Genomic DNA, 54563 nt, shown 5'->3' on the forward strand with positions numbered 1-54563 from the left:
GTTATAGCTGAAGCTAATCCTGAGTAAACAAGGTGGATCAATATTAAACCGTTGGTGGTGGCGGTAAGTGGATCACTTTTTACCCGTTGTTGACAAAACCTCCTGCGCCTGGCGTTTTGGATTAGCATTTGTCATAATGACCTCGCACTTGTTATCTGCATTTGCACCTGAAAGTCGGTTCTGTTCGCGCAGACCGGCTTTCGCCATTTTTGTAGTTCTCACATAACCCCCAGCATCGACGTGACCATCGTCATCAGCGGGCCTACCTGCTCCGGCATGAGGCGGAACAGCGACGCTATTCCCTCGCTTACCTCTTTCAGCTTCTGATGCTCTGGAGCGTCCAGCAGCACGGCCTGCTTAGCCTCTGCGAGTTCTTTCTCGGCTTCAGCAAGGCGAGACATTTTGCAATCGGCGCCGATCAGGCGAGTTCGATACTCAACCGGCAGGACCGCCATGATTGCGGGCGTCAGCTGGCGCACGTTCTCGCGGTACTGCTCAGAGTCGAAGCGGTTATCCAGGAAGCGAAAGAGTTTCTGGCGTGCCCGGCTGATGTCTTCCGGGAAGCTGATGGCGGTCCCGCCCTGCTCCCGGTACTCGTTGATGATCAGCGCCGAAACGACGTCCTGATTGTCCAGCGCCGACGACCATGCCCGGACCGCATCGCGGATCTTTTCGTGGTCTGGCGCCGCCTTAGGTTGAGCGCGATTTATCACCGCTCCCGGGTGTATTCCGGTATTGTGTTGATACGCAAGTGAATGCATTGCTTTCCCTTTCGTGGTTAGGGCCGCCAATCAGGCGGCATTATTTTTTGGTGGGAACAACGCATCGAGAGATGTATTGCTCCCCAGCTTATTCATCGCGTCAACCAGGCGGCGGCACGAATCCAGGTCTGGTGCTCGTATGCCAGCTTCATAGTTAGCAAGGCGGGACTGGTTCCAGCCGCACGAACCTGCTAACTCTGATTGAGTGATGCCAAGCTTCTTACGTTCGTTGGCGATATTGTTCATGCTGATCCTTTCAAGAATGGTCACTCAGCATCATTAAACACAATTCGTGATTATTAATCAACACAATTCGTGTAAAGCTTTTTAACACGGCGCGTGATACAAAATGAGAATGAATAGAATCGAAGATATAGCGGGCCGCATTAAGCGACTTCGCGAAGATAAAGGGCTGTCACAAAAGGCTCTCGCAGAGCTTTGCGGGTGGGCCTCGCAGTCACGCATAGGGAATTACGAATCAGGCACCAGGAGCGTTAGCGTTGATGATGCAACTGTAATAGCTAAGGCGCTGGGGGTTGCGCCTGCCGAGCTGCTTTTTGGCGATGACTACAAAGGCTCTTACAAGCCAGGTGATAAATACCCAGTTATTAGCAAAGTTCAGGCGGGCGCCTGGTGTGAAGCTGTTGAGCCGTACACCCTTAAAGATATCGACCTTTGGCTTGAATCAGATGCTCACATTCAGGGGGAGGCGTTCTGGCTGCAGGTTGATGGTGACTCAATGACAGCACCGGCGGGTCTTAGCATCCCAGAAGGAACCTTTGTCCTCTTCGATACTGGGCGCGAGGCAATCAACGGCAGTCTGGTAATAGCAAAGCTATCCGATTCGAACGAGGCAACATTTAAGAAGTTAGTGATCGACGGTGCGCAGAAGTACCTGAAGGGTTTAAATCCACAGTGGCCATTGGTAGCGGTGAATGGTAACTGTCGAATTATCGGTGTTGCTGTAGAGACGAAGATGCGGCTGATTTAATCCTTATGCTTCTATCAATCTCTTAAATGCAGTTTTAATCAATCGTTAAAGTAAAAGTTACTTTACCGATAAGTATTATCGATTAGAAGAATTCTCTGATTACTGTAGAATCGCACAACCTTGATGCTGAGAGCGTCTATAATGACTACAACTATTTATGACCGTGTGAATCGTTTAGTTGCAACGGACTCGCGTTGGTCCAGAGGCTTGGATGATCTAGGTTATCCAGGGCACGTCGCATATGTGGATGATACCGGGTTCGGTAAAATGGCAGTCCGCGACGATCATGTTCTTACCCTGGCTGGTAATGGACTTTTAATTCAGCACTGGAAAGAGTGGTGGGCCACAGACTTAAGCGAGCCAAGGCCACCTATCTTGATTGATGGCAGCGAAGCAATAACTCTTCACATCGTCAAGATCTCAACTAACACTATCATCTTTGATATTGGCGAAATGTTAGCAGCTCAATATATCGATGAAAACGGTCAGATTATTACCAATGCTGTTTTTGCCGGTACCGGGGCACCTTATGCTGGCGGAACTTGGCAAAAAACTGGTTGCGCAAGAACTTCCATCGATGCTGCAAAGGCGAATGATATTCGGACTGGCGGCGAAGTTAGATATGTTGATTTTAATAGCGGCAGTATGAACATCGAAACAAGCAAGCTCTTGATTTCAGATGTTGCTGAAGCGCTTTTACATAAGGGGATGATCATGGATACTAATAACCTGTTAAGTCAGCCAGTGCCGATCACAGAAAACGAAGTTTCACACATTCGCCAGTTGATTGCTAATGGTGACATAACACCCTGCGCTCCAACGGGTGGGAAGACTGTTAACTGGACTGCAAAATCACTGTCACGTCTCGATGCTGCAATTGATAGCATCCGGAGAGACGAGGCTGAGCAGGCTTAACCCCCTCAGAACTAAACCCGGCCACCGCGCCGGGTTTTTTATTGCCCACCCATAAAGCCGACCCCCATTCTGCCGATAACTATCCAGCCTGAAGCTGATAACAATAACTATCGCAACACTACCTGCCCGCCCGTGCGGGCTTTTTTATTGCCCCTTCCTCACCAACTCCGCAGCATCCCTGTTAGCTCCCTTCCCTATCACGTTTCCTGTTTCCTTCCGGTACTGCTTCAGCTTGTCGATGATGTTTTGCTGGGTCATGGGTAAATCAGCCAGTGACAATTCCATCACCGCCCGCCCCATCGCCTGAATTTTCATGCTTATACGCTCTTCATCCAGAACCATGCACATCCCTCCTGCTGTTTTTTTAAGCGTAGCACTGGTATTTAAAAAAATAAATTCCCTTTCAAATCAGCAACAACACGCTTTGTTGTCATCATTAATCACAATTCGTGTTGACCAATAAAACACAATATGTGATTATCCACCCATCGAAACGAAACATCGACAGCTGAGCGAAGTTAGCCAGCGGCGAAGTGGAGATTCGGTAAGTCGAACGGCGCGACAGTAAACCATGCGTCGGACCATAGGCGGGCTCAGGAGGAGCGGCAATTATGGCAAAGCGAAAAAAAGATTTATTCCAGTCCATTCGAAGCTGAGTGGGCTGTGCTGAATCACAGAATCTTTCACGCCCGACTGGGCATCACGTTCAAATGGCTAGCCGCTGCCACCCTTTTCGACGCGGCGCACCGTATCGGAGGAGTTATGTAACAGGTAACAGTGACGACTGAAAACCAACATCGAGGAATGACTTACAGCTCCAAACAGGAAGAACATGCAAAGCCTGCTCATCCTGTCCCTATTGCTAACGGTATGGCTTAGCCGTAACGCAAGAACGCAGCGAGAACCTTCAGAAAGCAAGCAGATCGCTATCTCAACCAGCTTAACGCGCTCAAGTGGCGCTGAGGCACATCATTTCAGGTGATGGGTTGTAGGGACATAAACCTAATTTAAGCCCGGTCGTCCCTGCCGATTCAGGGGCAATTTCTGGAATGTTTTGGGGTGTGGTGAAGCTCAACGGCGAGCTAGGGAATAGGCTTGCGGAAAAAATTCGCGATGAAATCCGCAAGGCGCGCGTAACCCAATCGGCAGCGCACCGATGGAAGCTGGTTCGACTCCAGCCACCACACCACCAAAGCATTTCTCCCGCATCAGCGGGTAACGACAGAGGGTAAGTAAATGATTCGTCTTAACAACGAAATTAAGAATCAGCTATGCCATAACCTGCTTCTCGCATCCCCATTATTTGAGAAAGCGAAAGCGGCGGTTAATGACAGGGCGAAAATTGTTGAAGAAATTCGACAGGCATTGCTCAAGCAGGAAAACACTAGCGATGAGCAAATAACTAAGGCTCGGGAAGATTTCAAAGATAACTCGTTCATCAAGATGCAGGTCGCCGCTAAAACTGCAATTTTGAAGGTCATTATCAATGGTGAGTATCACGAATTAGCCAGGAACGGTTTGGATCATCGCTATCGCCACCGTGGAAAACATATTGGTAAGCACGATCTTGAAAGTGACCTGTTCTTCGGAACTTCCTTCGCTCCTGTAGTTGATTCGGGTTTCGTTCCTGAAAGTTACAGCACGCTGAAGAAGGTTGGAAAATTACACGACCGACTTACTGAATCGACGGTAATCATCAACGTTCTTTACGATGAAGTTGATGCCTTCCAATTGCAGGTTAAAGGTGCTCTAACCAAAGTCTCAACTGTTAAAAAACTGGCTGAGATGTGGCCTGAGGCAGTGCCATATTTGCCTGAGGTGGAACGCCGTGAAGCGACCAGCACCGCACTTGCCATTCCCGTTGAAACGCTAAACGCCCTTTGCGGCATACCAAAGAATGAATGACCCGCTCCGGCGGGTTTTTTATCGGCCATACATAGGCAGATTTTCGAGTCTGCCCATTTATGACAACCGGCGGCCATCCACCGCCCATTGAAACACTGAATAAATGCGTTGAAGTCTTGTATTAACCGTTCCGTTCGCCGCGATAAGGCCAAGAGGATTTATGACCAATAGCAACGGCGGCCCGGCATTTCCGGTCGCAGGTAGTGAGCACAATTATCCTATCGAGGGCATGACGTTACGCGATTACTTCGCTGCAAAAGCATTGTCTGGCTGGCTGGCAAGTTATCCGGAGTCGTGCACTCACCCTATTGTTGCCGGCAATGCCGATGAAGTTGCGAAGCACTCATACATGCTTGCCGACGCAATGCTCCGCGCCAGGGAGGCATCATGACAGTCACCCACAACGGAAAGCAGTACACCGCCAAAAAGCTCAACGATAACGAGTGGCAGCTTACGTCGGTATCGAACCCGCGCGAAAAGCTCACGTTGAATCGCTGGCACATGAAGCTGGCAGGCCTCCTGAAACAGGTTGAGGTGAAGGTATGATTGGAATGCACTACGGCACCGCATCAGTGCCACGTGGCGAGGTTTTACCGGGCACAATGCTGCAACACCACGGCAAAACTTATCGCGCCTCTGCGAACGTTGAGAAAGGCCTGTACGCCTTCAACATCTTCGAAAAAACCATCATCAAAAGTGATTCCGTCGTTGTGCTGCTGAATGAGCGCGGCGAGCCAATGGTTCACTGATACCAACCACCCTGTTCGACCGATCGGCCTGGCTTTCTGCGGGCGGGATCTGCACATCCAAATTTCAGGAGTTCAGCCATGAACGCATACCTCACTTACGACCGCATCGAAGATCGGCGCTGGGTTGAGCAACAGCTCACCGACGAGAAAGAGAAGTGGATCGACGACCGGGCGCAACAAATCATCGACATGATGCCAAAAGAGCCGTCCGGCCTCTTCCACTTCTCCGTACCGATTGACGCCAGTCCATACGAAGGACTTCGCAGCGATAAAGCTGGCGAGGCCTACAACGATTTCATTTCTGCAGTTGCTTACGCCCAGGCGGAATACGACTGGGAACACCGGACCGGCTGCCCGTTCTAAGGAGGGTTTATGAGTTTCGATCTGATTCAGTTCGTTAAGGAGCAGGAGCCGCTATTTGTCGGAGCCCTTACCGACCAGTCTCTGACTTGGGCAAAGGAATGCCAGTTCGCCATCCAGTTATTCCAGCGCAATCAAAAACTGGCAGAAACGGCGATTGCCAACCCCACCAGCGCCCAGAACGCGATTATCAACGTTGCAGCTGTCGGCATTAGCCTGAACCCTGCCAGCAAACTGGCTTATCTGGTTCCGCGCGACGGTATGGTCTGCCTCGATATCAGCTATATGGGCCTTCTACACATCGCCCAGTCGGCTGGCGTCATCAAGTGGGGTCAGTGCAAGCTAGTTCATGCAAGCGACGACTACGAGACATTAGGTCTCGATAAGGCGCCAGCTCATAAATACAACCCTTTTGCCACGCCTGACGCTCGCGGTGCAGTTATCGGTGGCTACTGCACAGTTAAAACCGCTGATGGCGACTATCTCACTGAAGAGATGAGTCTCGCTGAGATAGAAGAAATCAGGAAAGTGAGCAAAGCGGGAACATCGCCAAAAGGCCCATGGGTCAACTTCTGGTCTGAGATGGCCAGGAAGACGATCGTCAAGAGAGCCTATAAATACTGGCCGCGTGCCGACCGACTGGATAATGCCGTCGATGTGCTCAACGAAAGCGAAGGCATATACACCGAGCCAGTTATGCCCTACACCCCTGAAAGCGAAATCATCCAGTCAGAAGAAAACGCAAAACAGGAACTTATCAACACCATCCAGTCACTATGTGAGGACATGAAGCAGGCGAAAAACATGCATGCTCTCAAAGCTCACTTCCAGGCAGCTTACAAAATGACGGTCGGAATGCAGCTTCAACAAGAGGTTCAGGCCGTCTATGCCAAGTGCAAAGCAAAATTCGAAGAGGTTACGCAATGACAGCTCTTTACCAGATCGCCAATGATTTCGCAAAGCTGACTGATTCAGGCATGGAGCCTGAAATGATAGCCGACACCCTTGATGGCATTGAGTGGGAGCTGGAAGCAAAGGTCGAGCAGATCCTTGCTGTCTGCAAAAACGAATCTGCTTATGCCGAGGCGCTGAGAGAAGAAAGCAAGCGTCTTGCAGAGCGCGCAAAAGCCGCAGAAAACCGTGTGTCGAGCATGAAAGATTATGTGGCCACCTCCCTCGAAACAGCAGGAAAGAAATCACTGAAGGCAGGCATTCATCAGGTAACGGTTCGCGCGCCTTCCAAGTCAGTAGAGATTACAGATGCCAGCGCACTTCCTCCTGAATTCGTCGAATACGAGACGAGCATCAAGCCAGACAAATTGGCTATCAAACACCAAATAGAAGCTGGCGTGGATGTACCTGGCGCGCAAATAAAACTCGGCAAACCTTCACTCATCATCAAGTAGGTGCAGCCATGAAACGCACACCCTTCTACCGCAGGCCCGGGCGAACCGGGCAATTCTCCGGCCTCCGTGAGCGCGTTATCTGGATGATTCAGACGCGCGGCCGCCCGGTAACAGGCAGCGAAATCGCCGAGAAGTTTGGCGTAACGCTCATCGAGTTTAACCGGGTCGCCAACGGCATTACCCGCGGCTCCGGACAGATAGCTCAGATCGTTGAGTCGGAAAAATGGCTCAACGAGGACGGCATCTGTGACCGGAAATTTAGCCTGGCCAGCAAGCCAAAGGTCGTAACACCGCAAGGTAAATCGCGCCTTTTCACCCGGCGCGCCATCGAACAATCGCAGGAAGGCAGGCGGCAGGAGTGCATTGAACGTGCCGCCCGCCGTAGCCGCCTGATTGCTCAGGGCCTCTACATCGACGAAATGGAGTCCATCCTATGACTCACGCTCACGACGACATCATGGTTGGCACACTGTGCCTTCCCTTCATTGGTAACGGCTGGCTAATGCCATGGGGTGAAGTGGTCAGCAATCCATTAAAGGCGCAGCGGCTCGCTGAGGAATATCGGGAAAGGCAGGAGGCGGCATGACAGCGAAATACTCACTTCTGTATGTCGATCCGCCCTGGTCTTACGGCAACACCATCAGCAACGGCGCTGCTGCCGACCACTATTCCACCATGAAGCTAATCGACATCAAACGCCTGCCAGTCTGGGAACTTGCCGCCGAAAACGCTGTGCTGGCGATGTGGTACACCGGCACGCATAACCAGGAAGCTATCGAACTGGCCGAGGCCTGGGGCTTCACCGTTCGCACCATGAAGGGCTTTACCTGGGTGAAGCTGAATCAGAACGCGGAATTGCGCATCAACAAGGCGCTGGCCGAGGGTGAAATCACCGACTTTTACGACTTCCTCGATCTGCTTAACGCCGAGACGCGCATGAACGGCGGCAACCACACCCGGGCCAATACCGAAGACCTGTTGATTGCCACCCGCGGCGCCGGGCTGGAACGTAAGCACGCCGGGATTAAGCAGGTGGTCTACAGCCAGCTCGGCGCACACAGTGAAAAGCCGTGGGAAGTACGCCACCGGCTGGAGCTGCTTTACGGCGATGTGCCGCGCATTGAGCTGTTTAGCCGCAGCGCGGCGCCGGGCTGGGATCACTGGGGAAATCAGTGTGCCACCTCCGCGGTGGAACTGCTGCCTGGCTGCGCCATCGATGTTGTGAAAACGGAGGCCGCATGAAGTCAGAAATAGACAACGCCATCCGCACCGCCTGTCGCCGCTGCACCGAGGAAATCCAGCAGGCCATGCGAAAGAAGCCAAAACCAAACTGGAACGAAACGGTGCCTCCCATCATCAACAAGCATCACAAGAAAATTGAAGCTCTGGGAGTTAGCCTCCTGGAGTTAGTCGTATACACAGGCAGGCTTAATCGCCGCTTTGGAGTTGAATCGTGAAGGTTAAGACTGAAGATTTAGTAGGCATCCAGCTTGATTATGCAGCAGCGCTAGCAACCGGTCAGAAGGTGGATTTTGAAGCTGATACCGGGTGTCTTTGGTTTGAAGAGCGCGATGTGTGGTTCACCTGGAGCCCCTCAACGGAATGGGCTCAATGCGGACCAATGATGGAGAGCTTATCCATCAGCTGCTATCAGTCAGCAGAACCAGCTACTGGCAAGTTGTACCACTGGGTTGGGGTTAATGAACTGGTTTCGCCAGGCCGACGCCGGGGTCTGGTTGCTGATAACCCACGCACAGCCATTTGCCGCGCTGTTGTATTTGCAAAGCTCGGCGATGAAGTGGACATACCGGACGAGTTAGCCGTAAAGGAGCCAGCATGAAGGCACTAATCACCAGGTCGCTATCGCGGCCTTTTTTATTGCTGGCGTTCACCTTCAACCGTATTAACCGACAGTTCCGGGAGCATTGACAATGGCCGATATCATCGACACAGCAGCAGAGATTGAAGAGCTTCAGCGTAACGCCGCCCTTTCCGCTCACCGGATCAACCGCAACGCTGTATCAGCTGAACGTTGTGAAGAATGCGACGAACCGATCCCCGAGCCGCGGCGCGCTGCCGTGCCCGGCTGCCAGACCTGCGTTAGTTGCGCCAGTGATAACGAACTACGGTTGAAACAGGTGGGGAAATGATATGCGCGTGAAATTTGATGTTGGGGAAAAGGTGGGCATGCTCACGCTAATTGAGCCTTTCCCCAAAGATGAAAAAGGGGTTTATAAGGGTAAATTTTCTTGTGATTGCGGTAGCACTAAAATTATTCGCCTTTCTTTCGTTAAAAGTGGTCACACAAAATCATGTGGCTGCTTAAAGATTGAAGCAAAAAGAACTCACGGAATGTCGAGTTCTTCAGAATATAGGATTTGGGAGTTGATGTTACATAGATGCGAAAACCCTAAAGATAAGAGATACAAGGATTATGGCGGGAGAGGAATAACTGTCTGTCATCAATGGCATGACTTCAGCTCGTTTTACGCTGATATGGGCGCTCGTCCTGATGGCCTTACGCTGGATCGCATCGATAATGACAAGGGGTATTCACCGGAAAATTGTCGTTGGGCCACGCCATCCGAACAGCAGTTGAACAGAAGGAAATTGAAGGGAAGCAAATCTCGATTTGTTGGTGTAACTCAACGTCCATCAGGTAGGTGGTCAGCAAGGATAACTGTCAATTACAAAGACATTTATCTTGGTGATTACGATACAGAAGAAGCTGCTTCCGAGGCCTACCAGAAAGCAAAGGAAAAGGTTCTTGAGGAGTTTGAGCTAATGCGCAAGCAGAGGGGGATCCAGTGAAAGAGCGCGGAATGATTTTTAACGGCGAGATGGTGCGCGCCATCCTCGACGGCGGCAAGACGCAGACGCGGCGGCCAGTGAAGGTCCCACACATTGATAGAGATGCAATGTGCGAATTATCTGGCAATGAATTGGCTGGTGAGTTATCGGCGGGAAATTACAGAAACAGTCCACACGGTAAACCAGGTGATCGCATCTGGGTGCGTGAGACTTGGGCGCGCTACAACATTGACCAAGATAGCCACGATATGGCTTACCGAGCTACGCCACCTGCAGACTGGCCGGAAGAAGGAAGATGGCGTCCATCAATTCACATGCCGCGCTGGGCCAGTCGCCTAATGCTGGAAATTACCGGTGTGCGAGTTGAGCGATTGCAGGCCATTACCCTTGGGGATATCTGTAAAGAAATCGGCTGTGGTCTTTATGACTTCCGCCCTGCCACTTATGGCTTTCAGGTGTGGGAAGATCTGTGGAAGTCCATCTACGGGGAAGAAAACTGGCAGGCCAACCCCTGGGTCTGGGTAATCGAATTTAAGGTGGTGCCCAATGTTCAGGATAATCCAGCCTAATACCTGGTACGCCGATCCCCACGGCGCGCCCTGCAAAATCCTTCGCGCTACCCACGAAGTCATCCACTACATCCGCAACGGCCGCACCTGCATCGCCAGCATGGGCCGCTTTAACCAGGATTTCGAGCCGCTGACCAAAGCACAGGCTGAGCGGATCGCCGAAGAAATCGAAACAGCAGAACACCTGAAGAAGCTGCGCGCCCAGCGTGCGGCATGAGGAGAACTATGAGCACCATTCATGACATCCGAAACCAGCTATCAACCCTGGTCACCGAGGCGCACAAAGTGGCGTGCTCCCTCGATATTGGTGATGAGCGAACCGAAGCTTTCGAGCTATACGAAGCGCTTCGTCGACTTCAGCGCCAGGGTGCCGCCGGAGAGATTCTCTCAGCAACTAACCCACTTCTCGCCTCGCCATATTACGACGAGGATTGGGACGAAGATGAAGACGGCTGATGCAACTGATAGCCAGTTATGAGCTGGCTATTGGGTGCGAAAGCACCCCCTCACATCCCTTGATGTTATTGCCGCCTACGGGCGGCTTCTTTTTGCCTGGAGAAAACCATGAGCGATATGATTCAGCTTGTCCCCAATAAGTGGGTATCAGAGAAGGTTCTGATGGCGATTACCGGCCTGACCAAAAACGCGATCAGATTAGCCAGAGAAACGTCATGGATGGAGGGAAAAGAGTACCGCCATTACTCATGCGACTGCCAGCCGAAGGACAACTCCCCTATCCTCTACAACCGCCACGAAGTCGACAAATGGGTTGAGCGTCAGCAACCCGCGATTCCCCGCAAGAAATCTGCTTAAATACCCCTTCGATTAACCAAAGAGGAAGATGCATGAAGTATCCAACCGGGGTTGAAAACCACGGGGGCACGCTGCGCCTGTGGTTTATCTATAACGGTGTCAGGGTAAGGGAAAGTCTTAGTGTACCTGATACGGCGAAGAACAGAAAGATTGCCGGAGAGCTGCGTACAAGCATTGTCTACGCAGTAAAGACGGGAACTTTCAACTATGCATCACAGTTTCCAAACTCCCCTAACCTTCAGCGATTTGGTGAGGTGAGTAAGGCGCTAACCATAGGAGAACTTGCAGAGAAGTATTTATCACTTAAAGAGACTGATGTCGCATCAACGTCGATTAAGACATACCGGACGATAATCAAAAACGTTCTGCTCATTCTCGGTGAGAAGACAATCGCATCGTCGATAAGTAAAGAAAGGATTCTTGAGGTAAGGAAGGAATTGTTGACCGGTTATCAGCTTCCGAAAACTCAGTATGTAGTTACTGAGCCAGGGCGTTCTGCTGTGACGGCCAATAACTACATGACTAACCTTTTCGCCATCTTTCAGTTTGGCGTTGAAAACGGGTATCTCGATGACACACCATTCAAGGGAATATCGCCATTAAGAGAGTCACGAGTCGTACCGGATCCGCTATCAAGGGAAGAGTTTGTCAGGCTCATAGAGGCGTGTCGCAGTCAGCAAGCAAAAAACATGTGGTCTCTTTCTGTATACACAGGAATCCGACCGGGCGAGCTGTGCGCTTTGGGATGGGAGGATATCGACCTTAAGGCTGGCACGATGATGATAAGGAGGAATCTGGCGCAGGATAAATTTACCGCTCCCAAGACTCAGGCGGGCACAAACAGGGTAATACACCTTATCGAACCTGCAATTGAAGCTCTGAAGAGCCAACTTGAAATCACCAGGCTTGGCAATGAGCACATGATTGATGTTCACCTTCGAGAGTACGGTAAAAAAGAGAAGCACAAATGCACGTTTGTTTTTCTCCCATCCGTAACTTCAAGAACGGGTGTATGTGGCGATCACTTCACGGTCGATTCGGTCAGGCAGACATGGGATACGGCAGTAAAGCGTGCAGGAATTCGTCACAGGAAATCTTATCAGTCACGTCACACATATGCTTGTTGGTCATTGACGGCTGGAGCCAACCCTGCATTCATTGCTTCGCAAATGGGTCATGCTGATGCGCAGATGGTTTTCCAGGTTTACGGGAAATGGATGTCAGAGAATAACGATGCGCAGGTAGCGCTGTTGAACTCAAAATTGAGTGAGTTTGCCCCATCAGTGCCCCATGCAACTTTAAGAGTCGTGTAATTCCCTTCTGTTTCAGCACGTTAATCCTAATAAAACTTGAAATCCATAAACTCCAGCGCGGTACCCAGCCAGCCGGATACGGCAGCTTTCACCAGATCTGAAGTCGTTCTTTGAGGTTGTGCTTGAGTCATAATGGCTATCTCTGCAAGGTAAGATGCGTACCACTCAGAGCCTGTCTGCGCAGGCTCTTAACCGCGTAAATTATTATTGGTCGAAGGTGAGCAAGACTTTGCAGCACTGCCGCTGGTCTTTCTCAAACAGTTCGATGGCGTCTGTCACGTGGTGGTAGTCAAAGGTGTGGGTAATCAGTTTTTCAGGATCGATCAGCCCCTTTTCCAGCCAGTCGATCACGACCGGGAATTTGTTGGCATTCAGGCGCGAGGAGAATATCGACAGCTCTTTGCCGGTGATCCCCTGCTGAACAATCTGGCTCGGATCGCTGGAAAAGCCCATCAGCACGATACGTGCCGCCGGGGAAGCCAGGGTTATCGCTTCCTGCAGAATCGACGGATGACAGGCGGCATCAATGATTAACGTCGGGTTGATGCCTTTTTCTTCCAGCGCCTTATGCAAATCAAGATTACCGTTGTTCAGGACCCAGTCCGCGCCGCTGCGTTGCGCCATCGCCAGCCGTTCATCAATGCGGTCGACGACAATCACCTGCCTGACGTTGTAGACACCTTTCAGCGCCTGCACGGTAACCAGCCCCATCGGGCCCGCGCCATACACCAGGGCGATATCCTGTTCCGTCGGTTTTGCCTGCCCGGTGACGTTGGCAGCAATGGTAAAGGGCTCGACCATCACGGCGTGTTTATCGGGAATGGCGTCCGGGATGGGCCACGCATTTTTCGCCGGTACCACGGCGTATTCCGCAAAACCGCCGTCGCGATGCACGCCGAGCACGACCAGGGAGGTACACACGTTCGGTTTACCCACCGAGCACGGATAGCAGTGCCCGCAGCTGATCACCGGATCAACGGAAACCCGCTGCCCCAGGCGTCCGGGGTCAACGCCCTCGCCCGTGGCGTCAATCACACCAAAAAATTCGTGGCCGATAACGCGCGGATATTTCGCGAAGGGGTTATGTCCGCGGTAGATATGGCTGTCGGAGCCGCAGATCCCGGCAAGTTTAATGCTGACGCGCACTTCCCCTGCCCCCGGTTGCGGGAGTGGACGCTCTTCAATCACCAGCTGGTTGGGCTGTTGGATCACTACGCTTTTCATCGTTCGCTCCTCGTTTACCAGTTCCACAGCGTGCCGTCTTCAAGACGAGCCACAGGCAGGTAGGCCGGATCGTACGGGTATTTCGCGGCCAGCTTTTCGTCGAACTCAATACCCAGACCCGGCTTGTCGCCCGGGTGCATATAGCCGTTGTCGAAGCGCCAGTTGTGCGGGAAGACTTCAAGCATCTGTTCGGAATAGCCCATATATTCCTGCACGCCGAAGTTCGGCACCCACAGGTCGAAGTGCAGCGCGGCAGCATGGCAAATCGGCGACAGATCGGACGGGCCGTGTGACCCGGTCCGCACCTGGTAGAGCGAGGCAAAGTCTGCAATACGACGCATGCCGGTGATCCCGCCTGCATGGGTAATGGTGGCGCGAATGTAGTCGATAAGCTGCTCTTCAATCAGCTGTTTGCAATCCCAGATGCTGTTAAAGACTTCACCCACGGCAATCGGCGTGACGGTGTGCTGGCGGATCAGGCGGAAGCACGCCTGGTTTTCAGCAGGCGTAGGATCTTCCATCCAGAACATGCGGAATTCTTCGATGCTTTTACCGAAACGCGCTGCTTCAATCGGCGTCAGGCGGTGGTGCATGTCATGCAGCAGATGTTCGTTGAAGCCAAATTTACTGCGCACCGCGTCGAACAGCTTCGGCGTGAAGTCGAGGTATTTCTCGGTGGACCACAGCTGCTCTTCCGGCCAGTCCCCTTTGGTGGCAGGCTCATACGCCAGCCCTTTTCCTTTGGACATGCCGTAGGTGGTTTTCATTCCCGGCACGCCGCACTGGACGCGGATCGCCTTAAAGCCCATCTCTTTATGACGGGCGTAATCTTCCAGCACGTCGTCAATGGTATGCCCGGTGGTGTGGCAGTAGACCATTACCCCTTCACGGGAAGCGCCCCCCAGTAGCTGGTAAAGCGGCATATTGGCGGCTTTGGCTTTGATATCCCACAGCGCCATATCCACGGCAGAGATTGCCGACATGGTGACCGGGCCGCGACGCCAGTACGCGCCTTTATAGAAAAACTGCCAGATATCTTCGATGCGGTGCGCATCGCGGCCAATCAGTTGCGGGCAGAGGTGGTCTTTCAGGTAAGAGGCGACGGAGAGTTCGCGTCCGTTTAGTGTGGCATCGCCAAGACCGACGATGCCTTCATCGGTCGTAATTTTAAGGGTGACAAAGTTACGCCCCGGGCAGGTGACAAATACTTCAGCCCCGACAATCTTCATAATTCCTTTCCTTACATCGCATGTTGTGATGCAGGAAATTTACGCAACTGAGCTACTACCATACAAGTATAATGATCAAAATATCCGCGAGCGATCACAAAATCAGGGCGCTCAGGCGCGCCCCCAGCCCGCCACGATTATCAGCATGCCGCACAGGGCAATCAGGGCCCCGGCCCAGTCGTAGGCGCTGAGTTTTACCCCATCGACCACGCGTAACCATAGCAGCGCGGTGCAGACATAAACCCCGCCGTAGGCGGCATAGACGCGACCACTGGCCGCCGGATGGAGCGTTAACAGCCAGACAAACAGCGCCAGCGCGATGCCCGCCGGGATCAGCAGTAACACGGTTGCCCCTTTCTTCAGCCAGAGCCAGGGAAGGAAGCAGCCGATGATTTCACAGAGCGCGGTGGCAAAAAATAACAGCGTTGTTTTGATCATATTTCATTTCAGGTGAGGATTTATTTAACCATCATACCTGATGATACGGTTTACTTTTCCATACCCGCGCCGCGGGTATGCCGTCATTGCTGTTTGGTGTAGAATCTGAACAGGGTAACGTGATTATCTGCACCGATTCAAAAAGGAAACGCTATGAGTACATTAAGCAAACGCCTTTGTCTGACCGCCGCACTGGCGCTGTCAACGCTCGCCTTCGCTGCTACGGCTACTGCCGAAACCAGCAAACTCATTATTGAGTCTGGCGATAGCGCGCAGAGCCGCCAGAATGCCGCAATGGACAAAGAACAATGGAATGACACCCGCAGCCTTCGTCAGAAGGTGAACAAGCGTGCTGAGAAAGAGTGGGACAAAGAAGATGTCGCCTTTGACGCACGTGATAAGTGTCAGCAAAGCGCGAACGTTAATGCCTACTGGGAGCCAAACACCCTGCGCTGCCTGGATCGTCGCACGGGTCGTACGGTAGCACCGTAATGCCGGGTCTTGAGGTTAAACTGCGTCCGCTGGAGCGCGAAGATTTGCGCTTCGTCCACCAGCTCGACAACAACGCCAGCGTGATGCGCTACTGGTTTGAAGAGCCGTACGAGGCGTTTGTCGAGCTGTCCGATCTGTACGATAAACACATTCACGATCAAAGCGAACGCCGCTTTGTGGTGGAGTGTGAAGGCGAAAAAGCCGGGCTGGTTGAGCTGGTGGAGATCAACCACGTGCATCGTCGTGCGGAATTCCAGATCATTATCTCCCCGGAGCATCAGGGTAAAGGCCTGGCCTCACGGGCGGCGAAGCTGGCGATGGACTACGGATTTAACGTTCTTAATCTGTACAAGCTCTATCTCATCGTCGATAAAGAGAACGAAAAAGCGATCCATATCTACCGTAAGCTGGGCTTTATGGTGGAAGGCGAGCTAATCCACGAGTTCTTTATCAACGGGGAATACCGCAACACCATTCGCATGTGCATTTTCCAGCACCAGCATCTGGCCGGACACAAACCGTCTGGTGCCAGCCTGCTGAAACCTACCGCGCAGTAACCTGCGCGGCTTTACTCTCAATAGTATTCAATGGTGTTTTTTATGCTGTACTTGCGCTCAACCGCGGGTTTCACGCTGTCGTCGGTGATGGTCAGGTCGCAGCTCACCGGGTTATTGTGCCGGTCGTAATCGCAGCTCTGCTTCACATTCCCCAGCGGTTTGTCATTCAGTAAACTCACGGCCGAGTAATCCATTCTTTTGCGCAGATCCTTCGAGGGTGTCGACTGTACGGATAAGTGCTGATCCCCGGAAATGGTGGTTTTACCCAGCGGGTAGCCGTCCGCGTCATAGCGATATTTCACTTCCATCTCTTTACCGTGCGCCGCGACCACAAATCCGTTGTCATCGGTATCCCACGTCACACCGGCAGACGGCAGCTCGGCCAGCTGGCATTTGCCCTGCAGTTTCACTTTTCGCTGCTGGGTTTCTGCATCGATGTAGTAGTTGGCATCCAGCACCAGCGCGACGCCGGTATTCGCTTCAAGATCGTGCAGCTCAAGCGTATCAAAGCACCCTTCTGTCGACATCGTCCCGGTCACCCGTTTGGAGACCTCGCCCTTGTCGTTAAACAGCGTCTGGGTAAAGTCTTTGACCGGGCCGCGCAGCGGGTCAAAATCAAACTCATTCGAAAAACTCGCCATCTCAGGCGTGAACGACAGCGGCGCGGAATTGTTGTCGCACCCCACCAGTGTCGCGGCCAGTAGCGTTATCGCTGCGTATTTCTTCACATCATTTACCGATTCAGGGAGATTATTCCCAATCATATTAGCAAATACAGTTGTTTACACGAACCCTGCTAAAATTAATCTACACACAGAGAAAAGGAGCTACAGATGAAACGGTTACCCTGGATTACCGCCCTGCTGTTAATGAGTGCCTCTACTGCCGCGCTGGCGGCACCGGATTCCTGCGAACGCGTAAAAAGCGACATTCAGCAGAAAATCATTAACAACGGCGTGCCGGAATCTGGCTTTACGCTGAACATCGTACCCAACGATCAGGCCGATCGTCCTGATGCGCAGGTTGTTGGGCATTGTGCCAATGATACCTTCAAAATTTTGTACACTCGCACAGGCAGCGGCGCTGCTGCTGGCGCGCAGGAGAGTCCGCAAGGCGAACCGCAGTGATTTTTAACCACTTTCCTTGCATCAATCCCCCTTGAATTGATGAGGATTAATATTTAATACCTCCAAATAAGTAACACTCACCCCATCATTAGCCCGGTTGTAATCACGGGCGAAAATAATAGTCAATTAAAATGATGGGGTGAGTCATGTCCGATGTCGAACATCACGGTGGAATCAGCCGCCGAACACTCGTTAAGTCCACCGCGATAGGTTCTCTGGCGCTTGCCGCCGGTGGTATTTCGTTGCCGTTTGGATTGAAAAGCGCCGCTGCTGCAGTGCAAAACGCCGTACAGCCTGCTGAAGATAAAGTGGTCTGGGGAGCCTGCTCGGTCAACTGCGGCAGCCGCTGCGCGCTGCGCCTGCATGTCCGTGACGACGAAGTTTACTGGGTGGAAACGGATAATACCGGGGAGGATATCTACGGCAATCATCAGGTGCGCGCCTGTCTTCGCGGACGCTCCATCCGCCGTCGCATTAATCACCCTGACCGCCTCAACTACCCGATGAAGCGCGTGGGCAAACGCGGTGAAGGTAAATTTGAGCGCATCTCCTGGGATGAAGCGCTGGATACCCTGACCCGCAGCCTGAAAAATGTAGTGGAAAAATACGGCAACGAAGCGGTGTACATTAACTACTCCTCCGGCATTGTCGGCGGCAATATCACCCGCTCTTCCCCTTACGCCTCGCTGGTGGCGCGCCTGATGAACTGTTACGGCGGCTTCCTGAGCCACTATGGCACCTACAGTACTGCGCAAATTTCCTGCGCGATGCCGTACACCTACGACAGCAATGATGGCAACAGCACCTCCGACATTGAAAACACTAAACTGGTGGTGATGTTCGGCAATAATCCGGCGGAAACGCGTATGAGCGGCGGCGGGATCACCTACTACCTCGAACAGGCGCGTGAACGCTCAAATGCGCGGATGATCGTCATCGACCCGCGTTATACCGACACCGCTGCCGGACGTGAAGATGAATGGATCCCGATTCGTCCGGGTACCGATGCCGCGCTGGTAGCCGGACTTGCATGGGTATTAATCAACGAAAATCTGGTTGACCAGCCGTTCCTCGATAAATACTGCGTTGGCTATGACGAAAAAACGCTGCCGGAAGGCGCGCCTGCTAATGGGCACTACAAAGCGTATATTCTCGGCCAGGGCGACGATAATACGCCAAAAACCCCGGAGTGGGCCTCGCGCATTACCGGTATTCCGGCGGATCGCATCGTCAAGCTGGCGCGCGAGATTGGCTCGGCAAAACCCGCCTATATTTGCCAGGGCTGGGGACCGCAGCGCCAGGCCAACGGTGAACTGACGTCGCGCGCCATCGCCATGCTGCCGATCTTAACCGGCAACGTGGGTATCAACGGCGGTAACAGCGGCGCGCGCGAATCGACCTATACCATCACCATCGAACGGATGCCGCTGCCGGAAAACCCGGTAAAAACGCAGATCTCCTGCTTTAGCTGGACGGATGCCATCGCCCGCGGCCCGGAAATGACCGCCCTGCGCGACGGCGTGCGTTGCAAGGATAAGCTGGATGTGCCGATCAAGTTCATCTGGAACTATGCCGGTAATACCATCATCAACCAGCACTCCGACATCAACAAGACCCACGATATTCTGCAGGACGAAAGCAAGTGCGAAACCATCGTGGTGATCGACAACTTTATGACCTCTTCGGCGAAATACGCCGACATCCTGCTGCCGGACCTCATGACCGTCGAGCAGGAAGACATCATCCCGAACGATTATGCGGGCAATATGGGCTATCTGATTTTCCTGCAGCCCGTCACCGCGCCGAAGTTTGAGCGTAAGCCCATCTACTGGATCATGAGCGAAGTGGCGAAACGCCTCGGGCCGGATATCCATCAGAAATTCACCGAAGGCCGGACACAGGCACAGTGGCTGCAGTATTTGTACGCCAAAATGCTGGCGAAAGATCCGCAGCTTCCGTCCTATGACGAACTGAAAAAAATGGGCATTTATAAGCGCAAAGATCCCAACGGACACTTCGTGGCGTATAAAAAATTCCGCGATGATCCAGATGCCCATCCGCTCAAAACCCCGTCAGGCAAGATTGAAATCTACTCCAGCAAGCTGGCAGAGATTGCCGCCACCTGGGAGCTGGAAAAAGATGAAACCATCAGCCCGCTGCCGGTGTACGCCTCAACGTTTGACGGCTGGGATGCCCCAGAGCGTAAAACATACCCGCTGCAGCTGTTTGGCTTCCACTTCAAGGCGCGCACCCACTCCAGCTACGGCAACGTGGATGTGCTGAAAGCCGCCTGCCGTCAGGAGGTGTGGCTCAATCCGGTTGATGCGGCACAACGCGGTATTCAAAACGGCGATATGGTGCGCGTGTTTAACGACCGCGGCGAAGTGCGCATTGCCGCGAAAGTCACCCCGCGCATCATGCCCGGCGTCAGCGCGATGGGCCAGGGGGCCTGGCACGACGCCAACATGAACGGCGATCGGATCGACCACGGCTCATGCATCAACACGTTGACCACCCATCGCCCGTCACCGCTGGCAAAAGGCAACCCGCAGCACACCAATCTGGTGCAGATCGAGAAGGCGTAAGGAGTAACCGATGACAACCCAGTATGGATTTTTTATTGACTCCAGCCGTTGCACCGGGTGCAAAACCTGCGAGCTGGCCTGCAAGGATTACAAAGACCTGACCCCGGACGTCAGCTTCCGCCGGATCTACGAATACGCGGGCGGCGACTGGCAGGAGGATAACGGCGTCTGGCATCAGAACGTCTTTGCCTATTACCTGTCGATTGCCTGTAACCACTGTGAAGATCCGGCCTGCACCAAAGTGTGCCCGAGCGGGGCAATGCACAAGCGCGATGACGGGTTTGTGGTGGTGGATGAGGATGTCTGCATCGGCTGCCGCTACTGCCATATGGCCTGTCCGTACGGTGCGCCGCAGTACAACGCCGCCAAAGGCCACATGACCAAGTGCGACGGCTGCCATGACCGCGTCGCAGAGGGCAAAAAGCCGATTTGCGTGGAGTCCTGTCCGCTGCGCGCGCTCGACTTCGGCCCGATTGACGAGCTGCGTAAAAAACACGGCCAGCTTGCGGCCGTCGCGCCACTGCCGTCCGCGCACTTCACCAAGCCAAGCATTGTGATTAAACCTAACGCCAACAGCCGCCCGACGGGAGATACCACCGGCTATCTGGCAAACCCGAAGGAGGTGTGAGATGGGAAGTGGATGGCATGAATGGCCGCTGGTGATCTTCACCGTTTTTGGGCAGTGCGTGGCCGGGGCGTTGCTCGTCAGCGGTCTGGCATGGATGAGGGAGAGTGACGAGGCGGTCCGAACCCGCATCGTGCGCAGCATGTTCTTTTTATGGCTGGTCATGGGCGTTGGCTTTATCGCATCGGTGATGCACCTGGGCTCCCCGCTCAGGGCGTTTAACTCCCTGAACCGTGTTGGCGCGTCGGCGCTCAGCAACGAGATCGCGGCAGGCTCGGTCTTCTTTGCCGTCGGTGGCTTCTGGTGGCTGGTGTCGGTTATCGGTAAAATGCCGCCCGCGTTGGGTAAAGTATGGATGGTGGTGAGCCAGATCCTGGGGATTGTGTTTGTCTGGGCCATGACCCGCGTGTATCAGATCGATACGGTTCCGACCTGGTACACCGGCTACACCACGCTGGCCTTTTTCCTGACGATGGTGCTGGGCGGCCCGCTGTCTGCCGCCCTGCTGCTTCGCGCCGCTGGCACCGCCTTCAGAGGCACGTTTGCCGCATCGGTGAGCGTACTGGCGCTGCTGCTGAGCGTGGCGGTGATTGTGCTGCAGAGTAACGAACTGGCGACGCTACACAGCTCCGTACAACAGGCCAGCGCCCTGCTGCCGGACTATGGCGCATGGCAAGTTGGCCGTATCATACTGGTCGCCGCCGGATTAGGCTGCTGGCTGTGCCCGCTCATCCGGCGCCAGGAGCCGAAAACCCTTGCGCTCTTTGCAGGCTTGGTGCTGGTTGTCGTGGGTGAACTGATTGGCCGCGGTCTGTTCTATGGTCTGCACATGACGGTAGGTATGGCGATTGCCGGTTAACACAGGCGCGCGGGTTCACCCGCGCGAGCAAGGAAGGTTGTAATGAAAGATGTCTCACAGCGTGAAGCGTTCGCGTTCAGCGCCCGGGTACTGGGCGCATTGTTTTATTATTCACCCGACAGCGAGCACGTTGCGCCGCTGGTCAACGCCCTGACCGCTGGCGACTGGGTTACGGACTGGCCGCTGCCGCAGGCGGCGCTGCAGCCCATCGCCGACACCTTTACGGTATCTGCCGATGAGCCCGTCACCGACGCCTGGCAACGGCTGTTTATTGGCCCCTATGCGCTGCCCGCACCGCCGTGGGGTTCCGTATGGCTGGATCGTGAATCCGTGCTGTTTGGGGATTCAACCCTCGCACTGCGTCAGTGGATGCGGGAAAACCAGATTGCCTTTGAGATGCAGCAGAACGAACCGGAAGATCATTTTGGTACGTTGCTGCTGCTGGCCGCGTGGCTCACTGAGAACGGACGCGAGACGGAACGCGACCAGCTTCTGGCGTGGCACCTGCTGCCGTGGAGCACCCGTTTTCTCTCCGTGTTTGTTGAAAACGCCGGGCACCCGTTCTATACCGCACTGGGAAAACTCGCGCAGCTGACGCTTGCGGACTGGCAATCTACCTTACTGATCCCGGTCGCAGAAAAACCGCTCTACCGTTAACCGCGCTGGCTTGCTCACGGATGCTGAGCAAGCCAGGCTCGCCAGCCACCGAATCGCGTAATCTCCTGTGCTCCCTCTAATCCTGCCTCCTCGCAGATAAACCCGGTCAGCCAGCGCCCGTCCTGGAGTTCGATTTTTCCCAGGCCCAGCGGTGCAGGGATCCCGGCCAGAAACGATCCCACTTCGCTGTGCGGAAGTGCCCAAACTTCGACGGCTATTGCGGAACCCTGTTCTGTTGCCCGCACCATGCCTGGCCGTTTGCCGTCTGCCAGGGCAAAGAGCCGATAATGCGGGGCGCTGGTGGTGGCTTCTACATACGTCGCCCCGCGCTGGCGCAGTTGATGATTCAGCGCCAGCCCGTCCAGGTGCGCGCCGCACACCACCAGATACATCCGGTCATCGGTTGCGGTCGAAACAGGTGCATCCCCTTGCATCTCGCGCCCGCCGGGCAGGGTTAACATTTGGTGACGTTGTAACGCATCGGCCAGGCTGAGCAGATACTGGTCGGTAAACGCGCGGCCAAATAGCGTTATGCCGGAAGGCAAGCCGTTGGCCATAAACCCTGCCGGGACCGCCACGGCAGCGTAATCAAGCAGGTTCATAAAGTTGGTGTAAAGCCCAAGCTCAGAGTTGCGTTTGACCGGTTCCTCCGCCAGCTCGGCCAGACTCACCGGGCGCGGATAAGTGGGGGTTAACACGCACTCAACCCCCGTAAGTATGGCATCGCACTCGCTTTTATAGGCCTGAAGCTGGTACTGCGCTTCAAACGCCGCTACCGCACTCATGGCAGGCGCTTTTTGCAGCACATTGCGGATCACCGGCAGCACCGCGTCCGGCTGTTGCTCAATCAACGCGCCCGCCACGTGGTAGCGCTCGGCCACCCACGGGCCGTCATAGAGCAGTTTTGCTGCCGCCAGGAACGGCGAAAAGTCGATGGTCACCGGCACGCCGCCAAGGGCGATCAGCCTCTCCTTTGCGGTGTGATACAGCGCCTCGCTCTCTGCGCAGCCGAGAAACTCCAGCGTGTCCGGCACGCCAAAGCGAAAACCGGCTGCCGGTACGCCAAATGCCTGCGCTCCGTTCCAGGGCGGGTTAGCACGGCTGTAGTCATCGTGCGCGTCTTTCGTCGCCGTCAGCGCCAGCAGTTGGCTGGCCTCCGCTGCCGTGCTGGTGAAGAACGTTACGCAGTCCAGCGTGCGGCAGGCGGGCACCACGCCCGCTGTCGAGATCAGCCCTTTGGTCGCCTTCAGCCCGACCAGATTATTGAGAGAGGCCGGAACGCGCCCGCTCCCGGCGGTATCGGTGCCCAGGGCAAAGCTCGCCAGCCCCAGCGCCACAGCCAGCGACGAGCCCGCGCTTGAGCCACCGGACGGATACTCCGGATGCACACTGTTGCGACACGCACCAAATGGTGAGCGCGTGCCGTTTAAGCCGGTCGCGAACTGGTCGAGATTGGTTTTCCCCAGCGGGACCGCCCCCAGCGCGATCAGCTGCGACACTATCGTCGCATCCTGCTCTGCCCGGTACGCAAAGGCCGGACAGGCGGCGGTGGTCTCAATACCCGCCAGATCGATATTGTCCTTAATGGCAAACGGCACGCCATAGAGCGGCAACGATGCCGGATCCACGCCGTCCAGCGCGGCCAGATACGGCTCCAGCTCGTCGGGCATGAGAAGATAAATAAAGGCGTTAAATTCCGGGTTCAGCGCCAGCGCGCGCTCGCGCAGGGCAAGGATAACCGCGCGAGGACGGAGCTGACCGGAACGGTATGCCTGCGCCAGAACATCAAGGCGTAAATCAAAAAGGTGCTTCATGCTGTTTTCTCCAGGACCACCACACACTGACCCGCGCGCACCGATGAACCCGGCTGCACGCGCACCTGGCTGACCACCCCGTCCTGGGTTGCGACCAGCGGGATTTCCATCTTCATGGACTCCAGCACCACCAGCACATCGCCTTCGCGCACGGTGTTGCCAACTTCAACGTTTACCTGCCACAGGTTGCCCGACACCGGGCTGTCAATCCCGGCCTGTCCGGGTGCCAGCGGCGCGTCTTCGCCATCCGTTACCAGCACCTCGCTGCTGTCAAAATGGGCCTGACCGTTGGCGGTCCAGCGCTCACGCTCGGCGTCAAACGCGGCCTGCTGATGCGCGCGGAATGCCTCAATCTCCGGCGCATCGTCGGCCAGGAATTGCTGATACTCCGCCAGCTTCAGCGTGGTGTGTTCGATGCGCAGCGGATAACGCCCCAGCGGGAAATCCCGGCGGATGGTGAGCAACTCTTCGGCAGAGACCGGATAAAAGCGGATCTGGTCGAAGAAGCGCAGCAGCCAGGGCTTGCCGCCAAAATCCTCCACGGCGTGATAGCGATTCCACATCTGCAGCGTGCGTCCGACAAACTGATACCCACCCGGCCCCTCCATGCCGTAGACGCAAAGGTAGGCCCCGCCAATACCCACCGAGTTTTCCGCCGTCCAGGTGCGTGCCGGGTTGTATTTGGTGGTCACCAGACGATGACGCGGATCGAGCGGTGTCGCGACCGGCGCGCCCAGGTAGACATCTCCCAGCCCCATCACCAGATAGCGGGCGTCGAACACCGTTTTATAGACCTCATCGATATTCGCCAGATCGTTGATACGACGGATAAACTCCAGGTTGCTCGGACACCATGGCGCATCCCGGCGCACGGTGGTCATGTATTTATCGATAGCCTTCTGGCACGCGGGATCGTCCCAGGAGAGCGGCAGCCAGACCACGCGCGACGGCACGTCCAGCGACGCCTGCCCGCATACGTCCTGCCATAGCCCGGCCACCGTCTCCAGCAGCGCTTCCAGACTCAGCGTTTCCGGCTGATAGTGAATCTGCAGGGAGCGGATCCCCGGCGTGAGGTCGATAATCCCCGTCAGGGCGCGCGTTTCCAGCGCCTGCATCAGCGCGTGGGCACGAAAACGCAACACCAGATCCAGTTCGGGGTCGCCTATCTCCAGCAGCAGATGGGTATCGCCGGATAACCTCGCCACCAGCCGTTTATCGTCCTCCCCCACCTCCAGCACCACCGGCGAGCTCAGCCCGACAGGTTGCCACGGCATGACCTGCGGCGTCAGGCTGGCGATTTGCGCTGCCTGCCCCTGCGCCAGCCGTCGGGCAGTGGAAACGTCCACCGGCATAAAGCGCACTTTATCGCCCGCTTTCAGCTGGCCAACCGCGTGTAGATCCGCCTCGATGACGGTGACCGGGCAGACAAATCCCCCCAGACTTGGGCCGTCGGGGCCGAGGATCACCGGCATATCGCCGGTGAAATCCACCGCGCCAATGGCGTACGGGTTGTCGTGGATGTTCGACGGGTGCAGCCCCGCTTCGCCGCCGCTGTCGCGTACCCATTCCGGTTTCGGGCCGATCAGACGCACGCCCGTCCGGCTGGAGTTAAAATGTACCTCCCACTCGGTGGCAAAAAAGGTCGCCATATAGCCCGGCGTAAAATACTCCGGCGCACCATGCGGACCGTAAATCACCCGCAGCTCACGCACCCCATCCAGGCTGGTGCGCAGGGCCTGCGGCAGCTCCCCGTCCGCGACAGGTTCGGTCAATGGGGACAGATGCAGCACGTCACCTGTGCGCAGTGCCCGTCCGGCGTGACCGCCAAACTGCCCGAGGGTGAAGGTGCTTTTGCTGCCCAGATAATCCGGCACCTCAAACCCGCCGCGCAGGCAGAGATAGCTGCGCACGCCGTCACCCTGAATATCGCCCATACGCAGCGTGCTTCCCGCCCGGACGCGGAAAACGCGGTTGTTTGCCAGCGGCACGCCGTCCAGCGTCAGCGCGATGGCTGCGCCGGTCACCGCCAGCTGCGCGTCGCAGTTGAATTTCAGCGTCGGGCCGCTGAGGGTGATCTCCAGCGCGGCGGCCCCCTCCTCATTGCCCAGCAGACGGTTGCCGAGACGCAGCGCCAGGCTGTCCATCGGCCCGGAGGGCGGCACCCCGACGGCCCAGTAGCCCGTCCGCCCCGGATAATCCTGCACCGTGGTTTGCGTCCCGGCGCTGAGCACCTCAAGGGTGAAGGCCTGATAGTCCAGCGTCTCTAAACAGCGGGTCCACGGCTCGCCGAGGGCGAACGGCGGGAAGGTTAAAATCTGCTGCAAATAGCTGCGGTTGGTTTCCACGCCGTAGAGACGCGTCTCTCCCAGCGCGGTGTGCAGGACGCGGATCGCCGCCTCGCGCGTGGGCTGCCAGGCGATGATTTTGGCCAGCATCGGGTCAAAAAACGGCGGTACGTCGCAGCCGGACTCCACCCAGCTGTCGATGCGCAATGTGCGACGGTCGTTTTCCGGGAACACCACTTCGGTGAGTAGCCCTGGCGACGGCTGGAACTGACGGCCCGGATCTTCGGCGTAGACCCGCGCCTGAATGGCGTGTCCTTGTGGTTGCAGGCTGGCGCGCAGCTCCGCCAGCGGCGGCAGCGTTCCGGCCGCCAGGTCAATCATCCAGCGAACCAGGTCAACACCCCACACCTGCTCGGTGACGCCGTGCTCTACCTGCAGACGGGTGTTCACTTCAAGGAAGTAAAAGCGGGCCGCGTCGCTGTCGTAGACAAACTCCACGGTACCCGCGCTGCGGTAGTTGACCGCCTGGCCGAGTTTTATCGCCGCCTCGCACAGCGCGGCCTCCATGCCGTCCGGCAGGTTGGGCGCGGGCGTCTCTTCCAGCACCTTCTGGTTACGCCGCTGTACCGAGCAGTCGCGCACGCCGAGGGCAATCACCTCGCCTTTACCGTCACCAAACAGCTGGACTTCCAGGTGACGCGCCCGCTCAATGTATTTTTCGATAAACACGCCCGCGTCGCTAAAGTTATTCTTGCCCAGGCGCACCACGGCATCGAAGGCGTCGCGCAGCTCTTCCACGTGGTAACAGACGCGCATGCCGATCCCGCCGCCACCCGCGGTGCTTTTCAGCATTATCGGGTAACCCACTGCCGCCGCAGCGTGAACGGCCTCATCGACGTTAGCCAGCAGCCCGGTGCCTTCGAGCATCGGCACGCCGTGCGCTTTCGCCAGCGCGCGGGCGGTATGTTTCAGGCCAAACAGGCGCAATTGTTCCGGCGTGGGGCCGACAAACGCAATGCCTGCGGCTTCGCAGGCTTCGGCAAATGCGGCGTTTTCCGACAGAAAACCGTAGCCCGGATGAATGGCCTGCGCACCGCTGGCTCTGGCGGCCGCGATGATCTTTTCGCTCACCAGATAGGTGTTCGCCGCCGGGCCTTCGCCCAGGCTCAACGCCTCATCCGCTTCCCGGATATGCAGGCTGCTGAGATCGGCTTCGGAATAGACCGCCACGCCGCGGATCTTCATGGCGCGCAGGGTGCGCAGAATGCGGCAGGCAATCGCCCCGCGATTTGCAATCAGGAGTGTCGTCAACATAGGTCAGACTCAATCGTGGCGGGTCGTCCCGCCGAAGATCGGCTCACCCATGGTCGTCCATGGGGAAAAAGCGGTTACGGCAGAATGCGTCCGGCGCGGACTGCAAACAGGCGATAAATGGCCTGGCGCAGGCGCTGCCAGCGGGTGGGTGTCAGTTCCATACCAGCACCTCCGCTGGCGTTGGATTCCAGCCGTTGCACGGGTTGTTAAGCTGCGGACAGTTGGAGATCAGCACGATGACGTTGCACTCGGCGCGCAGCTCGACATATTTCCCCGGCGCGGAGATACCGTCCTCAAAGGTCAGCCCGCCCTGCGGAGTCACCGGCACGTTCATGAAGAAGTTAATATTGGCGGCAATATCGCGCTTTTGCAGGCGGCCATCGTGCAGGCAGGCGCAGAGAAAGTTATCCCGGCAGCTGTGCATATGGCGTTTATCGAGAGCATAACGCACGGTGTTGCTCTCCTGCGCGCAGGCGCCGCCGAGGGTATCGTGACGCCCGCAGGTATCTGCCACGATGGTCAGCAGCGGGTTACCGAGGTTGGAGTACAGCACGCTGCCGTGGGTGAGATAAGCGTTGTTCTGGCGGCGCAGCGTGCGCTGTGCGTCGTAGCGCTCACGCGGGTTGTCCGCATTGTAAAACAGCGTGTCCACCGCCTGGTTGCCCTCCAGGTCGAGCAGGCGTAGCGTCTGGCCTTTCTTCACTTCAAACAGATACGGTTCCCCCGCCGGGATAACGTGGCGGAAGCTGGCATGCTGGGGATGTTTTTCGCTGGCAACGGTCATACACGGCTCCTTACAGGGCGAAACGTTGAGTGTTAGTGATGGCGCGTTCGTTTTCCGGGCGCGTCAGGAGGGCATTAATCGCCCCCTCTTCATCCTCCGCCTGCCGCCAGCTCAGCTGTACCGGGCGCGGGGCGTACTCCCGGGAGGGATCCATCGGGTGCGGTAGCGCGGTCATGACAATCAGCGTGTCCATCGGCGCGAACAGCTCAACGTAGCTGCCCGGCTGCGAATGTCCGCTGTGGAAGCGGAACTGGCCGTTGTCCTCCACGGTGACCTTGCTGAAGAAATTGACCACCATCAGCAGATCTTCCAGGTTGAGATCCCACTTGCCCATCTCCACCAGCAGGTTGTCCGTACCGTTACGGTAGAAACCGTTGCGCAGCTCCTGATAACGCCCCTGACCGTATTTTTCCGCCACTTCGGCGGCATTCAGCACGCCGCCAAACGGGTCGTGCCAGCCGCAGGTGTCGGTGGTAATGCCCGCCAGCACGCGGCCCATGTCGGAGTAAAAGCAGTGTCCGGCGGTGAGGCGCGCGGTGTGCTGGCCTTTCAGCGTGTCGGGCAGGTTCAGCCGCTCGCTTTTCTCGTGCGGGTTGAGCATCAGCAGGCTGACGTTGGCACCGCCTTGCGTATCTGTCATGCGCAGGATCTGCCCGCGCTTCAGGACAAACGAGAGGTGTCCCCCGCCGGGAAGCGTCTCTTCACGTAAAATCGTCATGGTATTCACTGTTACCCCCTTAGGGCATAAACGTTGTCGGGCGTGGTTCCGCTCAGGGCGGAGAGCCGCGTCTCGTTGAGCGGAATGTCGTAGGTAATGCGCGCGCCGTAGGCATTCGGTGCCTGCGGGTCGAGGCGCACTTTGTCAAACACCAGCAGCCGGGTGCCGAGGTTGAAGCCTTCAGACAGATCGTGGGTGACCATAAAGACGGTCATGCGGGTTTCGCCCCACAGTTGCAGCAACAGGGCGTGCATGTCTTTTCTAATCCCCGGATCCAGCGCGCCAAACGGCTCATCGAGCAGCAGCACGCGCGGCTGCATGATGAATGCCTGAGCAATGGCCAGGCGCTGCTGCATGCCGCCAGAGAGCTGGGCGGGATATTTATCCAGCGCGTGCCCGAGGCCGACTTTTTCCAGCATCTCCGCCGACCGTTCACGCACGGCGCGCTTTTTGCCCCCAAACAGCCGCCCGAACAGCGGCGATTGCGGCAGTTCAAGACCGATGGCGACGTTATCCAGCACGCTGAGGTGCGGGAAAACGGAGTAGCGCTGAAACACCACCCCGCGGCTGCTGTCTGGCTCGGCGCGCAGCGGTTTGCCATCGAGGGTGATCACTCCCCGGCTGGGCGCTTCCTGACCAAGCAGCAGACGCAGGAAGGTGGATTTTCCGCAGCCGGACGCTCCCACCATTGAGCAGAACTCGCCCTCTTTCACCTGCAGGTTCAGGCGTTCCAGCACCACATGGTCGCCGTACTCCTGCCAGATATTGTTGATGGTGATAAAGCTCATGCCTTCCCTCCTTCCGCCCAGGGAAAACAGGTTTTGTGCAACTGACGCAGGGCGAGATCCATCAGCCACGCCAGCAGGGTGATCCACAGGACGTACGGGATAATCACATCCATCGCCATGTAGCGCCGTACGAGGAAAATGCGGTATCCCAGCCCTGCGGTAGAGGAGATAGCCTCCGCCGAGATAAGAAACAGCCATGCCGACCCGAGCAGCAGGCGCAGCGAGGTCAGCAGCCTGGAGAGCAGCTGCGGAAGCACCACGCGCAGCACCAGCGTCCAGCTACTGGCCCCCAGCGTCTGGGCTTTGATGAGGATCTCCGGTGGGATTTCACAGGCGCGATGCTCCAGATCGCGCGCCAGCATCGGGGTGATGCCGATGACAATCAGCATCACCTTCGACAGCTCATCCAGCCCGAAAACGATAAACAGCACCGGGAGTATTGCCAGCGGCGGGATCATCGACAGCACCGTCATCAGCGGCGAGAGCGATGCACGCCACAGCGGAAACACGCCCGAGGTAACGCCAATGCACAGGCCGATCAGTGAGGCGATCGCCAGCCCCGCCAGCAGACGCGCGAGGCTCACCAGGGTATCGACCCAGAACAGGTATTCACCGCTGCGTTTATCCGGGGTCAACGCCATCCGGGATAGCGCGTCCAGCATTTGCTGCAGGCCGGGCAGCAGCTTGTCCTGCGGGTTGGCCTCCAGCCTGACCGCCGAGCCAAAAAAGTAGGCGGCCAGCAGCAGGACAAAAGGCAGCATCACGAGCATCAGCCGCATGCCGGGAGTGGGATGGCGATTAATTTGTCGCATGGAGACTCCGTCCGTTATCACAGCGTGCCGGCAGCGGCCATTTTCACGAAGCTGTCGTCAAAGCGCAGTTTCACGTTGCTGGCATCGCCCACCGTGACATTGCCCGGGAAGCGCATACCGATAAAATCGGCGCTCTGCGCGCCCTCGCCCAGCAGCCCTTTGTCGAAGGAGAACGACGCCACGCGCTGCATGGTTTTCGCCAGATCCGGCGACGTGACAAACGCCATGTTGTCCTGCGGGGTATAGAACAGATGGGTGGTTTTGAGCTGCGCCTGATACCCGGCGAGATCGGTCCCGGAGGCGGCGGCCATGGCATTCAGCGCGCCGGCATCCTGCGCTTTCATCAGCCCCATCATCTCGTACCATGCGCCGGTGAGTGCTTTGCCCAGCGCCGGGTTGTCTTTCAGGGTTTCGGTGTTGACCACCATCATGTCGATAAGCTCACCCGGTACCTGCGAGGAGCTGAACACTTCGGTGGTGTTTGGCGTGCCTTTGATGACGGAAAGCTGCGGGTTCCACGCCACCGCAGCCTGCACACTGGCGGTCCCGAACGCAGAGACGATATCTGCGTCCGAGGTATTCACCACGGTGACGTCTTTCTCTGCGAGCCCGGCTTTTTCCAGACCGCGCACCAGCAGATAGTGGGACACGGAGAGCTCAGGCAGGTAGACCTTCATCCCTTTCAGATCTTTCAGGGTTTTGCCCTTACCTTTCATCACTACTCCGTCGTTGCCTTCCGAGTAGCTACCGAGGATCAGCGCCGTGGTGTCTACCCCGCCCGCGGCTGGTATGGTCAGCGCATCCATATTGGTCATGGTGCAGCCGTCAAACTGCCCTGCTGTGTACTGGTTGATGGATTCGATATAGTCGTTGAGCTGCACAACGTTGATTTTGATGCCGTATTTGCTGGCCCATTTATCGATGATTTTGCTACTGCTGATGGTGCCCCAGGGCATCCACCCGGCGTAGATGGTCCAGCAGACGTTGAACTCTTTTTTCACAGCGGCGAACGTGGGGAGACTGACCAGCATTGCCAGCGACAGTACAAGAGAGCGGAGTAATGGCGTTTTTTTCATGCTTGACCTCTGAGTGGCACAAAATTAAGGGGCAGCGCGACACCGTCTGGTGCTGCTGTCTCCCGGGCTTTTGTCCCGCCGTGTAACCTCTCAGAGGTCGCCAGCTCTTGGACCAGCCATTCACCGTGGTGAACCGGAACCCTAGCCAGCTATTGTTCAAATTGTGGTGTGCTGCCCTTTCACGGTTAATTAAGCAAGGGGTGTGCCAGGATGGTTTTGCTTCGTTTTTTAGTAGGTTGGCGATTGCTGTGAGTTGGGTTTCACTGTTTTGGGGAGCGGTTTGGGGGATGTGCACTGCGGTGGGGCGTTTTGGGGCGGCGATTTGAATTGCCGGATAAATTAATGCATTAATGATATTTCTGCGTGGACGAAGGAAAAACGATGGAGATGGACGACTGGTGGTTTGGCTGGAAGGGTTTCACTCCCGAACGCCCCTGTCCTGGCAAAGTTGTGTTGATGGTTGGCGCGGGGATCTCCATTGATTCCCCTTCACGGCTCCCAGGAGGATACGAACTCACGGAAGCCCTGCTTGACCACTTGCTTGACAGCAACGCGGCTGACGAAATTAAAACGGTATTTGGTCAATGTGAGCAGTGGATGGGGCGACGCCTGCCACGTCTGGAGCATGTTCTTGATAAAGCGTTTGAACCTTCAACCATTGAAGGCGTCGAGCGTAGCGGTGCCGCCCGGGAACTGCTGCGTATCTTTTCCCAACGCCCCCCAAATGCGAATCATCATCTGATTGCCGATTACCTGATTAAGCACCGTGGCTGGTGTATCACCACTAATTTTGATGACTGTATCGAGCAGGCTGGTTGTCATCAGATCCCTGTGCATGTGATTGACCCCGCGACCAAAACCCTGGACATCCTGCACCGGGAATACGGTGAAGACTGGGGTATCATCAAAGTGCACGGCACAATTGAACACGGCTGTACAGGACTTGGCGCAACACTTGCCGACCTGGAGCACGGGCTACCCGAAGCCTTCAAAATACGCCTCGAACAGGTAACAAATCAGGCCGATTTAATGGTTGTCGCAGGCTACAGTGGTACCGACCATTTCGACATTAATCACTGGATCCGCGATCGCTGGAATGGGAAGCGCTCGACGCGATTAGTCTGGATTGACCACCGCCCCAGCGTTGAAGAAGAGTTCTGGCGACTCAAAGAACATGAAAATCGCGAGCCGAGAGTCTACTGGCAATACGCTTTCGGCGGTATGAAGATTCAGCACGGACCCACGTTAGCATTACTGTCATCCCTGCTGGGGACCCCTCGTAAAACGGTTAAAGATACCGAAGAGAATGGCGACTGGTGGCGTACGGCCCTGGCAGATTATTACTCCCCTACCAAGAAAGAAAAGTACCTTACCGGCACTCGTCTGGCCAGCTCTATCGGTCTTGGCCAACTAGCCGAGGAACAGCTCCGTTATTTGAAACGCCAACTGGAAGACGACGATATGTTGGTGCCTTTCGAAGCAGAGATTTACTACTCCCGTGGGTTTATTGCCGGGGCGTTATGGTTACAAAACTATCTAAAATCATCGCACGAAAAAAACAGAAAAGTGAACAGCACCGCCCTGATCCGAGCTGAAGGAAAACCTGTAAAAGCGCTTCTGTTTTATTTTGTGCGCTGGTTAAAAAGCTCACGCAGACTCTCACTTGATGAGCAAATAGACGCGTTTGCCTGTCTACTTGATATCCACGAGCGGAGGCAACAATGGCGACTCTGGCAAAGTAAACCGTTTCGACGTCTGGGCGAAAAGGGATGTAGCGTATTCCGGCGGTATTTCATGAAGCTTGAGAACAATAAATTGCCGCTGTATCTGCATGGAAGGATGCAAATGCAGTCCATTCGCCTGGGCACGCTGTTTTACGATGAAGAGGCTTTTTCCTTTGGCGATGTCTGGAATTTACTCTACCGCGAGAATAGTCCACCGAGTTTTTTTACCCCGTACGGCCCTGCAATCCCAGGTTTCTATCTGATTGAACGCAGCACTGCGCGTGAAGAAGACCGCATTGCCGACCTGGTGCTGGCGAATATTAATTACGTCAATACCCTCCTTTCCGCTCTGCGGCGTCGCTGGCCTAAGGGTAGCGAAAGTGTATTTAAGGAAAGACAGCGAAGAGATGGATATGTTGATTCAGGAGACTATGCGGTGACGTATATCGTGCAACTGTTAAACGACAGCTCACAGATGGTTAGTGCTTTGAATGCACCGCATTTACACATCCTGATTGCCAGAGCCTGGATCAGGGCGGACAGTATTTTAGGCGGTATCGAATACTGGAAACAGCAGCGGCTTTATCTCGGCAGTCCGCGTTCGCTAACGACATAAAGAGGCGGTATTACACCTGACCTCTTTTGCTGCAAAGCGGACAGAGGGTGCCCAGCCCCCCATCACTCAAGGATGTTGCAACGTTAAAATTGATAGCTGTAATTGACACTCGCAAACCACAGGTGCGGATCGTCATAGCTTCCTTTTAGGTATTCTGGCGACTGGACGCGGGAAGACTGCATGTGTAAGTACGATAAGGCGAACCCAATATTGCTTTGCGGTGTTATTTGATACTGCGCACCGGTCGCAAAACGCCACTCATCGCCGGTAGGTAATGAAAGCGCAACATCATTTTGTGACTCATAGACCGTACTGTCGAACGCCACCCCGGCATTGATTCGCCACTGTTCTGTTGGACGATATTGCAACCCAAACGCGGCATGCCAGGAGTCTTTGAGGCGATTTTTATGAGCGGTTTGCTGTCCGGCAACCGTAATCTGTGGACTCCCAAATTGACTCCAGTCCTGCCATCCAAGGTCACCCATTATTGACCACGTGTGGGATATATCATGCACCAGGCTAAACATGATTTGTTGAGGCGCCCTGACCTGCGCAGAAATTGGGAGATCATATTCCACGTTGGGTAAATTCGGGAAACGGGCTTTCGCATTAATATTAAAATCATAGTCCGCTTTACTGTTCCAGGTGATACCCGCACGCGTTTGATCGGTAAGCGCCATTAATAACCCCAGACGGTAGCTCATTACCCAGTCATGATCTTTCTCTTTTACGTCGGTATCGTCGACATTACGCGTTAGCGAAAGGAATCCATAATTTAGGTTAACGGATCCCCCCACAGAAACACGGTCACTGAGCTTATAAGCCAGGGACGGACTTAATGTCATTGCAACCATTGTACTTTTTTTAATAAGGCGATCGCCGGCCCAGTTACCAAAATCAATTCCCAGACCATAATTGCCATATAAACCTACACCGGCATATAGTCTGTCATTGACTTTTTGCGAATAAAAGGCGCTTGCATTGGGGAATAAATTCATCACATTACCAGGACTTTTGCGACCAGACGCATTATCCAGGTCATAGGAAATATCACCATCCATGGCCTGTAAACCCCCTGTAAACATATGATCGGGAAGCCGCGTCATGCCCGCCGGGTTGGTCACGATTGTGGACGCGTCCTGAGCACGTGCAGCCTGGCCCGCACCGGCAAGCGCGGCATCTTCGGTTCCAATCTCATAGAAATAGAGTGCGCTGGCCTGCGTTGCGGGTGAAAGAAACGTTATCAGATAAAACAACGCCGTTTTTCTCATATGCTATTTTCCTGTTATCGAATGATAATTTTACTTCCGCGTTTTTTTCCATCACCCTGCTACCGTCAGGCTGTATTACCCTTTTTAACGACGTGGTATATACATTAAATACACAGCAACGTTCCGCACTCTCATTATTTTTCAGGCAGACGCAATCCTGTTGAGCATAGACCAGCCTTCCCGTTCCGCAATGTCGTATAACGTTACCCTGCCTGAAGAAAAAAAGAAAACCCGATCGTTGCGTAAATTTATTATTAAACAACTCTTAAGGTTACATTTTTGAAAAGTTAACTATTCTTAAATGGCATTTGACATGTATCAGTGCCAGACGAGGATGTGCTTAAGCGTTTCAAAGGCATATGCCGCTGGTTTCTTCTGCTCACTCAATCAGGAAACGCTTATGAAGGTTCATGTGATAGCTTCTGCAGTTTTGCTGGCATTGACTTTTTCCCACCACGCTGTTGCTGCCGATGCCCCGCTCTCCCCATTGATGAAACAACTGAATAACGGCAACTGGCTGGCTCAGGACGAGGCACAATCGCTCAGCGATGAACTGTATTATCAGGACGCTATCCAGGCCTACATTCAAACCCTGCCCCTTCTGAACACCATTGGGCTACGTGACGGTTCTGAAGCGGCGTTTGGTAAAGGCTATAACGTTCTCCCTATCTGGAAAGAGCGCATGGATAGCCGGGCGGTGGTTCCAACGCCAAACGGGGATGTCATCTATTCGATGAGTTACCTTGATCTGAAAGAAACGGGCCCATTGGTGATTAAAGCCCCGGCGAACGTCATCGGTATGTTTACCGATTTCTTCCAGAAAACCATTACCGATGTGGGTGCCATCGGTCCGGATCGGGCTCGCGGTGGGCTGTATCTGTTATTACCCCCTGATTATGAGGGCCCTGTGCCGCAGGGTTATTACGCCTTTAAATCATCGACTTACAATGTGTTTCTCTTCTTCAGAACCATCATGGGCAAAGGCGACGGTAAACCTGACCCCATCCCGGCGGTTAAAAATGCCGAAACGACGCGCATTTATCCCCTCTGGGATGTTGAGAAAGACGTGAAGCCGATGCAGTTCCCGGATGCCAGCGGTAAACGCGTCAATATGATGTATCCAACCGATGCCAGTTATTGGCAAAAGCTGAAAGCCTTCGTGGATTATGAGCCGTTAACAGCGATCCCTGAGGAAACGCGTAGCGCGTTGTTAAGCATCGGGATTGTTAAAGGAAAGCCATTCGCCCCAACGGCGAAGCAGCAGGAAATGCTCAACAAAGCGGTTACGACTGCGCCGCGAATGATACTGGCACGCCGACAAGTGGGGCGTGAAGATCAGCGTCAGCTCTACTACAAAGACCGCCAGTGGGAGAACTCCTGGGCGGGGGCAACCGCAGAGTGGATGCAGTACGGAACGCTGGATGCCAACCAGCGTGCGGCATTCTTCCAGATCGCCTATTCCAGCGCCGCAGCTATGGTCATGCATACGACCGGCGCCGGTTCAAAATATCCCTATGCGGTTAAAGATAATACCGGCAAGTTCCTTGATGGAAGCAACACCTATAAGTTGCATTTACCACCGAATCCACCCGCTGCGCTGTTCTGGGCGGTCACCGCCTACAATATTACCGACGGTACCATGCCTGAAACGGACCAGTTATTACCTTCTACAAACGGCTACTACAACATCCCGAAAAACAGCGACGGTTCCATTGATCTCTGGTTCGGCCCGAACAAGCCGGATGGCGTAGACGATGCCGCTTTTATCAAAACCGTGCCTAATCGTAATTTCCTTGTGGCGTTGCGTCTCTACGGCACAGAAGACGGTTTTTACGATCAAACCTGGGTACCAGACGATCTGGTTCAGACAAACAAATAAGGACCTTACGATGAGTAAATTAAAAACACTGGCACTTTTTACTGCCCTGGCCCTGAGTGCCAACGTTTTTGCCGAGAGCGCACCACTCACTATTCAGCATCCCACGCGTTTCGATCAGCTTAATCAACCCTCTTTAGACGTGCAGATGCCAGAAGCCTACGTGAAGGCAATAGCGCAGCAGGCTTATATCTGGGGCTGGCCGATGGTCAATCAGTTCAACCGACGCGAGACAATTACGAAGGCGCCTGAACCCGCACTGAATGGCGGTATGGTGCCGGTTGCACCAATGGGGCAGCTCAGTATGCTGACGGATTACATCAAGCCTGAAGAAACCTTCGTAACCTGTCCGAATCAGGACGTGGCTTACGGTCTGGGCTTCTTTGAGTTGGATAAAGAACCGGTTGTGCTACAGGTGCCAGACTTTGGCGACCGCTTCTGGGTTTACGCCATTTATGATGCACGAACCGATCAAATTGGTAACGTCGGTAAGCCCTATGGCACTAAACCTGGCTTTTATTTGTTAGTCGGACCTGACTGGAAAGGCGAAACGCCGAAAGGCATTAACGGCATCATCCGCTCTTCAACGGAAATGGCAAACGTGATACCGCGTATCCAGATGGATGACACGGCCGAAGACAGAGCGGCGATTCAGGCACCGATCAAAGAGGTCATGACTTATCCGTTAAGCCAGTTTGACGGCAAAATGAAAACCTACGACTATTCGAAATTACCGTCTATCGGTGAAAAAGCCGACCCCAACGCAGGTGAAACGAAGTGGGTTATACCCGAAAAGTTCTTCGATCAGCTTGAGAATGTGTTGAATAAAGTGCCACCGTTACCGGGTGAAGAAGCCATGTATGCCCAATACCGTCACCTTGTCGAAATGGGTAAGAAAAACCCTGAAATCCGCAAGTGGATGGATGAAACAGCAGTCGAGACGGATAAAACGGTTATCGCCGAGTTTTTCAAATGGAAACATAACGGTGTACCGGCGGGTAATGGCTGGAACCGCTCAAAAAATAACGCTGAATTTGGGGTCGATTATTACAACCGGACCGGCACTTCAAAATCGAATATGTTCGATAATAAGCCGAACGAAACGCAATATTTCTACACGGATAATGACGCTGCCGGTGCCCAGCTCTCTGGTGCACATAACTACACCGTCACCTTCCCGAAAGGTCAGCTTCCGCCGGTGAAAGGCTTCTGGTCTTTAACCCTCTATAACAGTAAACACCTTTTCAGCCCTAACGAACTGAATCGCTACTCGCTGGGGACAAAAAATAAAAATCTGAAATTTAATGATGACGGCTCCCTGACGCTGTATGTGAGCAAAACCCGGCCTTCAGAGGATAAACTCAATAACTGGTTACCTGCACCAGACGGTACATTCTCACTGTACATTCGAGCGTACTGGGGCGAACAAGCCATTCTGGATGGCACCTGGCAACCGCCTAAAATTGAAACCACGAATTGATCGCAATGACATCTACAAAGGGGCTCATCGGAGCCCCTTTATCCTTTCTTTAAGCGGCTAATGACCTTTTGCTGTACACAACGAGCAACCATACGTGGCATCTTCAGGCTGCGCCGCGGAGAATTGTGGTTTTTTGTGGCTTAGCTGAGTTTAATGGCAAAGATTCCGGATAACGATGGTTCGTTTCAGATAGACAGAAACCGTTTTGGCTGGAATGCGTGAATGTTGATCAGTATGATTGCGAGCAGCATCGCCAGTTAAGATTTGCTGAGAGGACAATATGGATGTTACTGAAGAGGCTTTGTTGAGTTCTGGCTTTACGCGATCTGACTTGCAGAAGATTAAGAACAACGTTGAAAGCTATGGTGGAACATTGGGGGAAGCAATTCAGGATCTGGCTAATCGATTCAGGGTTGTTTTATGGATAACATCATCTTGCCTATTGGTTTTTATCATTCTTGTGTTGTTTTCATCGAAAGAAAATATAATTAGCGGTGGAATATCAATACTCATCACTGTCTTCATCGTTACATTTATTCAGCCGCCAGTCTTGTCTTACAAATCCTGGCGATTCTGGAGAAAACATAAAGATTAATGGTTCGATGCTTCAGTGCAAAGCAGGTTGAAAATAATTTTCGTCTTGAGGCGAAAAATCATATCCACCTTTCGCCCTGGTATTTGCTCTCCTGCTCACTAAATTCAAAAAGTGAAAGGAGAGTGTCCTGACACTATAAGAATTTATGATGGATTTCTGTATTATAATTTGGTGAGATCCCCCATGTCCCATAAAGAAGAATTGCCAGGAACTTGGTCAAAAATAAAGCCAAACTTCTGCTGAGCCCAAACTAAAAATAGCCCTTCAGACTGTCCGCACTCTGGGCAGTGAAGCGTATCTGTACGATGCTCGGCGGGAAACCATGAAAAAATTGTAAAATGCAGACTACACTTCATACATTTGACTTTTTTTTCCACATATTTGGCAGTTGTTTTTACGAGCTTTTGGACATGCGCAAGACCAGCATCTGTTATGTTTGATTGTCCTCCATCAAGGCTCATAAAACCAGCATGCGCAAGTTCAAATAATTCTTCAGGGTATTGTTTTGCGTTCTTCGAATTAAAGAAAAAATTCTGCCTATTAATCGTAATAAAAAAACCTCCGCCAGTTCGTTCTATGAATGCCGGGCTCTCTTCACATGCTACCGCCAATAAAATTTCCGTTGCACGATCAGAAAGATCCTTGCTCTTACCCTCAGCTTTCAACGTTTCAATGATTACAGCCGATAGTGCATGCATTTCTTCTCCAGTCATCTGAGGCTGTAAAGGTAGCTTCCCTTTTTCCACCATATCGTACACAGCATCACGATGCCCTTTTAATTCTTCCCTGCTAAATCCTTTAGTCATCTGCATTTTTGTGTGAATAGATGAGTGACATAAAATACATATTGGCATTAAATTATCCTCATCGTTAGAACCACCTTCGCTTTGCTCGACAATATGGTGTATTTGAATCTGCAATGGTGAAAATCTTCTGCAAATGCAGCAATGTCTAGCTGATTTAACAAGTATTTTGGCAGCAATGCTATCAGGAATTGACATTCTTACTCCGGTTCTACATTTTCAAACTTAAATTGCTTAATAGATCAGCCTATTCAGGCCGTGACTCAATCCATACCTTATTTAAATTATGCGAAAATGTCTCTTAGCGCTACAAAAATAGCATCAGTTCTCTATAAACATGGACATACGACTACATTACTATTGCGTACACATCCTTTAACCCCTCTTGTGTAGTGGCCAACTGTGTTGCTTACCGCGTTTTACTGGTAGAAATGTACATGGAGTGGACATTATGGGCATTGCAATACATTAAGTGTTGGGGAGTCTTATAATCTAGCTTTAAAAATGTTTATGCTCAACTCCAGTGAGACATAGTTTTCGTGGAGCGTCTGAGTTCCTCTATTTCGTAAACTTTAAGTAGCTTATGTCTGCGCCTCGCTCATAGCGGCCATTTCCCCACCAGATCGCAAAAACCATAACAACACAACCCTCAAAAACCTCAAAGGGGCCCATCCAGCCCCTTTCTCACACCACCCTCTAAGCAGCTAGCAAAGCCTGCCCGCACTCAGTGCGCCACAATTCGCGGCTCCTTCACAAACTCCGCCAGAAGCCAAATCATATCGTGCAGCAGCCCCGTAAGCTCTTTTGCAACGTTCGCGGGCAATGTCCCCCCTTTAACGGCTTGGGTAAGTGCCAGCGCATAGTCTATCTGAGTAGCGGTGTCGTGCCAGCAGTCTGGCACGCAGGAGGTCATTTTTTCTCCCACAATCAACTGTTCAATAAGGTTCGGCGGGAGATCGGCATCGCAGAGTTCGCGCAGTCGATGAAGCGCTTGCAGCAGGCGCTCGCAGAGTGCAGAGCTAATGACGCTATCATCGCTTTCGACCAGCACGGTCACCAGCGCGGCGCAGTTGTCCGCCACGTCAAAGAGGTCGGCGTCAACCGGAAGGGGTCGGGTAATAAGTTGCTGAATAATGTTTTCGTCAGATTGCAGGTAAGACAGGGTTGGGATAGTAGCCATAAGGCATCCTCAGTGTATGAAATTGAATTAACCACCCGATGAGTTCCTACGCTCGAGGGGGCAGCGCTGACGGAGGTAGGAATACCGCCCACAGAGAAAACGGCCAGTCTTAACGACTGCTCCGCCAGCGCCACCGTGATTTTAACGGCATATGCACTGTTGCGACAAAATAAAGTCGCACTGTGAGATCCGGGTTCCTACACCCGATTGCGGATGTGCCGCAACGCCGTCACTTTACGACCCAGGTAACCGGAATTAAAGCATTAACCTTCATTTTCACCGGGTTACTTTTAGGTTTGCGAGGCTCCTTCCAGAAAGCCAGTCTTCCCGCCTAAATTTTCAGCGTATCGATCACTGCTCTCAGGGCTGGCGACACATTGCGATGCGGATAATAGAGAAACAACCCGTCCATCCGCAGGCTGTAGCGTTGCAAGACCCGGATAAGCGTTCCGCGTTCCAGATCGTCCGCCACGAGCTCCACCGGAATATAGGCTAGCCCCAGGCCCAGCCGGGCAGCTTCCGCTTCCATGTAACTGTCCGACAGCGCCCATTGTCCTTCTGGCCGGTGAAAGATTTTCTTGTCGTCCTGAACCAGTTCCCAGTGATAAAGATTACCGTCGGCAAACTGATACGCAATGCAGGGGTGCCTCACCAAATCCTCAGGTGTTTGCGGAAAACCATAGCGGCGGAAGTGCTCTGGTGCCGCAACCACGCCCATTTCCATGTCAGCCGTGATGCGTACCGCAATCATCCCCTGCCCGACCTCAGGCCCCAGCCTGACGCCCGCATCAAACCGCTCGGCAATGATGTCAACGAAGCGGCTTTCATTCATCAGTTCAAGGCGGATATCCGGGTAACGCTGCTTGAAGATGGCGAGCTTTGGCAGCAGGCATTTATCGATAGCGTGCTGGCTGGCATTGATGCGCACCGTACCGGACGGCGTCTGGCGGTAATGGGCCAGGGTGGCCAGCCCGGTATCAAGCGTATCGAATGCTGACTCCGTGGTTTGATAAAGCTGCTCCCCGGCGTGGGTAAGTGACAATTTTCGTGTGGTACGCACCAGAAGCTGAACGCCCAACCGCGCCTCCAGCTCACGTACCGAGCGGCTGATCCCGGATTGTGCCAGCCCGAGTCGCTGCGCGGCTGCCGTGAAGCTTCCCTCGCGTACCACCTGCATAAACAAGTACAGCTCGTTGTAGTTTTCCCGTTTCGCCATCGCGCCTGCTCTCTGATTCATAACAAATTGGTATTAATCTTAGCAATTTTCACCCTCTAATCAGCACGATTTCTGCTCCCTATACTCCCCTTATCACAACAACGCACGGGATCTCTAATGAAAACATTCACCCAAAAACTGTCAGTGGCGATGCTGCTGTGTGCATCTTTAAGTGGAGTGACAACAATGAGTTATGCAGAAACGACTAACCCAAACGCGCCCATTTCGATGGTGACCACCTGGGATAAAACCTTCGCCAAAAGTGATAAGGTTGACCATCGTAAGGTGACATTCCAGAACCGATACGGCATTACCCTGGTGGGAGATCTTTATCTGCCTAAAAACCGTGGGGACCGCAAGCTGGCGGCGATTGCCGTTAGCGGGCCGTTTGGCGCGGTCAAGGAGCAATCCAGCGGGCTCTATGCGCAGACGATGGCCGAACAAGGGTTTGTCACGCTGGCGTTCGACCCGTCTTACACTGGCGAAAGCGGCGGCCAGCCACGCAACGTGGCCTCGCCGGACATCAACACCGAAGACTTCAGCGCCGCGGTCGATTTCCTGGGCCTGCAGCAAGAGGTTGATCGAAACCGTATCGGCATTCTGGGTATTTGTGGCTGGGGCGGCATGGCACTGAACGCGGCAGCAATGGACACCCGCGTAAAAGCGGTTGCCACCAGCGTGATGTATGACATGAGCCGTGCCATGGGCCACGGCGTTGGCGACGGGAAAGATCGCTATTCCACGGCCGATCGTCGGGCCGTACTGCAGTATCTGAACGAGCAGCGCTGGAAAGATGCCGAAAACGGCACCTTCGCGCACGGCGGCCATGATATCTATGTCGATGAAAACGGCAACGTAACGGCGGCTGAGCGTATTCTGCCAGAAGCATTACCCGCCAACCCGAATCCGGTTCTGAAGGAGTTTTATGACTACTACCGGATGTCGCGCGGATTCCATGCACGCTCCGTCAACTCCACCGGCGCATGGACAGCAACCATGCCGTTGTCTTTTATGAACATGCCGCTGTTAAGCTACGCCGGGGAGATCAGCATCCCGACGCTTATCGTGACGGGTGAAAAAGCGCACTCCCGCTATTTTGCCGAGGACGAGTTTAAAACCGTTGGCAGCAAACAGAAAGAGCTGGTCATTGTCCCGGGCGCAAACCATGTCGATCTTTACGACAATGCCGCCGGAAAGATCCCGTTTGCACAGTTTGAGCGATTCTTCAAAACCAGCCTGAAATAAGCCGTTCTGCCCGGGATCCTGCAGGCCGCATACGCGTTAGCCTGAAGCATGACGAGCATACGCCACCCGAGCCAAACGGGTGGCCCTCTCTACGCCTTGATGAAATCTGACTATGTCCGCACTAAGCCAAACCACGCAATCGAACCGTGAACATACGTACTGGGGCGGCATTTTTGCCCTGACCCTGTGCGTATTTGTTTTGATCGCCTCTGAATTTATGCCCGTTAGCCTGCTTACCCCGCTCGCCCGAGATTTAAGTGTCACCGAGGGGCTGGCGGGCCAGGGGATTGCTGTCTCCGGCGCACTGGCCGTCCTGACCAGCCTGACGCTTTCTCAACTGGCTGGCAGCATGAACAGAAAATATCTCCTGCTGGGAATGACGCTACTGATGGCCCTGTCGGGAACGATTATTGCCTTTGCACCGAACTATCCGGTCTATATAACCGGCCGCGCCCTGATCGGTATTGCCATCGGCGGATTCTGGTCCATGTCTGCGGCAACGGCTATTCGCCTGGTGCCACAACATCAGGTATCGCGCGCGCTGGCTATTTTCAACGGGGGCAACGCGCTGGCGACGGTGGTTGCCGCCCCACTTGGCAGTTATCTCGGCACGACTATTGGCTGGCGTGGCGCCTTCCTGTGTCTGGTGCCCGTGGCAATAGTCGCGTTCATTTGGCAATGCTATAGCCTGCCTGATATGAAGGGGAATGACCGGGCAACATCGCATGGGACGGTCTTTCGGTTGTTTCGTCAGACGGCCGTTATTGCAGGCATGCTTGCCTGCGGCCTGTTCTTTATGGGTCAGTTTGCGTTATTTACCTATGTGCGTCCGTTCCTTGAAACCGTTACCCACGTTAGCGACTCCGGGTTGTCGTTGATATTGTTAACCATCGGCGTTTCAGGTTTTGTAGGTACTCTCGTGATTGCCATGGCGCTCAACGCGTCATTTTACCTGACGTTAATGGCCATTCCCCTGCTGATGGCCACCATTGCGGGCGGGTTGATTCTGACCGGGCACAACGTATGGGCCGTTGCCGCGCTGTTAGGGCTCTGGGGAATGCTGGCGACGGCGGCACCTGCCGGGTGGTGGACGTGGATCGCCCGTACGCTTCCGGAAGATGCTGAGGCTGGCGGTGGGTTAATGGTTGCGGTGATCCAGCTTGCCATTGCGCTGGGATCAACTACCGGAGGCATGATGTTTGACTATTTGGGCTGGCAGAGCACCTTTCTCATGAGCGGCCTGCTGCTTCTCAGTGCGGCTGGAGTGACATGGCGGCTCGCACGTCTGAACAGATAACGCCGCAGAGGATTAATTGCCGCTTTTCTATGGCGCTGGTGTATTGTTTTTGAACCCACAATCACTGTGAAGAGGCGCGACAGCATGATCACTATCCTTGGCAAAACCACCTCCATCAACGTGCGTAAAGTCCTCTGGACCTGCGAAGAGGCCGGAATTGCATATCAGCAGGAAGATTACGGCAGCGGATTTGCCTCGACGGAAACGGACGCCTTCCGCGCCCTGAATCCCAACGCCATGGTGCCGGTGTTGATCGACGACGATTTTGTGCTGTGGGAATCGAATTCAATCTGCCGCTACCTGGTGCGCAAAGCCGGACGCGATGACCTGCTGCCATCGCAGCCGCAGGCCTGCGCTAACGTCGAGCGCTGGATGGACTGGCAGGCAACCGAATTCAACAACGCCTGGCGCTATGTCTTTCCGGCGCTGGGGCGCAAAAACCCGGACTATAACGATCCCGTGCGGATTGCCGCCGGGATAAAAGAGTGGAACCACTGCATCGGCATTCTTGAGCAGCAGGTGCAGCGCACCGGCTCCTTTACTGCGGGCGAAACGTTTACGCTTGCAGATGTAGTGTTGGGGCTGTCGGTGAACCGCTGGAAGATGACGCCTTTTGACAAACCCGCGGTGCCTGCCATTGATGCCTGGTTTGAACGTCTTAATCAGCGCCCGGCATTTTTGCGACACGGAAATAACGGCATGGTCTGAATTCCCCACGGCCCTATATTCAGCAAGGATATTTTATTTAATTACAAAACCCTGCATGTCGTCAGAGGGAATAATAATTAAGCCATATCCTGGACTGTCCGTTGTATCGCTTTGCTAGCCTGACGTTTCAGGCAAAGCTCACCCCGGAGGTATTCTTGCTGATTAAACTCAAAAAAGAACGAACGCATCAGGAGGATCGCCGGTTAGCCCTCTGGCTGGCGACATCCGCCGGCTTGCTCAACGCCATCGCCCTTGGGGCATTTGGCTTTTTCCCCTCTCACATGACCGGCAATACCTCACAATTATCCAGCGAAGTCTCTTCCACCGATCTGAACGATATTATTTTCTTTGGCTCCATTATTCTGGCGTTTGTCACGGGTGCCATTCTTGCGCGCATTATTGTTATCTGGGGCATTATCCATAATATCCGCCTGGTTTTTTGCCAGATCCTGTTTGTCGAAGGGTTATTACTGACCGGCATTTCGGTTTACGAGATGTATTTCCATGCCCTCACCAGCAACCGCACAATTATTATCTTTCTCTGTGGTCTGATGGGGATCCACAATTCCACCTCCACCCAGCTCTCCAGCGGCCGGGTGAGATCGACGCACATCACCGGCACGCTGACGGACGCGGGAATATCGCTGGCCTCGGTAGTCGTGGCGATGCTGCGCAGGGACTACTCCAAAGATACGGCGGCGCAGAAAAGCCAGCTTAAAACCCACTTAACCACCCTGTTCTCGTTTATTACGGGCGGTATCGCAGGGTTACTCCTGTTCCGGTGGATTGGCTTTAATGCGATGCTGGCGCTGGGTGTCATACTGGCGCTGGTATCCGTTTGTTCCATGATTACCATCGCGGTGCGCGTGCGCAAAGTTCGCGCAGCCCTCGGCCGATAGTCAAAACGCAGAGGGCAGAATGTCGCGACAGTTGTGACACCGTCACTTTCATGAAGTCGCTTTAGGACTATTCTGCCCTCTCACAGCCAGCCCTTACCTCATAAGGCTTAATCAAGGTTGTCACTAGTTTCATAGGGTTACTGATTTTCCCCCTTCGCTGGAACCCTTCCCAAACGCTTGCTATAGGTCAACTACCCCTGCCGAAACATGGCATAACAACAGGCAACCGCTGGTTGCGATAACGCATGCGCACAGGGAGACACACCGCAATGCATCCATTACTCAAACGCTCGCTGCTGTTTGTCGGCGCCATTATCGTGGTTCTGGCCCTCCTCACCTGGGGAATTGGGCTGGAGACGATCAAGGCGCGCCAGGTTGACCTGATCTACCTCGGGCAACAGCATTTAATCCTCGTATTTTCCTCGATGTTCTTCGCACTGCTGGTTGGCATTCCGGCGGGTATCCTGCTCAGCCGCCCGGCGGCGCGTGGGGTAGCCGAATACGTGATGCAAATCTTCAACGTCGGCAACACCCTGCCGCCGCTGGCCGTTCTGGCGCTGGCGATGGTGGTGATTGGCATTGGCGATACGCCAGCCATCATTGCCCTGTTTCTTGCCTCGCTGCTGCCGATTGTGCGCAATACCTACGCCGGGCTGTGCTCGGTGCCGTCGTCGTTACTGGAAGCGGCCAACGGGATTGGGATGACCAAATGGCAGCGTCTGCGCCAGGTGGAGTTACCTAACGCCTGGCCGGTGATGCTGTCGGGCATCCGCATCGCCACCGCCATTAATGTGGGTACAGCTCCGCTGGCCTTCCTGATTGGCGCCAGCAGTTACGGCGAGCTGATTTTCCCCGGCATCTACCTGAACGACTTCCCGACGCTGATCCTGGGCGCGGCGGCCACCGCGCTGTTTGCCCTGATCCTTGACACGCTGCTGGCTGCGCTGGGTCGCGTGATGAGTCCCCATCTCGCTCGATAACAATAACAAGGAGCTTTCATGAGACTAATATCCAGCCTGACGGCGCTGTGTGCCGCGGCGCTCTTCACCAGCCAGGCGATAGCCGCCCCGCTGATTCTGGCAACCAAGAGCTTTACCGAGCAGCATATTCTCTCGGCCATGACCGTGCAGTACCTGCAAAAGAAAGGGTTCCAGGTGCAGCCGCAAACCAATATTGCGACCGTTATCTCCCGTAACGCGATGATCAACAAACAAATTGATATGACCTGGGAGTACACCGGTACGTCGTTGATCATCTTTAACCATATCAACAAGCGCATGTCGCCGCAGGAGTCTTACGAGACGGTTAAGCGTCTGGACGCGAAGCACGGTCTGGTCTGGCTCAAACCCGCCGATATGAACAACACCTATGCCTTCGCCATGCAGCGTAAACGCGCCGAAGCGGAACATATCAACACCATGTCTGAGATGGTGGCGAAGATTGAGCAGGTGCGTAAAACCAACCCGGATAAAAACTGGCTGCTGGGACTGGATCTTGAGTTTGCCGGGCGCAGCGATGGGATGAAGCCGCTGCAGAAGGCCTACAACATGGAGCTGGACCGTCCGCAGATCCGCCAGATGGATCCCGGTCTGGTATATAACGCGGTGCGCGACGGTTTTGTTGATGCCGGGCTGATCTACACCACCGACGGCCGCGTGAAAGGTTTCGACCTCAAAGTACTTGAAGATGATAAAGGCTTCTTCCCGAGCTATGCCGTCACCCCGGTGGTGCGTAAAGACACGCTGGAGGCGAACCCGGGGCTGGAAGAGGCGCTTAACACCCTCTCCGCCCAGCTCAACAACGACGTTATCACCGAGCTGAACAAGAAGGTGGATATCGATCATCAGTCACCGCAGCAGGTCGCCCGTGATTTCCTGCGTAGCAAAAAGCTGTTGTAGGAGGCGCTATGGAGACGATTCACTACATTCTGGATAACTGGGATTACCTGTTAACCCTGACGCTGCAGCATCTGTGGCTGGTGGCGCTGGCGGTTGGCCTGGCCATTATTATCGGCGTTCCGCTCGGCATTCTAATTGTCCGTCACAAATGGCTGGCGACACCGGTGCTGGGCATCGCGACCATCGTGCTGACCATTCCGTCCATCGCCCTGTTTGGCCTGATGATCCCGCTGTTTTCGCTGATCGGTCAGGGCATTGGCGCCCTGCCCGCCATTACCGCGGTGTTTCTCTACTCGCTGCTGCCGATTGTACGCAACACCCATACCGCGCTGGACAGCCTGCCGCCGGGTCTGCGTGAGGCCGGACGCGGCATCGGCATGACCTTCTGGCAGCGGCTGCGCTGGGTTGAAATTCCCATGGCGCTACCGGTGATTTTCGGCGGCATCCGCACCGCCGTGGTGATGAACATCGGCGTAATGGCGATTGCCGCCGTGATTGGCGCGGGCGGCCTGGGCCTGCTGTTGCTTAACGGCATCGGCGGGAGCGATATCCGCATGTTGATTGCGGGGGCGCTGATGATTTGTCTTTTAGCGATTGTGCTCGACTGGCTGCTGCACCGTCTGCAGGTGGTACTGACTCCGAAGGGGATTCGATAATGATAAAACTGGAAAACCTCACCAAACATTTTTCACAGAAGCATGGCCAGACCTTTAAGGCCGTGGACAACGTCAACCTGAACGTGCCCGAAGGGGAAATGTGCGTCCTGCTCGGCCCGTCCGGCTGCGGGAAAACCACCACCCTGAAGATGATCAACCGCCTGATTACGCCGAGCAGCGGCACGATCCTGATTAACGGCGAAGACACCAGCGGGATGGATACGGTGACGCTGCGCCGCAACATTGGCTACGTGATTCAGCAAATTGGCCTGTTCCCGAACATGACCATCGAAGAGAACATTACCGTGGTGCCGCGCATGCTGGGCTGGGATAAAGCCCGGTGTAAAACCCGTGCCGAAGAGCTGATGGATATGGTGGCGCTGGATCCACGTAAGTTTCTTCACCGCTATCCGCGCGAGATGTCCGGCGGCCAGCAGCAACGTATCGGCGTGATCCGCGCGCTGGCGGCAGATCCGCCGGTACTGCTGATGGATGAGCCCTTCGGCGCAGTGGACCCCATCAACCGTGAAGTGATCCAGAACCAGTTTCTTGAGATGCAGCGCAAGCTGAAGAAAACGGTGATGCTGGTCAGCCACGATATCGATGAAGCCCTGAAGCTGGGCGATCGTATCGCCGTTTTCCGTCAGGGGAAGATTGTCCAGTGCGCCAGCCCGGACGAGCTGCTGGCGAAGCCGGCGAACGAGTTTGTCGGCTCGTTTGTGGGTCAGGACCGCACTCTGAAGCGCCTGCTGCTGGTGTCGGCAGGCGACGTCACCGACCAGCAGCCTACTATCACTGTACGCGGCTCTACCCCGCTTCCAGAGGCCTTTGCCACCATGGATGATAACGATATCCGCGCCATCACCGTGGTGGACGAGCACGGTAAACCGCTGGGGTTTGTGAAACGCCGGGAAGCGCGCAACGCCAGCGGCACCTGTGCCGATATCCTGCACCCGTTCCGCATGACCGGCAAAGCGGAAGATAACCTGCGCGTAGTGCTCTCCCGCCTGTATGAAAGCAACACCAGCTGGATGCCGATTGTGGATGAAGAGGGTCGCTATAACGGCGAGATTTCGCAGGACTATATCGCGGAGTACCTCAGCTCAGGGCGTACGCGCAGGGCGCTGAATATTCACAGTGAGAGCTGAGAATTATATTTTATACAGACCAGAAAAGCCCCTTTCGGGGCTTATGCTAAGCTTTACCAGCGAATGTCAGAAGTGAGAATAAAAGCGACTTCTTTAACTATCTCGTTAAGATCGTAATCTATCTGCATTATGGTGGGTGTGTGAACATCTTCAACGGTAAATTTTTCAACCCAACCGAAAGAGCGATTCATTATCATTCTTGGGGCAATCGTGCCTTCGGGCTCACCAAACACCTGATGAATCCATGCACGAGACATGTTTTGCTGCAACGGTGAAGGGAGTACATTTGGGAAAACCCATCCTTTTACGTCATCGCGCTGAATAGACAACGTAATTTCTTTAAGTATTCTCCCTTCTCGATTAAAGGCTAAATAAACACCTTCGTTCACCATTGGTAAAAGTAACACGGGGTCGCCTGCTGCCCCTTTAGGATCACTTTTGTAGGTGATTAACCCATTATCAACTAACTCTTTATAGCTTTTGCCCAGATTATGGATAAGTGTTTCTACATTTACTGTCATTTGTATAATCCTTGCTGGCTGTTCAGAGCATGCATTTTGGTTCTGGCAGTTTCTATTTGTTCTTCAGTGGCACCCTGCTTTTTTAACGATGGCTTAATGGTATCCAGATTACGATCCGCTGCTGCCCGTAAGTTCTGCGAGTCCAGATCAATCTGTGCCAGAGTATTACGTCCGTCATAAGTTTCACTGATTTTCTGATGCACATCTTTAGGGACAACGATAGCCACCACCTGTAATGAAAACTCCTGAATTTCCGTTTCTTTTAAATATGGATACTCCCTACGGAGATAGGCCTTAACAGCCGCAGCCGACGGCATGTGATCCGCCTCATACATCCCCTGCCGTGAACGGCGCTTAAAGTCACTGTATAGCTCAACCTCCAGAAACTCCACCGGTGGTTTGCTCAGGTAGATATAAATCGGCGGCAGGTCAGGGAACGGCAGGATCAGAATGTAATCCGCGAAACTCTTTTCTCCCTGTGCCGGGCTGGTGGTCGCCGTTATGCCGGTGTTAACGGGCAGCGGGTCAACAACAACCGGGTTCGGCAGTACCGGCCGCGCCCGGTTGCCGGTATTCCACGGCTTTTTCTCGTTTGTCCTGTCAGGCGTCCACACGATGGTGATACGCGGTTCTTCCTCCGTGGTGAACGTGTACGCCTGCGCCCTGCTGTCGTACTCGATTTCTCTGACGCGTACAGTGTCCCGGCCGAGTGGCGTGTGCCAGCCGTGCGGTACCGGGTTCTGCCTGTAGTTTTGGCGGTGAAGTGGGCATAAAAAAGCCCCTTTCGGGGCTTGTATAGAGCATTACCAGCGAAGCTCTGACGTTAGCATATAGGTTATAGACCTCACGCTATCCTCTACGTCATAGTTAATCTGCATGCTCGTAGGAATATCGTGATCCTTTACCTCATAGAGGTCCGTCCAACCATAATCCCTATTCATTACAGTGTAAGGCGGCGCGCTTCGTAGCGGCTCTCCAAGATTTTCATTAACCCATTTGCGTGACATAGACGCCTGCAAGGGTGCAGGTAGTTTATTGGGAAATGTCCAACTGGTCGCAGGTACGTGCTGAATTCTGAGTGTGACAGATTTCAAAATCCGCCCCTCTCGCCAGAAAGAAAGAAAAATCCCTTCCTGAGCCATTTCAAGGTTGATGGTCGGTGTTCCAGAAGAACCCTTCGGGGCAGACTTATACGGAATTAAATCCTTATCAAGCATATATTGATAAGACTTACCAAGACTATTTATCAGCGCTTCAACGTTTACCGTCATTTGTACAGCCCCGCTTCACTATTTATTTTATGCATTTTCACCCTTGCTGCTTCGATCTGAATTTCGGTCGCGCCATGATCTTTCAATGCCGGTTTTATGGCATCCAGATTGCGATCCACTGCTGCCCTGAGGTTCCTGGAGTCAAGATCAATTTGTGTAGGCGTATTACGTCCACCATATGTCTCGCTTATTTTTTGATGCATATCTTTCGGGATCACGATGGCAGCAACTTTATCAGTCAACGCAAGTATCTCGTCATCATCTAGCAACGGATAATTAGCTCTCAGATATGCATCAACAGCAGCTCTGGACGGCATGTGATCCGCCTCATACATCCCCTGCCGCGAACGGCGTTTAAAGTCACTGTATAGCTCGACTTCCAGAAACTCCACCGGCGGTTTGCTCAGGTAGATATAAATCGGCGGCAGGTCAGGGAACGGCAGGATCAGAATGTAATCCGCGAAACGCTTTTCTTCCTGTGCCGGGCTGGTGGTCGCCGTTATGCCGGTGTTAACGGGCAGCGGGTCAACAACAACCGGGTTCGGTAGCATCGGCCGCGCCTGGTTGCCGGTATTCCACGGTTTTTTATCGTCTGTCCGGTCAGGCGTCCACACGATGGTGATGTGCGGTTCTTCCTCCGTGGTGAACGTGTACGCCTGCACCCTGCTGTCGTACTCCATTTTTCTGACGCGCACATTGTCCCGGCCTGGCGGCGTGTGCCAGCCATGCGGCACCGGGTTCCCCCTGCTGTCGTTCTCCCACGTATAGCGAACACGGCTTGGGGCTTCACGCATCTGCGCGAGGCGCATACGGTCGATAAAATCCTGTTCGCCGTCGTTCAGCCTGCCGGGCATCATTCCCACCAGCAGCCCGGCCACGGGTGCGCCCGCTCCGGCGGCAGCTATTTCACCCAGCCCGGCGGCACCCCGCACCGCCCAGGAGCCGTAGGTCAGTGCCCTGCCGCTTATGAGTTCCAGCAAGCTTGCGCCCGTGGTGGCCGTCTGCACCCGCGCAGCAGTTGCAGCAGCCGCAACGGCGGCCTGATAGTCCATTTCCTCCTGGTTGCCGTTCCACCAGCGATAAAGGGCGCTGCGCTTTTTCGGTCTGGGGATATCCTCTGGCTTTTTCTTTCTGGCGGTCTGTGCGTGCTGCAGGGTGTCTGAATCGGTTGCCGGGTCGCTGGCGGGCATGGCCTGAAAAAATGCCATATCGGCAAAATTAGTATGGGGTTCGCGCTGGTCACCGGCATCATTGCAGCCATCCCCCCGCAGGCAGGATTTTGCAAATACCCGGTTGCGCCCCCTTTCTTCCTCTCTGCGTTTTTCTTCGGCTTCCTTTTCTGCAACCAGCTTAGCGGCGTGTTGTTCCCTGGCAACATCAACCGGGTCTCGTCCACGTCTCAGCCACTGACCTGCCGGGGCAATCACCCGGTTCGAACCCGATGGACAACCGCAATGCACTTCTGACCCATGAACGGCTACGGGCACGCCGTGAAAACTTACGCGCGGCTCACCTGATACGATTACCCCCCGTTTTCCGCATCTGGGGCAGGGAGTAGTTTTATCACCTACCCTGAGAATTCTGCGCCCGAATTCCGTACTGTCCGTAATGGACGCAATACACCTGGCACCGGTAGTCGTTTTGTCATTCTCAAGCGCCTGCCCCCGGCCATAGTTATCGGTACGGTAGCCCATGTGTTTCGCTCCGGTAATTATTGAATTTATTATTCATAAAGAATTCCCTTTTCCTTCCCGTTAATAAAAAAAGAAATTCTACTATGAACATGCGTTAATCAGATTTATTCAGCATTTTTTGTTAATATTTAACAATAAAATAAATCATCAGCAAAAATAAATAATTTAAATATTTAGAAAACCATATAAAAGCGCATTTGCATACTGGTTGAGTTCCCACCACAATAGGACATCGACCCCGTTTACTCGCGACCCATGCAACGTCTTCATACTTACCCCGATATCCGCGCGATGTTTCGCCGGCTTCTGATTGCCACCGTCACGGGCGTACTGGCCGCGCTGGCCGTTGCCGTGTTTCGCCACAGCATGTATCTGCTGGAGTGGCTGTTTCTCAGTAACGACAGCGGCAGCCTGGTGAATGCCGCGGCGGCGTTGTCCCCCTGGCGTCGCATGCTCACGCCTGCTCTTGGCGGCCTGGCAGCCGGATT

At 54.4% G+C, this 54563-nt stretch carries 63 protein-coding genes and 1 riboswitch (1 of these 64 running past the window's edge); of the genes, 41 read left to right on the forward strand and 22 right to left on the reverse strand.

Annotated elements, in window-relative coordinates; translation table 11 throughout:
• Window positions 1-218: 218 nt before the first annotated feature.
• Window positions 219-761, reverse strand: coding sequence for a toxin YdaT family protein (locus ACOTZF_RS10680; RefSeq protein WP_045332366.1), 543 nt, complete (start codon window positions 759-761; stop codon window positions 219-221).
• A gap of 30 nt (window positions 762-791) precedes the next feature.
• On the reverse strand, window positions 792-1007 hold the full coding sequence (locus tag ACOTZF_RS10685) for a helix-turn-helix domain-containing protein (RefSeq protein WP_006809779.1): 216 nt from the start codon (window positions 1005-1007) through the stop codon (window positions 792-794).
• Window positions 1008-1110: 103 nt separating this feature from the next.
• On the opposite strand from ACOTZF_RS10685, the gene ACOTZF_RS10690 reads away from it, so the two are divergent.
• Window positions 1111-1752, forward strand: coding sequence for a LexA family protein (locus tag ACOTZF_RS10690; protein WP_129318006.1), 642 nt, complete (start codon window positions 1111-1113; stop codon window positions 1750-1752).
• A gap of 141 nt (window positions 1753-1893) precedes the next feature.
• Complete coding sequence (locus ACOTZF_RS10695; protein ID WP_032667315.1) at window positions 1894-2667, forward strand: hypothetical protein; 774 nt, start codon at window positions 1894-1896, stop codon at window positions 2665-2667.
• A 144-nt stretch (window positions 2668-2811) separates the two neighbouring features.
• Here ACOTZF_RS10695 and ACOTZF_RS10700 read toward each other — a convergent pair whose 3' ends face one another.
• Complete coding sequence (locus ACOTZF_RS10700) at window positions 2812-3009, reverse strand: hypothetical protein (protein ID WP_023313997.1); 198 nt, start codon at window positions 3007-3009, stop codon at window positions 2812-2814.
• A gap of 894 nt (window positions 3010-3903) precedes the next feature.
• Here ACOTZF_RS10700 and ACOTZF_RS10705 point away from each other — a divergent pair.
• The 19 genes from ACOTZF_RS10705 to ACOTZF_RS10795 all read left to right on the forward strand — a co-directional run bounded on the left by ACOTZF_RS10705 (window position 3904) and on the right by ACOTZF_RS10795 (window position 12593).
• Window positions 3904-4572 (forward strand): Nmad5 family putative nucleotide modification protein, encoded by a 669-nt coding sequence (locus ACOTZF_RS10705; protein ID WP_129318007.1) that lies wholly within the window; start codon window positions 3904-3906, stop codon window positions 4570-4572.
• A 160-nt stretch (window positions 4573-4732) separates the two neighbouring features.
• Window positions 4733-4963 (forward strand): hypothetical protein, encoded by a 231-nt coding sequence (locus ACOTZF_RS10710; RefSeq protein ID WP_129318008.1) that lies wholly within the window; start codon window positions 4733-4735, stop codon window positions 4961-4963.
• Window positions 4960-5118: a hypothetical protein gene (locus tag ACOTZF_RS10715; RefSeq protein ID WP_048248661.1), complete on the forward strand. Its 159-nt coding sequence runs from the start codon at window positions 4960-4962 to the stop codon at window positions 5116-5118. The genes ACOTZF_RS10710 and ACOTZF_RS10715 overlap by 4 nt, the downstream gene beginning before the upstream one ends.
• Window positions 5115-5321 (forward strand): cell division protein FtsZ, encoded by a 207-nt coding sequence (locus ACOTZF_RS10720; RefSeq protein ID WP_044856894.1) that lies wholly within the window; start codon window positions 5115-5117, stop codon window positions 5319-5321. Before ACOTZF_RS10715 ends, ACOTZF_RS10720 begins: the two co-directional genes overlap by 4 nt.
• A 78-nt stretch (window positions 5322-5399) precedes the next feature.
• A complete protein-coding gene (gamL, locus tag ACOTZF_RS10725; protein ID WP_025760409.1) occupies window positions 5400-5684 on the forward strand; it encodes a host nuclease inhibitor GamL in 285 nt (94 codons plus the stop codon).
• Window positions 5685-5693: 9 nt separating this feature from the next.
• Window positions 5694-6608, forward strand: coding sequence for a recombinase RecT (locus ACOTZF_RS10730; protein WP_129318009.1), 915 nt, complete (start codon window positions 5694-5696; stop codon window positions 6606-6608).
• Window positions 6605-7087: a siphovirus Gp157 family protein gene (locus ACOTZF_RS10735; protein ID WP_016042167.1), complete on the forward strand. Its 483-nt coding sequence runs from the start codon at window positions 6605-6607 to the stop codon at window positions 7085-7087. The genes ACOTZF_RS10730 and ACOTZF_RS10735 overlap by 4 nt, the downstream gene beginning before the upstream one ends.
• Before the next feature lie 8 nt (window positions 7088-7095).
• The gene (locus tag ACOTZF_RS10740; protein WP_129318010.1) at window positions 7096-7524 is read left to right on the forward strand and encodes a regulator; all 429 of its coding nucleotides are present in this window, start codon (window positions 7096-7098) and stop codon (window positions 7522-7524) included.
• A complete protein-coding gene (locus ACOTZF_RS10745; RefSeq protein WP_047357022.1) occupies window positions 7521-7673 on the forward strand; it encodes a DUF1317 family protein in 153 nt (50 codons plus the stop codon). Before ACOTZF_RS10740 ends, ACOTZF_RS10745 begins: the two co-directional genes overlap by 4 nt.
• Window positions 7670-8329, forward strand: a complete 660-nt coding sequence (locus tag ACOTZF_RS10750) for an MT-A70 family methyltransferase (protein WP_129318011.1) — start codon at window positions 7670-7672, stop codon at window positions 8327-8329. Before ACOTZF_RS10745 ends, ACOTZF_RS10750 begins: the two co-directional genes overlap by 4 nt.
• Window positions 8326-8544, forward strand: a complete 219-nt coding sequence (locus ACOTZF_RS10755) for a hypothetical protein (RefSeq protein ID WP_129318012.1) — start codon at window positions 8326-8328, stop codon at window positions 8542-8544. The genes ACOTZF_RS10750 and ACOTZF_RS10755 overlap by 4 nt, the downstream gene beginning before the upstream one ends.
• A complete protein-coding gene (locus ACOTZF_RS10760; RefSeq protein WP_129318013.1) occupies window positions 8541-8927 on the forward strand; it encodes a phage protein NinX family protein in 387 nt (128 codons plus the stop codon). The genes ACOTZF_RS10755 and ACOTZF_RS10760 overlap by 4 nt, the downstream gene beginning before the upstream one ends.
• A gap of 91 nt (window positions 8928-9018) precedes the next feature.
• Window positions 9019-9237 (forward strand): TraR/DksA family transcriptional regulator, encoded by a 219-nt coding sequence (locus ACOTZF_RS10765; protein WP_129318014.1) that lies wholly within the window; start codon window positions 9019-9021, stop codon window positions 9235-9237.
• Between the two features lies 1 nt (window position 9238).
• Window positions 9239-9898 (forward strand): AP2/ERF family transcription factor, encoded by a 660-nt coding sequence (locus ACOTZF_RS10770; protein WP_222435190.1) that lies wholly within the window; start codon window positions 9239-9241, stop codon window positions 9896-9898.
• Window positions 9895-10467: a hypothetical protein gene (locus tag ACOTZF_RS10775; protein WP_252007845.1), complete on the forward strand. Its 573-nt coding sequence runs from the start codon at window positions 9895-9897 to the stop codon at window positions 10465-10467. Before ACOTZF_RS10770 ends, ACOTZF_RS10775 begins: the two co-directional genes overlap by 4 nt.
• Window positions 10445-10684 (forward strand): DUF4222 domain-containing protein, encoded by a 240-nt coding sequence (locus ACOTZF_RS10780; protein ID WP_129318017.1) that lies wholly within the window; start codon window positions 10445-10447, stop codon window positions 10682-10684. The genes ACOTZF_RS10775 and ACOTZF_RS10780 overlap by 23 nt, the downstream gene beginning before the upstream one ends.
• Window positions 10681-10923, forward strand: a complete 243-nt coding sequence (locus ACOTZF_RS10785) for a hypothetical protein (RefSeq protein WP_164989333.1) — start codon at window positions 10681-10683, stop codon at window positions 10921-10923. The genes ACOTZF_RS10780 and ACOTZF_RS10785 overlap by 4 nt, the downstream gene beginning before the upstream one ends.
• Before the next feature lie 108 nt (window positions 10924-11031).
• Complete coding sequence (xisR, locus tag ACOTZF_RS10790; RefSeq protein WP_031274995.1) at window positions 11032-11280, forward strand: excisionase family protein; 249 nt, start codon at window positions 11032-11034, stop codon at window positions 11278-11280.
• A 32-nt stretch (window positions 11281-11312) separates the two neighbouring features.
• A complete protein-coding gene (locus tag ACOTZF_RS10795; RefSeq protein WP_129318019.1) occupies window positions 11313-12593 on the forward strand; it encodes a site-specific integrase in 1281 nt (426 codons plus the stop codon).
• A 204-nt stretch (window positions 12594-12797) separates the two neighbouring features.
• On the opposite strand, the gene ACOTZF_RS10800 is transcribed toward ACOTZF_RS10795, so the two are convergent.
• The 3 genes from ACOTZF_RS10800 to ACOTZF_RS10810 form a co-directional block, all read right to left on the reverse strand.
• Window positions 12798-13817: a Zn-dependent oxidoreductase gene (locus ACOTZF_RS10800; protein ID WP_045295919.1), complete on the reverse strand. Its 1020-nt coding sequence runs from the start codon at window positions 13815-13817 to the stop codon at window positions 12798-12800.
• 14 nt (window positions 13818-13831) lie between these two features.
• Window positions 13832-15046 carry a starvation-sensing protein RspA gene (rspA, locus tag ACOTZF_RS10805; protein ID WP_013096791.1) on the reverse strand — a complete coding sequence of 405 codons (1215 nt, stop codon included), beginning with the start codon at window positions 15044-15046 and terminating at the stop codon, window positions 13832-13834.
• Window positions 15047-15157: 111 nt separating this feature from the next.
• Window positions 15158-15484 carry a YnfA family protein gene (locus tag ACOTZF_RS10810; protein ID WP_029882821.1) on the reverse strand — a complete coding sequence of 109 codons (327 nt, stop codon included), beginning with the start codon at window positions 15482-15484 and terminating at the stop codon, window positions 15158-15160.
• A gap of 153 nt (window positions 15485-15637) precedes the next feature.
• On the opposite strand from ACOTZF_RS10810, the gene ACOTZF_RS10815 reads away from it, so the two are divergent.
• Together ACOTZF_RS10815 and speG are read left to right on the forward strand one after the other, a co-directional pair.
• Complete coding sequence (locus ACOTZF_RS10815; protein ID WP_013096793.1) at window positions 15638-15976, forward strand: DUF1283 family protein; 339 nt, start codon at window positions 15638-15640, stop codon at window positions 15974-15976.
• Entirely contained in the window at window positions 15976-16533 is a 558-nt protein-coding gene (gene speG, locus ACOTZF_RS10820; RefSeq protein ID WP_013096794.1) for a spermidine N1-acetyltransferase, read from the forward strand. The genes ACOTZF_RS10815 and speG overlap by 1 nt, the downstream gene beginning before the upstream one ends.
• Window positions 16534-16550: 17 nt before the next feature.
• Here speG and ACOTZF_RS10825 read toward each other — a convergent pair whose 3' ends face one another.
• Complete coding sequence (locus tag ACOTZF_RS10825; protein WP_095439573.1) at window positions 16551-17261, reverse strand: YnfC family lipoprotein; 711 nt, start codon at window positions 17259-17261, stop codon at window positions 16551-16553.
• Between the two features lie 105 nt (window positions 17262-17366).
• Here ACOTZF_RS10825 and ACOTZF_RS10830 point away from each other — a divergent pair, with 105 nt between their 5' ends.
• From ACOTZF_RS10830 to dmsD, 5 genes are all read left to right on the forward strand, one after another.
• Window positions 17367-17660, forward strand: a complete 294-nt coding sequence (locus tag ACOTZF_RS10830) for a DUF1161 domain-containing protein (RefSeq protein WP_013096796.1) — start codon at window positions 17367-17369, stop codon at window positions 17658-17660.
• A 146-nt stretch (window positions 17661-17806) separates the two neighbouring features.
• Window positions 17807-20245 carry a selenate/tellurate reductase subunit YnfE gene (gene ynfE, locus ACOTZF_RS10835; protein WP_421636090.1) on the forward strand — a complete coding sequence of 813 codons (2439 nt, stop codon included), beginning with the start codon at window positions 17807-17809 and terminating at the stop codon, window positions 20243-20245.
• A gap of 10 nt (window positions 20246-20255) precedes the next feature.
• Window positions 20256-20873 carry a dimethylsulfoxide reductase iron-sulfur subunit DmsB gene (gene dmsB / locus ACOTZF_RS10840; protein WP_013097316.1) on the forward strand — a complete coding sequence of 206 codons (618 nt, stop codon included), beginning with the start codon at window positions 20256-20258 and terminating at the stop codon, window positions 20871-20873.
• A gap of 1 nt (window position 20874) precedes the next feature.
• Window positions 20875-21729, forward strand: coding sequence for a dimethyl sulfoxide reductase anchor subunit family protein (locus ACOTZF_RS10845; RefSeq protein WP_058651555.1), 855 nt, complete (start codon window positions 20875-20877; stop codon window positions 21727-21729).
• A 42-nt stretch (window positions 21730-21771) separates the two neighbouring features.
• A complete protein-coding gene (dmsD, locus tag ACOTZF_RS10850) occupies window positions 21772-22386 on the forward strand; it encodes a Tat proofreading chaperone DmsD (RefSeq protein WP_045295916.1) in 615 nt (204 codons plus the stop codon).
• Between the two features lie 14 nt (window positions 22387-22400).
• Here dmsD and atzF read toward each other — a convergent pair whose 3' ends face one another.
• The 7 genes from atzF to ACOTZF_RS10885 form a co-directional block, all read right to left on the reverse strand.
• On the reverse strand, window positions 22401-24200 hold the full coding sequence (gene atzF, locus ACOTZF_RS10855) for an allophanate hydrolase (RefSeq protein WP_129318206.1): 1800 nt from the start codon (window positions 24198-24200) through the stop codon (window positions 22401-22403).
• Complete coding sequence (gene uca, locus ACOTZF_RS10860; protein ID WP_310824009.1) at window positions 24197-27799, reverse strand: urea carboxylase; 3603 nt, start codon at window positions 27797-27799, stop codon at window positions 24197-24199. Before uca ends, atzF begins: the two co-directional genes overlap by 4 nt.
• Window positions 27800-27950: 151 nt before the next feature.
• Window positions 27951-28583: an urea amidolyase associated protein UAAP2 gene (locus ACOTZF_RS10865; RefSeq protein WP_013096803.1), complete on the reverse strand. Its 633-nt coding sequence runs from the start codon at window positions 28581-28583 to the stop codon at window positions 27951-27953.
• A gap of 10 nt (window positions 28584-28593) precedes the next feature.
• A complete protein-coding gene (locus ACOTZF_RS10870) occupies window positions 28594-29301 on the reverse strand; it encodes an urea amidolyase associated protein UAAP1 (protein WP_129251869.1) in 708 nt (235 codons plus the stop codon).
• Window positions 29302-29312: 11 nt separating this feature from the next.
• Window positions 29313-30089 carry an ABC transporter ATP-binding protein gene (locus ACOTZF_RS10875; RefSeq protein WP_013096805.1) on the reverse strand — a complete coding sequence of 259 codons (777 nt, stop codon included), beginning with the start codon at window positions 30087-30089 and terminating at the stop codon, window positions 29313-29315.
• On the reverse strand, window positions 30086-30901 hold the full coding sequence (locus ACOTZF_RS10880) for an ABC transporter permease (protein ID WP_013096806.1): 816 nt from the start codon (window positions 30899-30901) through the stop codon (window positions 30086-30088). The genes ACOTZF_RS10875 and ACOTZF_RS10880 overlap by 4 nt, the downstream gene beginning before the upstream one ends.
• A 17-nt stretch (window positions 30902-30918) precedes the next feature.
• Complete coding sequence (locus ACOTZF_RS10885; RefSeq protein WP_095453058.1) at window positions 30919-31977, reverse strand: putative urea ABC transporter substrate-binding protein; 1059 nt, start codon at window positions 31975-31977, stop codon at window positions 30919-30921.
• Window positions 31978-32034: 57 nt separating this feature from the next.
• Window positions 32035-32133: riboswitch (guanidine-I (ykkC/yxkD leader) on the reverse strand.
• A gap of 225 nt (window positions 32134-32358) precedes the next feature.
• Here ACOTZF_RS10885 and ACOTZF_RS10890 point away from each other — a divergent pair.
• Window positions 32359-34317, forward strand: coding sequence for an SIR2 family protein (locus ACOTZF_RS10890; RefSeq protein ID WP_129251622.1), 1959 nt, complete (start codon window positions 32359-32361; stop codon window positions 34315-34317).
• 83 nt (window positions 34318-34400) lie between these two features.
• Here ACOTZF_RS10890 and ACOTZF_RS10895 read toward each other — a convergent pair whose 3' ends face one another.
• Window positions 34401-35588 (reverse strand): OmpP1/FadL family transporter, encoded by a 1188-nt coding sequence (locus tag ACOTZF_RS10895; protein ID WP_129317861.1) that lies wholly within the window; start codon window positions 35586-35588, stop codon window positions 34401-34403.
• Window positions 35589-35988: 400 nt separating this feature from the next.
• Between ACOTZF_RS10895 and ACOTZF_RS10900 the strand changes: the two genes are divergently transcribed.
• The 3 genes from ACOTZF_RS10900 to ACOTZF_RS10910 all read left to right on the forward strand — a co-directional run bounded on the left by ACOTZF_RS10900 (window position 35989) and on the right by ACOTZF_RS10910 (window position 39539).
• The gene (locus ACOTZF_RS10900; RefSeq protein WP_108453773.1) at window positions 35989-37467 is read left to right on the forward strand and encodes a DUF1254 domain-containing protein; all 1479 of its coding nucleotides are present in this window, start codon (window positions 35989-35991) and stop codon (window positions 37465-37467) included.
• 10 nt (window positions 37468-37477) lie between these two features.
• On the forward strand, window positions 37478-38944 hold the full coding sequence (locus ACOTZF_RS10905; protein WP_058684427.1) for a DUF1254 domain-containing protein: 1467 nt from the start codon (window positions 37478-37480) through the stop codon (window positions 38942-38944).
• A gap of 280 nt (window positions 38945-39224) precedes the next feature.
• Window positions 39225-39539, forward strand: a complete 315-nt coding sequence (locus ACOTZF_RS10910; protein WP_129251621.1) for a hypothetical protein — start codon at window positions 39225-39227, stop codon at window positions 39537-39539.
• Between the two features lie 161 nt (window positions 39540-39700).
• On the opposite strand, the gene ACOTZF_RS10915 is transcribed toward ACOTZF_RS10910, so the two are convergent.
• The 3 genes from ACOTZF_RS10915 to ACOTZF_RS10925 all read right to left on the reverse strand — a co-directional run bounded on the left by ACOTZF_RS10915 (window position 39701) and on the right by ACOTZF_RS10925 (window position 42738).
• Complete coding sequence (locus tag ACOTZF_RS10915) at window positions 39701-40540, reverse strand: HNH endonuclease (protein WP_129251620.1); 840 nt, start codon at window positions 40538-40540, stop codon at window positions 39701-39703.
• 526 nt (window positions 40541-41066) lie between these two features.
• A complete protein-coding gene (locus ACOTZF_RS10920; protein ID WP_020688235.1) occupies window positions 41067-41522 on the reverse strand; it encodes a hypothetical protein in 456 nt (151 codons plus the stop codon).
• A gap of 331 nt (window positions 41523-41853) precedes the next feature.
• Window positions 41854-42738, reverse strand: a complete 885-nt coding sequence (locus ACOTZF_RS10925) for a LysR family transcriptional regulator (protein ID WP_129251867.1) — start codon at window positions 42736-42738, stop codon at window positions 41854-41856.
• A 117-nt stretch (window positions 42739-42855) separates the two neighbouring features.
• On the opposite strand from ACOTZF_RS10925, the gene ACOTZF_RS10930 reads away from it, so the two are divergent.
• The 8 genes from ACOTZF_RS10930 to osmV all read left to right on the forward strand — a co-directional run bounded on the left by ACOTZF_RS10930 (window position 42856) and on the right by osmV (window position 50589).
• A complete protein-coding gene (locus ACOTZF_RS10930) occupies window positions 42856-43983 on the forward strand; it encodes an alpha/beta hydrolase (protein ID WP_129317860.1) in 1128 nt (375 codons plus the stop codon).
• Between the two features lie 112 nt (window positions 43984-44095).
• Window positions 44096-45280: an MFS transporter gene (locus ACOTZF_RS10935; protein ID WP_421636091.1), complete on the forward strand. Its 1185-nt coding sequence runs from the start codon at window positions 44096-44098 to the stop codon at window positions 45278-45280.
• A gap of 84 nt (window positions 45281-45364) precedes the next feature.
• Entirely contained in the window at window positions 45365-45988 is a 624-nt protein-coding gene (locus ACOTZF_RS10940; protein ID WP_129251617.1) for a glutathione S-transferase family protein, read from the forward strand.
• A 155-nt stretch (window positions 45989-46143) separates the two neighbouring features.
• On the forward strand, window positions 46144-46887 hold the full coding sequence (locus tag ACOTZF_RS10945; RefSeq protein ID WP_014831711.1) for a YoaK family protein: 744 nt from the start codon (window positions 46144-46146) through the stop codon (window positions 46885-46887).
• Window positions 46888-47156: 269 nt separating this feature from the next.
• Entirely contained in the window at window positions 47157-47867 is a 711-nt protein-coding gene (osmY, locus tag ACOTZF_RS10950) for an osmoprotectant ABC transporter permease OsmY (protein WP_013096821.1), read from the forward strand.
• Between the two features lie 18 nt (window positions 47868-47885).
• A complete protein-coding gene (osmX, locus tag ACOTZF_RS10955; RefSeq protein WP_038980457.1) occupies window positions 47886-48785 on the forward strand; it encodes an osmoprotectant ABC transporter substrate-binding protein OsmX in 900 nt (299 codons plus the stop codon).
• A gap of 8 nt (window positions 48786-48793) precedes the next feature.
• Window positions 48794-49441, forward strand: coding sequence for an osmoprotectant ABC transporter permease OsmW (osmW, locus tag ACOTZF_RS10960; RefSeq protein ID WP_006808875.1), 648 nt, complete (start codon window positions 48794-48796; stop codon window positions 49439-49441).
• Window positions 49441-50589 carry an osmoprotectant ABC transporter ATP-binding protein OsmV gene (osmV, locus tag ACOTZF_RS10965; protein WP_029882806.1) on the forward strand — a complete coding sequence of 383 codons (1149 nt, stop codon included), beginning with the start codon at window positions 49441-49443 and terminating at the stop codon, window positions 50587-50589. The genes osmW and osmV overlap by 1 nt, the downstream gene beginning before the upstream one ends.
• A 53-nt stretch (window positions 50590-50642) precedes the next feature.
• Here the strand turns inward: osmV and ACOTZF_RS10970 are convergent, their stop codons facing one another.
• From ACOTZF_RS10970 to ACOTZF_RS10985, 4 genes are read right to left on the reverse strand one after another with little or no spacing between them, the layout of a single operon-like run.
• Window positions 50643-51110 (reverse strand): DUF6392 family protein, encoded by a 468-nt coding sequence (locus tag ACOTZF_RS10970; RefSeq protein WP_129251616.1) that lies wholly within the window; start codon window positions 51108-51110, stop codon window positions 50643-50645.
• On the reverse strand, window positions 51107-51907 hold the full coding sequence (locus tag ACOTZF_RS10975; RefSeq protein WP_277815307.1) for an S-type pyocin domain-containing protein: 801 nt from the start codon (window positions 51905-51907) through the stop codon (window positions 51107-51109). Before ACOTZF_RS10975 ends, ACOTZF_RS10970 begins: the two co-directional genes overlap by 4 nt.
• Window positions 51908-51913: 6 nt before the next feature.
• Window positions 51914-52381, reverse strand: a complete 468-nt coding sequence (locus ACOTZF_RS10980) for a DUF6392 family protein (RefSeq protein WP_129251615.1) — start codon at window positions 52379-52381, stop codon at window positions 51914-51916.
• Window positions 52378-54075, reverse strand: a complete 1698-nt coding sequence (locus tag ACOTZF_RS10985; RefSeq protein WP_310824025.1) for an S-type pyocin domain-containing protein — start codon at window positions 54073-54075, stop codon at window positions 52378-52380. Before ACOTZF_RS10985 ends, ACOTZF_RS10980 begins: the two co-directional genes overlap by 4 nt.
• Window positions 54076-54330: 255 nt before the next feature.
• On the opposite strand from ACOTZF_RS10985, the gene clcB reads away from it, so the two are divergent.
• Window positions 54331-54563 carry the start of a voltage-gated ClC-type chloride channel ClcB gene (clcB, locus tag ACOTZF_RS10990; RefSeq protein WP_058661270.1) on the forward strand. It continues 1078 nt past the right edge of the window, so the window shows 233 of its 1311 coding nt (coding positions 1-233); it begins with the start codon at window positions 54331-54333; its stop codon lies beyond the right edge, outside the window.

The sequence above is a fragment of the Enterobacter cloacae complex sp. SHL021 genome (assembly GCF_049237765.1).
GTDB classification, from domain to species: Bacteria; Pseudomonadota; Gammaproteobacteria; order Enterobacterales; family Enterobacteriaceae; genus Enterobacter; species Enterobacter cloacae.

Excerpts from the sequence above, each read along its gene's own strand:
- ACOTZF_RS10750 (WP_129318011.1), top strand. The coding sequence starts at position 7,670 with ATGACAGCGAAATACTCACTTCTGTATGTCGATCCGCCCTGGTCTTAC.
- uca (WP_310824009.1), bottom strand. The coding sequence starts at position 27,799 with ATGTTGACGACACTCCTGATTGCAAATCGCGGGGCGATTGCCTGCCGC.
- ACOTZF_RS10785 (WP_164989333.1), top strand. The coding sequence starts at position 10,681 with ATGAGGAGAACTATGAGCACCATTCATGACATCCGAAACCAGCTATCA.
- ACOTZF_RS10895 (WP_129317861.1), bottom strand. The coding sequence starts at position 35,588 with ATGAGAAAAACGGCGTTGTTTTATCTGATAACGTTTCTTTCACCCGCA.
- ACOTZF_RS10910 (WP_129251621.1), top strand. The coding sequence starts at position 39,225 with ATGGATGTTACTGAAGAGGCTTTGTTGAGTTCTGGCTTTACGCGATCT.
- osmY (WP_013096821.1), top strand. The coding sequence starts at position 47,157 with ATGCATCCATTACTCAAACGCTCGCTGCTGTTTGTCGGCGCCATTATC.
- ACOTZF_RS10705 (WP_129318007.1), top strand. The coding sequence starts at position 3,904 with ATGATTCGTCTTAACAACGAAATTAAGAATCAGCTATGCCATAACCTG.
- ACOTZF_RS10710 (WP_129318008.1), top strand. The coding sequence starts at position 4,733 with ATGACCAATAGCAACGGCGGCCCGGCATTTCCGGTCGCAGGTAGTGAG.
- ACOTZF_RS10765 (WP_129318014.1), top strand. The coding sequence starts at position 9,019 with ATGGCCGATATCATCGACACAGCAGCAGAGATTGAAGAGCTTCAGCGT.
- ACOTZF_RS10935 (WP_421636091.1), top strand. The coding sequence starts at position 44,096 with ATGTCCGCACTAAGCCAAACCACGCAATCGAACCGTGAACATACGTAC.
- osmV (WP_029882806.1), top strand. The coding sequence starts at position 49,441 with ATGATAAAACTGGAAAACCTCACCAAACATTTTTCACAGAAGCATGGC.
- ACOTZF_RS10830 (WP_013096796.1), top strand. The coding sequence starts at position 17,367 with ATGAAACGGTTACCCTGGATTACCGCCCTGCTGTTAATGAGTGCCTCT.
- ACOTZF_RS10890 (WP_129251622.1), top strand. The coding sequence starts at position 32,359 with ATGGAGATGGACGACTGGTGGTTTGGCTGGAAGGGTTTCACTCCCGAA.
- ACOTZF_RS10930 (WP_129317860.1), top strand. The coding sequence starts at position 42,856 with ATGAAAACATTCACCCAAAAACTGTCAGTGGCGATGCTGCTGTGTGCA.
- ACOTZF_RS10745 (WP_047357022.1), top strand. The coding sequence starts at position 7,521 with ATGACTCACGCTCACGACGACATCATGGTTGGCACACTGTGCCTTCCC.
- ACOTZF_RS10985 (WP_310824025.1), bottom strand. The coding sequence starts at position 54,075 with ATGGGCTACCGTACCGATAACTATGGCCGGGGGCAGGCGCTTGAGAAT.
- ACOTZF_RS10770 (WP_222435190.1), top strand. The coding sequence starts at position 9,239 with ATGCGCGTGAAATTTGATGTTGGGGAAAAGGTGGGCATGCTCACGCTA.
- ACOTZF_RS10905 (WP_058684427.1), top strand. The coding sequence starts at position 37,478 with ATGAGTAAATTAAAAACACTGGCACTTTTTACTGCCCTGGCCCTGAGT.
- ACOTZF_RS10870 (WP_129251869.1), bottom strand. The coding sequence starts at position 29,301 with ATGACGATTTTACGTGAAGAGACGCTTCCCGGCGGGGGACACCTCTCG.
- ACOTZF_RS10865 (WP_013096803.1), bottom strand. The coding sequence starts at position 28,583 with ATGACCGTTGCCAGCGAAAAACATCCCCAGCATGCCAGCTTCCGCCAC.
- osmX (WP_038980457.1), top strand. The coding sequence starts at position 47,886 with ATGAGACTAATATCCAGCCTGACGGCGCTGTGTGCCGCGGCGCTCTTC.
- osmW (WP_006808875.1), top strand. The coding sequence starts at position 48,794 with ATGGAGACGATTCACTACATTCTGGATAACTGGGATTACCTGTTAACC.
- ACOTZF_RS10875 (WP_013096805.1), bottom strand. The coding sequence starts at position 30,089 with ATGAGCTTTATCACCATCAACAATATCTGGCAGGAGTACGGCGACCAT.
- ACOTZF_RS10880 (WP_013096806.1), bottom strand. The coding sequence starts at position 30,901 with ATGCGACAAATTAATCGCCATCCCACTCCCGGCATGCGGCTGATGCTC.
- ACOTZF_RS10695 (WP_032667315.1), top strand. The coding sequence starts at position 1,894 with ATGACTACAACTATTTATGACCGTGTGAATCGTTTAGTTGCAACGGAC.
- ACOTZF_RS10845 (WP_058651555.1), top strand. The coding sequence starts at position 20,875 with ATGGGAAGTGGATGGCATGAATGGCCGCTGGTGATCTTCACCGTTTTT.
- ACOTZF_RS10810 (WP_029882821.1), bottom strand. The coding sequence starts at position 15,484 with ATGATCAAAACAACGCTGTTATTTTTTGCCACCGCGCTCTGTGAAATC.
- ACOTZF_RS10800 (WP_045295919.1), bottom strand. The coding sequence starts at position 13,817 with ATGAAAAGCGTAGTGATCCAACAGCCCAACCAGCTGGTGATTGAAGAG.
- xisR (WP_031274995.1), top strand. The coding sequence starts at position 11,032 with ATGAGCGATATGATTCAGCTTGTCCCCAATAAGTGGGTATCAGAGAAG.
- ACOTZF_RS10700 (WP_023313997.1), bottom strand. The coding sequence starts at position 3,009 with ATGGTTCTGGATGAAGAGCGTATAAGCATGAAAATTCAGGCGATGGGG.
- ACOTZF_RS10680 (WP_045332366.1), bottom strand. The coding sequence starts at position 761 with ATGCATTCACTTGCGTATCAACACAATACCGGAATACACCCGGGAGCG.
- ACOTZF_RS10735 (WP_016042167.1), top strand. The coding sequence starts at position 6,605 with ATGACAGCTCTTTACCAGATCGCCAATGATTTCGCAAAGCTGACTGAT.
- gamL (WP_025760409.1), top strand. The coding sequence starts at position 5,400 with ATGAACGCATACCTCACTTACGACCGCATCGAAGATCGGCGCTGGGTT.
- ACOTZF_RS10795 (WP_129318019.1), top strand. The coding sequence starts at position 11,313 with ATGAAGTATCCAACCGGGGTTGAAAACCACGGGGGCACGCTGCGCCTG.
- ACOTZF_RS10925 (WP_129251867.1), bottom strand. The coding sequence starts at position 42,738 with ATGGCGAAACGGGAAAACTACAACGAGCTGTACTTGTTTATGCAGGTG.
- dmsB (WP_013097316.1), top strand. The coding sequence starts at position 20,256 with ATGACAACCCAGTATGGATTTTTTATTGACTCCAGCCGTTGCACCGGG.
- ACOTZF_RS10940 (WP_129251617.1), top strand. The coding sequence starts at position 45,365 with ATGATCACTATCCTTGGCAAAACCACCTCCATCAACGTGCGTAAAGTC.
- dmsD (WP_045295916.1), top strand. The coding sequence starts at position 21,772 with ATGAAAGATGTCTCACAGCGTGAAGCGTTCGCGTTCAGCGCCCGGGTA.
- speG (WP_013096794.1), top strand. The coding sequence starts at position 15,976 with ATGCCGGGTCTTGAGGTTAAACTGCGTCCGCTGGAGCGCGAAGATTTG.
- ACOTZF_RS10900 (WP_108453773.1), top strand. The coding sequence starts at position 35,989 with ATGAAGGTTCATGTGATAGCTTCTGCAGTTTTGCTGGCATTGACTTTT.
- ACOTZF_RS10920 (WP_020688235.1), bottom strand. The coding sequence starts at position 41,522 with ATGGCTACTATCCCAACCCTGTCTTACCTGCAATCTGACGAAAACATT.
- ACOTZF_RS10685 (WP_006809779.1), bottom strand. The coding sequence starts at position 1,007 with ATGAACAATATCGCCAACGAACGTAAGAAGCTTGGCATCACTCAATCA.
- ACOTZF_RS10715 (WP_048248661.1), top strand. The coding sequence starts at position 4,960 with ATGACAGTCACCCACAACGGAAAGCAGTACACCGCCAAAAAGCTCAAC.
- ACOTZF_RS10690 (WP_129318006.1), top strand. The coding sequence starts at position 1,111 with ATGAGAATGAATAGAATCGAAGATATAGCGGGCCGCATTAAGCGACTT.
- ACOTZF_RS10970 (WP_129251616.1), bottom strand. The coding sequence starts at position 51,110 with ATGACAGTAAATGTAGAAACACTTATCCATAATCTGGGCAAAAGCTAT.
- ACOTZF_RS10885 (WP_095453058.1), bottom strand. The coding sequence starts at position 31,977 with ATGAAAAAAACGCCATTACTCCGCTCTCTTGTACTGTCGCTGGCAATG.
- atzF (WP_129318206.1), bottom strand. The coding sequence starts at position 24,200 with ATGAAGCACCTTTTTGATTTACGCCTTGATGTTCTGGCGCAGGCATAC.
- ACOTZF_RS10755 (WP_129318012.1), top strand. The coding sequence starts at position 8,326 with ATGAAGTCAGAAATAGACAACGCCATCCGCACCGCCTGTCGCCGCTGC.
- ACOTZF_RS10730 (WP_129318009.1), top strand. The coding sequence starts at position 5,694 with ATGAGTTTCGATCTGATTCAGTTCGTTAAGGAGCAGGAGCCGCTATTT.
- ACOTZF_RS10815 (WP_013096793.1), top strand. The coding sequence starts at position 15,638 with ATGAGTACATTAAGCAAACGCCTTTGTCTGACCGCCGCACTGGCGCTG.
- ACOTZF_RS10980 (WP_129251615.1), bottom strand. The coding sequence starts at position 52,381 with ATGACGGTAAACGTTGAAGCGCTGATAAATAGTCTTGGTAAGTCTTAT.
- ACOTZF_RS10780 (WP_129318017.1), top strand. The coding sequence starts at position 10,445 with ATGTTCAGGATAATCCAGCCTAATACCTGGTACGCCGATCCCCACGGC.
- ynfE (WP_421636090.1), top strand. The coding sequence starts at position 17,807 with ATGTCCGATGTCGAACATCACGGTGGAATCAGCCGCCGAACACTCGTT.
- ACOTZF_RS10740 (WP_129318010.1), top strand. The coding sequence starts at position 7,096 with ATGAAACGCACACCCTTCTACCGCAGGCCCGGGCGAACCGGGCAATTC.
- rspA (WP_013096791.1), bottom strand. The coding sequence starts at position 15,046 with ATGAAGATTGTCGGGGCTGAAGTATTTGTCACCTGCCCGGGGCGTAAC.
- ACOTZF_RS10720 (WP_044856894.1), top strand. The coding sequence starts at position 5,115 with ATGATTGGAATGCACTACGGCACCGCATCAGTGCCACGTGGCGAGGTT.
- ACOTZF_RS10915 (WP_129251620.1), bottom strand. The coding sequence starts at position 40,540 with ATGTCAATTCCTGATAGCATTGCTGCCAAAATACTTGTTAAATCAGCT.